This is a genomic window from Maridesulfovibrio sp., from assembly GCF_965230075.1.
Classification (GTDB): Bacteria; Desulfobacterota; Desulfovibrionia; order Desulfovibrionales; family Desulfovibrionaceae; genus Maridesulfovibrio.
In genome coordinates, this window is the sequence record NZ_OZ245945.1 from 1,093,513 (window position 1) to 1,150,451 (window position 56,939).

Below are 56,939 nucleotides of genomic sequence, written 5' to 3' on the forward strand. Positions count from 1 at the left end.
TTTTGATCTCATCCAAGCAGTAGAGGGTTCCCAGTTCAGTGTTCTGGGTGATGGAAACTACCGCAGGCTGGGCGCGGTGTACGTCCGGCTCGGAAGGGACCAGCGGCTTGATGGTTTCAACGCTGATTTTTCCATCTTTGGTTTCGGCCAGCATCAGCTTGATGCCCATGCTTTCCGGTGAACCGCATTCATCCACATTGATGTGCGCATCTTCTGAACAGATTACGCTGTTCCAGCTTTTGCAGAGATGGCGCAGGATCAGGGTGTTGGTGGCGGTTCCGGTGGTCAGGAAGAAAATTTTGGCCTGTTCGCCGAAGTGGCCTTTGAAAAGTTCTTCTGCTTCAGCAGAAACCGGGTCAGCTCCGTAGGAAGACATGTGGTCCTCATTGGCTTCCATGATGGCTTTCATTATTTCGGGATGGACTCCGGAGTAGTTGTCGCTGGCAAATGATCGCATGGGAAATATCCTCATCAAATAAAGACAGCATTCCCCATCAAGGGAATGCTGTCCGGTTCTATACTGGATTGTGGGAAAGACGTGATTTAGCTGAGGTGGGGCAGGATGTAAGGGGAAATGAATTTGCTGATCATTCCGGCCATTATGCCGTAACCTTCTGCGTTCGGATGGACTCCGTCGCTTTCCTTGAGGGCCTTGATGTAAGCGGGATTCTCCCGCAGAGATGAATTAATGTCCAGAAAGGGAATGTCAAGGCTTGCACAAATTTTGTTGAATTCTGAGGAGAGCTGTTTTGTGTGCTTGTCTTTTTCTTCGTCGATTATGGGCGGTGGGGTGATGAACAGAGTAGCGTAATTATCCTTTGCGCTGGCGAGGATGTTTTCAACACATACCTTGCTTTGCGTTAAGGGGATGTTTTTGACAGTATCAGGAGCGCCCATGCAGAAGATCAACAGAGCCGGAGCGTCTGGGTTAATTCGGTCGGCAGTTTCTTTTTCCCAGCGTGATTCAATATGTGCTGTGGTGGATGCCCGTACGCCAAGATTGTATGCAGTCAGTTTTACTCCTTGGGGATCAAGCTGTTTGCAGATTCTTCCGGTCCAGCTCAGCCGTTCCGAATCGTTGACTCCTGAAGTGAGTGAGTCACCGATGAATAAGAGTTGCATTTTCATATTCCTTTTAAAGTGTTATGCTTGGTGTCCCTGCCTTTACAGCAGGGATGTTTGAACTTTGAATGGAACATAGAGTGGGGTTATTGTAAACTTTATATTGCTGATTATATGAAATACTGTTGCAAAAAGATAGTGCAATCCATTCTCAATTAGGCTATCAACGTGTTCGCCGAAATGAAGTATGGGCGAAGGGTAAGATAAAATGGTCCAAGAAAGTGCAATCAGTTTTAAAAATGTAAGCTTTGGTTACGGGCAGCATACAGTGCTGGACCAAGCCAGCTTTAATATATTGCCGGGAGACTATCTCGCGGTTATCGGTCCCAATGGGGGCGGTAAAACAACGCTGCTCAAGCTTCTGCTTGGGTTAATTGAACCGCAGCAGGGCAGCATCGAGATTCTGGGTATGCCTCCGGGCAGGCATGGCGGCAGTATCGGTTATATGCCGCAATATACAACGGTTTCCAGCAGCTTCCCCATAACAGTGCGTGATGCTGTTCTCATGGGTAAGGTTGCTTCGGGCCTTAAGGGCGTGTTTGGACTCAGTTTCGGCAACGGTTCCGGGGGAGCAGTGGAAAAGGCTCTTGAGCGGGTTGGTATGCTGGAGCATATTGACCGCAGGGTTTCCGACCTTTCCGGGGGGCAGAAACAACGGGTTTTCATTGCCCGGGCAATTGTGGATGAGCCTGAAATGCTGCTCTTGGACGAGCCTGCAGCCAGTGTGGATCAGGCCGGGAAAAGCGGCCTCTACTGCCTGCTCAAGGAACTTAATGCGGAAATGACTATTGTCATGGTCAGTCACGATATTTCCGTGCTCGGGCAGGGCGTTAAGTCCGTGGCCTGTGTTAACCGCAAGGTCCATTTACACGACCAGCCCAAAATTACCCGTGAATTGCTCAGTGAAGCCTATGGTGAAACAATTAAGGGAACCTGTCCCATTGAGCTGATTACCCATGGCGAGCTGCCGCACCGGGTCTTGGAATTTCATCCTGAATCCGATGATAACGAAGGAAAGTGGAATGATTGAGGCTTTGAGTTATGAATTCATGCAGAATGCACTCATGGCCGGAGTGCTGGCATCAATTATCTGCGGGATTATCGGTGCGCTGGTGGTGGTTAACAGGGTTGTGCTGCTGGCAGGGGGCGTAGCCCATGCTTCCTACGGCGGGGTAGGGCTGGCTTTTTTTCTCGGCCTGCCTATGCTGCCGGTCACTGCTGGATTCGCTGTCTGTGCTGCCCTGCTCATGGCTTTGGTGACCATGCGGGTCAAGGAACGGGCTGATACTTTTATCGGTGTTATGTGGGCTGCGGGTATGGCCTTGGGGATTATTCTGCTGGATATCACTCCCGGCTACAACGTGGACCTGATGAGTTATCTTTTTGGCGGTATCCTTGCCACACCCAAGTCTGACCTTATGCTCATGGGCGGTATGGCAGCCCTTGTGCTGCTGGTGGTCTTCACCTGCTACAAGGGATTCTGGGCCATGTCTTTTGATGAGGAGTTCGCTCGCTCACGTGGGGTTCCGGTAAACTTGCTGTATTTTATCATGTTGGCCCTTATCGCGCTCAGCGTGGTTATGGTCATCCGCGTGGTCGGTTTGATTCTGGTCATCGCCTTGTTGACCATTCCACCGCAGATTGCCGAGAGCAGGACATCTTCTTTGTTTTCAATGATGGTTTTATCCTCGGTTCTGAGCATGATCTTCTGCGTCTGCGGATTGTTGCTTTCATACCAGCTTAACCTATCTTCGGGGGCAACGATAATTGCCGTAAGTGTAGCTGGATTTATGATCTCTGCTCTGACGGGCAGGCTGCGCAGAATTAATTCGTAAAAAAACTTCCGGTTTTGACTAAAACCGGAAGTTTCTTTTTCTAAACCCTACCATTCTTATGCTCAATGGCCCAAAGTGCCAGATTGAGTATATTCCAGACGAAATTCTTGTGCTTCTTGCGGCCTGAAACGTGCTCATCAATGCGTTTGTTCAGCGCATCCATATCAAAGAAATGCTGCAGGAACGGTGTGGCCTGACTGATAGCCTCCAGGGTGAAGTCTGCCGAGTCCCCGCTGGTCCACTTGGCAACAGGCATGGAGAATCCCTGCTTGCGGCGGTAGAGGATGTCTTTGGGCAGGTAGCGCTCGGCTAGCTTTTTAAGCAGGTACTTGGATTCACCGCCCTTGAGCTTTAGTTCAATGGGCAGGCCGGCCATGTATTCGAAAAGCTCATGATCAAGCAGCGGAGAACGTACTTCAAGGCTGTGAGCCATGGAAGCGATATCCACCTTGACCAGCAGTGCATCGGCGAGGAAATGGACTGTATCCATCCAGAGAAGTCGCTCTGCAGGACTGTGGGCATGTGCACAGGCCTGACTGGAAAGATCATACATCCAGTTTAAGGTGAATTGTCCCAGCTGTTCGCGCACATCAGCGCGGTATATATCATTTTTATGGCGGGCAACTTTGAACTCATTGCGCAGGATGCGTTTGAACTCCGGATGAAATTTGCAGATCATTTTGCGACGCAATGCCCCCAGTGTGGAATTGCTGCTGAAGGCGCTGGCGATATTTTTTTCAGGCAGTACTTTTTTGCCGATCAGTGGAGCAAGTGTGGAAGCCAATTTCACGTGGGTGTATGCCGAGTATCCGCAAGCCAGTTCATCACCGCCGTCACCACTCAGGGCAACAGTCACGTGTTTGCGGGTGGCCTCGCTGAGCAGCATGGTCGCTAATGCTGCGTCATCGGAAAAAGGTTCACCGTATTGGCGGACTACAGCAGGTAGCATATTCTCAAATTGAGCCGGATCCAGATATTCCACATGATGATTTACGCCCAGATGTTTGGCTACCTTGGCAGCATGACCTGATTCATCGTACTTCTTCTCGTGGAATCCAATGGTGAAGGTGTCGATGGATTTGCTTCCGGCTTCAGCCATAAGCGCTACAATAAGACTGGAGTCGACTCCTCCTGAAAGTAAGGCTCCCAGCGGCACATCACTTTCCAGTCTGATTCTGGTGGCTTCCAGAAGTTGGCTGTGCAGGGATTCCAGCACTTCGTTTTCAGAACATTCAATCTTAGCTCTGAAATCCAGAGACCAGTAGCGGTGCAGGGAAAGCCCTTGACTATTCACTATACCGTAATGGGCAGCCGGAAGTTTTCTGATATCTGAATATATGGAAAAGGGGGCCGGAACGCATCCGGTACTCATGAACAGGTCAATGGCCTGTACATCTACATCTCTCGAAATATCAGGATGGGTTGCAAGGGCACGGATTTCGGAAGCAAAGATAAATCCGTTGCTGCTTTGGGAATAAAAGAAAGGCTTTTTACCCAGCCTGTCGCGGGCAATGACAAGCTGCTCTTTGGATTTATCCCAGAGGGCGAAGGCAAACATGCCGCGCAGCATGGAAATGCATTTTTCCCCATACTCCCCGTATAGTTTAAGCAGGACTTCCGTATCACCGGATGAATTGAAGGTATGCCCTTTACTAGCCAGTTCTTCGCGCAGGGATTTGAAATTGTATATTTCCCCGTTGAAGACAATGATGTTTCCGGTTGCCGGGTCTTTCATGGGCTGGTTGCCGCGATCGGAAAGGTCGAGGATGGAAAGCCGGGTGTGCCCCAGTTCTATGTTTTCCTCGGTGTGGATGTGCTGAAAGTCAGGGCCTCGATGGGAAAGAAGATCGAGAATTGGTTTTATGTTTCCGGCCTGTCCGCCGGGATTGAAATAGCCTGCAATGCCGCACATGATCTCTTTACCGCCAAGTCAAAAGGTTTGATGTTTTCAGTATGAAAGCTGGTTACACAGTGTTTTTTACCGGGTCAATAAACATGCGCATAAAAAAAGGCGGCCCCCTTATTGAGGACCGCCTTGAGATTCAGTTTGTTGCCAGCCTTATGATTGCATATTTCTGATCAGTTCCTTGATCTTGGAAGCCAGTTCCGCAACTTCAGAGATAGCCATTGCTGACTGGACTGTGGTTTCAGCTGCTTCTGCTGAGATTTCGTTAATCTCTTCAGTGGCGCGGCTGATCTGTTCACTTGATGCCGACTGTTCTTCTGCTGCCGCGGCAATGCCTTCAATCTGGTCTGCGGAGGTTTCCACCATCTGCACGATTTCATCAAGTGCATCGCCTGATTTCGAGGCAAGGTCTGTTGATTTTACAATGGATTGAACGGCGTTTTCAGTTGCACTGATGTTTGTTCTGGTGCTTTCCTGAATAGAAGTGATGGCTTCACCTACTTCCTTGGTTGCATCCATTGTTTTTTCAGCCAGTTTGCGTACTTCGTCTGCAACAACTGCGAATCCGCGTCCAGCTTCCCCTGCACGTGCTGCTTCAATTGCAGCGTTGAGGGCCAGCAGGTTGGTCTGGTCTGCAATGTCAGTAATTACATTCATGACCTGCCCGATGGAGTCGGTGCGTTGTCCGAGTTCTTCCATGCTTGATTTGAGTTCTTCAGAATTCTGCTCAAGGGCCTGAATGGAGGTGACAACCAGCCCGACAAGCTCCTGACCTTCCACAGCCTTTTCTTTCGTTGTGCGGGCATTTTCAGAAGCTTCACCTGCATTGCGGGCAACTTCCATAACGGTGGCGTTCATCTGGTCCATGGCAGTGGCAGTCTCACTGGCTCGCTGCTGCTGGACTTCCGCACCCCGGCGGGATTCATCAACCTGAGCGGAAAGCTCATCCGCGGCAGAAGCAAGCTGGTCGGAGATTTCGTCAGCATCTCTTGCAGTCTCAGCGATAGTGTCACGCTGGGCGGTAATGGCTTTTTCGTTTTCCTTAATGGTTGTGATGTCATTCATGACCATGAAGGCACCGATGAGCTGTTTATCAAGGTCATGCAGCGGGGCTACGTCGATGATGGCGTAGAATTCTTTACCGCTTGCGGTGTGTCCTTGTATCTCAATTTCAGAGAAACTGCTTTCTTCTTTCAGGCAGCGGTCAATGGTGTCCTGAATGGTTTGAATAGTGATCTGGTCGTTGCAGCGTTTTCCGATATAGCTATCAGGATTACCGCTCAATCCGAATTGATCAAGGATATGCTGGTTGATGAAGGAAACCTTCTTGTCGAGGTCCACAACAACGCAGGGCAGGGTCAGACCGCTGAGCAGCCCGCTGGAAAAACCCAGCTTGTTCTTCAGCTCGAAGACCATGTGTTTAACTGAATTGATGGTTCGGCCTACCACGTCATCTGCTGCGTATTCAAGTTCTGAATCGTAATCACCCTCTGATACTTTGGCAGTAAAGTCAGAGAGTTGCTGTAGTGGCTTAGTGGTTGTTTTGATCATCAGGAGCAGGATGATGGCAGCTATGGAAAGAGCAATTACGGCAATGATGACGTTGGTAATGAAGATGTCGCGGTCCACGCCGTGGGACATGTCCGATTTGTTCATCATGAAGGCGAAAGACCATTTCCATGGTTTGAAGAAGGTGATGTAAGCGACTTTCTCTGTTCCGTCTAACTGATATTCAATTTCCCCGTCTTCAACATTTTCGAAACTTTTCCAGAAGGGAGCGTCGCTCAAGTTTTTGCCCGTCAGTGTCGGGTGGAGCATTACATCGCCTTGTTGGTTGAAAATGGTTGCATACCCTTTTCCGCCGACATTGGAAGCCAGTACGGACTTCTTGAAGGCCTCAGTAATTATCTTGCGTCCCACATAGATGACACTGACAATATTGCCGCGCAGGTCGGTCAGCGGTTTGTAGGCGGTGATGTACCATGCGTTAACAACATATGCCATGCCATAAAAAGTCTTACCGGACATAACTGCTTTATATACCGGGCTTGAGTCGGGAATATAAGTGCCGGTGGCCCGGTTACCATCAAGCTTGAGCACGTTGGTCGATATACGCAGCAGTTTGCCGGGGAGGACTTGAAATATAGTGGCTGTTCCGCCGATTTCCTTTTTGAGGTCGTCAACGATATCGTACTTGTTGTTGACTGGAATTCCGCCGAATTCGAGGCTGGGGATGGTTACGGACTCACTTTGTTTGGTAACCTGGTTAGTGATGGTGGTTTCAATGGGATGGCGTTTGTTGAGCTTTGGAAAGCCGAGTGAAAATATTTTTTTATCCAGAATATCGATATCTGCTTTCACCTTATCCATGAGGATGTCATTTTGCATTTCCATGAGTGAATGAACGCTGTCAGCGATAGATTTCATGGATGTTTGACCCAGATGGTGAAGCGAACCCTGTACTTTATACAGGTTGATTCCGGTCATGAATATGATCGTAGCCAGAACGATTGATACTGCTCCAAGCATAAGTTTAGTTTGAAATGCCAGCTTCTTTAACATGCTCTCTCCCTGATCCAAAGTTAGATACGTTTGCCAGTCTTGTTTGCGGCTTCCCTCTTCGCGTGCAGGAACTGGCTCAAAATATGATTAAGAACTGTGAGATGCAGTTCTTCAGGACATTGAGTTATTCGGCATGAATTAATGTGTATTGCCCCGTGAAAACTTGGCTAAAAGCCGGACCACTGCATTTTCCTGTTCATGTTCAATGCGAGACACCCCCGGCGCGGCTTTGGCATAATACACAACTACACTATCCCCTTGTGAAATCCTCCTCCAAAATGCGCTTTGTACAGCAGCTGTTCTTTCTCTGGGCAAACCGGAAGGATCAATAAAGCGATACCTGACGGTCTGACGTTTTTTTTCTTTGTGATTGAAATTATGTTCGCTTATTCGGCTGTTTTTTTCAATAACTATACCTATAACCTTATTTTCCCCAAAGGCTCTTATTCGTTCAAGCCTGATCTCCTTGTATGGAATGAAGAAATATCCGGCAATGACCAACAAAGCTGCTCCTAGTGCTATTTTGTTTTTTATGCTGGAAGAAGGTATGAATTTAGAAAATAACATGGTTAAGTTTAGCACCTGCGAGCTTGAGGGGCAAGTTGTTGCTCTTATTCAGGATAATAGAAAGGAGGAAAAAATGAGTAGTCTACAAAAGACAGGTCAATGGTGGGTTCTGGCTGTTGGAGAAGATTTTGACGAAGAGGCTTTTGACCAAAGAGAGCATTGCCGTGCAGAACTGCTACGCAGGGTAAATGAAGCCGGGATAGAGCTGGACGAGAATGTCTGGGTTTATGATGAGGCCAAATGCGCACAGCTTGTGCTCCGCGTCTGCCCTGACCGGGGAAGGGCGGAAGGGGTTGCCCGTGATTTGGAAGATTCCGGTCTTAACTTGCGTGTGGCAAGGGAATTTGAATAGGTGCTAGTTTTTGGCAAGGGCCATTTTTAAGCCCAAGCCGATAAAAACAACGCCGGAAAGGGCTTCCAGCCTTTTCTTGAATTTACCGCCGGAAATCAGGTGGCGCATTTTGCCTAGAGCAAGGGTTACAAAGCTGAACCAGATTATACCCATGCTGAAGTGGATAGCCATGAGCAACATGGACTGGCGCAGAATTGATTCTCCGGGTGAAATGAATTGGGGCAACAGGGCAAGGTAGAACACCGCTACTTTGGGATTGAGCACGTTAGTCAGAAAGCCTTCACGGATGGAGGCGGAGATGCCTTTGCTGCACGGCTTGGCAGAGAATTCCGTTTCTTCGTTTCTTCTGCTGCTGCGCAGGGACTGAATGCCCAGAAAGATAATGTACAGCGCACCGGCAAGCTTGACCATTTCAAAGGCGGTAGCGGAATTCATGAGGATCATGGACAGTCCCAGTGCTGAGGCAAGGGCATGGATAAGCAGGCCTGCGTTGATCCCGGCCACAGTGCAGAGTCCGTCCGCAGTGGAGCGGGTCAGGGTATTGTTGACCACCAGCATAGTGTCTGAACCGGGGGTGATGGTCAGAATTGCCGCAACCGGGATAAAAGCCATGGTCAGTGCATCCATTGTCCAATTCCTTTAAAGAAGGCCGAATTTATTGAGTTCAGCCTGAATTTTTTCTTCAGTTATAGGTTTGGTAATGTACGATAAGGCTTCACATTGGAAAAATGCACGTGAAGCTTTGGTGCTGTCATCAAGAGCGGTAGTCATGATTGCTTTAACCTTGCGCTCTTCTGGAATTTGTTTGGTCTGCTCAATAGCCCTGATTTTTTCAAGGGTCTGCAATCCGTCCATACCGGGCAGGATTATGTCCATGAAGATAAGGTCGTAGGGATTTCCTTCAAGCCATCTATGCTCAAATTTTTCCAGGGCATCCTCGCCGCAGACAGCGCAATCTATGCTTTTTTCATCAAGTTTTTCAGTGATTATCCTAAGGATTTCCTTAAGATACATTCTGCTGGTGTTGCTGTCTTCGACTATAAGAATCTGCATGCTGTTGCTCGTTTGCTGGAGTTTACCTATTCTCCGCTGAGGTATGGTTCAAGTTCACCGACGGCTTCAAACAGAAAGTGGTCGATAAGATGGCAGAACAGGTGTCCCACAGCGATGTGGACTTCCTGAATGACGGCAGTGTCCTTGCTGGGGACGCTGATAATGTGGTCGCAAATAGGCAGCATTTCGCCTGCGCTGATGCCGGTCATGCCTACGGTAACCATGCCTTTGCGTTTTGCTTCTTTAAGGGCACTGATTACGTTGGGGCTGGTGCCGGATGTGCTGATACCGATAAGTACATCACCGGGCTGTCCCAGTGCCTGAACCTGTTTCTCAAAAACCATTTCATATGAATAGTCATTACCGATGGCGGTAAGGATTGAGGAGTCTGTAGTCAGGGCAATTCCGGGCAGGGGCGGGCGTTCCAGTTTGAACCTGTTAACCAGTTCCGCCGCTAAGTGCTGGCAGTCTGCCGCGCTTCCACCGTTTCCGCAAAAGAGAATCTTGGAACCGAGGGCGAGGCGAACGGCCAATGCTTTGGAAACATCAACCACCAGCTGGGAGTATTGCTCAAAAAAAGATTCCCGGACTTCAAGTCCGGCACGGGCATGTTCAACTACTTTCTGCAGTGCTGTCTGGGACATTCATTTTCCTTCTGTTTGCAATTCATTATAAGCAAGTGGAGAAACCCGTTTATAGGAAATCATTAGCGGTGGCAACATTCTTGCCGTTCTTGATAAATTGCAGAATGCTCACTATAACATGTTTTTTTTATTCTGCATTCAAAAAAAGATGGAGCTCCCATTGAGAAAAATAATATTTATTTTAATGTTTATTTTCATGATTTTCAGCGGATGTTCCCTGAAGAACAGCGCTTCCCGTACTTCGGAGTTGGACATCATGATCGGGCAGATGGTTATGGTCGGATTTCGGGGATTGGAGCTGAGTGCAGATAATCCGGTTGTCCGTGACATCAGTGATGCCCGTGTCGGAGGGGTGATCCTTTTCAGTAAGGATTGTGCCCTGAATAGCACTGTTCGTAATATTGCCAATCCGGTCCAGTTGGCAAAGCTTACTTCCGATCTGCAAAGCTATGCCGAGGTCCCGTTGTTTATCTCCATTGATCAGGAGGGAGGCATAATCAAAAGGCTGACCGGAGAGATGGGCTTTCCCGAAACTCCTTCTGCAGCTGAACTTGGAAATAGCGGAGATACGCAGGCAGCATTCAGGGCAGGGCAGACAATCGGGCAGACTTTGAAGACTGCCGGGATCAACATGAATTTCGCCCCGGTTGTGGATGTGAACCGCAATGCGGCCAATCCTGTAGTTGCAGCCTTGCAGCGTAGCTTTTCTGATGATCCACGCATAGTGGCCCGGTTTGCAGAGTCATATATTGATGGCCTGCATTCTGAAGGTATTATCTCATGCCTGAAACATTTTCCGGGGCACGGCAGTTCCCATGGCGACTCCCATCTTGGTTTTACCGATGTGACTGATTCCTGGGACCCCAGCGAACTTTATCCGTTTCAGAAAATAGTCAGCGACAACAAAGCGGATATGGTTATGACAGCGCATATCTTTAATTCCCGCTGGGACCGTAAGTACCCGGCAACTCTTTCCCGCAAGGTGATTCAAGGCCTGTTGCGTCGTAAACTCGGTTTTAAGGGTGTAGTTGTTACCGACGATATGCAGATGCAGGCGGTCAGCGGTGAATATGGTTTTGAGGAAGGCATCTACAGGGCGGTTAAGGCCGGGGCCGATATCCTGCTTTTCGGCAATAACCTCATTTATGAACCCGGACTGGGTGCTAAGGCCGTTTCAACGCTTAAGCAACTGGTTCACGACGGCAAGATTACTGAACGCAGGATCAGGCAGTCTTATGAGCGGATCATGCATGTTAAGCAGGAGATGAGAGCTAAGAATAAAGGCTGATATTATTTTAGCAGTTTTGGCGTGTTAAATAAGAAGCCCTGAAAGTCCGAGTCGGATTTTCAGGGCAATTTTTAATTTTTGGCGATTGGAAGCTGGATTGTGAATGTCGTCCCTTTGCCGGGTGAGGAGTCCACTTGGAATATCCCATGGTGATTCTGGGTGATGATGAAGTATGAGACAGAGAGTCCCAGCCCGGTACCTGTCCCCGGTGCTTTGGTTGTATAAAAAGGTTCGAAGACCCTTTTGCGGGTGGTTTCGTCCATACCCGGGCCATTATCCGAGACTGTGCATCTTACCATGTCCCGTTCATTGCGGATTTTAATCGAAATGACAGGTGAGTCCCCCATATCCGGCCAATCGTTCATGGCTTGTGCTGAGTTGCGCAACAGGTTCAGGAATACCTGCTCGATTTCGGTGGCAGTGCAGGGAGTCAATCTCAGGTTGTCGTCATAATCCTTGAGCATGGTGATTTTTTTGAAATCGTATCCCTTTATCGGGTCGTAATCCTGCGCAGCGAGGGTGGATGCTTTGTCCATAATCTTGCGCAGGTCACCCGGTGCCTTGCGGGAATCACTCTTACGGCTGAATTCAAGCATTCCGGAAACAATAGAAGCTGCACGTACGCCTGAGTCGGTTATTCCGTTCAGAGTTTTGATTATCTTGCGGTCTTCCATGTAACTAATGATTGAATCAATTGAGCATCCCGCCTTTTCCGCAGCTTTAAGGTTGGCCGGAAGGTCGGGAGACATCCGGCGGACAATATTTTGAATACCTTGAAGGATTCCACCAAGCGGGTTGTTGATTTCATGGGCCATGCCGGCAGCAAGTCCGCCTATGGACATCATTTTCTCTGTCTGGATCATCATTTCGTCGATCTGAACCCGTTCAGTGGCGTCGTCAATTCTGATTACCGCCCCTTTCATGCCGTCGTTGAGCGGGTAGATGATGATGTCCTGATGGCTGTTGGGGTCTGTCATCCCTTGAGTGCGTATGCCTGTTTCGAGAATTCCGGTTTCTATGGCTTGAGTGATGCTGTATGCGTATTTACCAAGAGGCGGAAAAGCTTCTTCTACTTCAGCCCCTTCAATCTCTTCCTTGGGAAGAACAGCCAGTTGCTGGGCCGCGGTGTTGAAATGGGTGATTCGTGTCTGACTGTCAACCCCGATAATTACCGAAGGCATGGAATCAATTATGTTGCGAATATAGTTTCTTGTGTTTTGGAGTTCTGTCTCTATTTTTTTGCGCTTGGTAATGTCTGTCCCTACGCAGAGTATTTCCGTAAGTTCGCCCTTATCATTAATGATCGGGCTATTGGTCCAGTAAACCCATACCTCGCTGCCGTCTTTGCGTGTATTAAGGTTGGTGTTGACCGGAAAATCTTCGGGGGCGAGAGTCAGTTCATGGACCATCCGTTCGAGGTCGGACTCGCCTTTTTCCGTTTTGGGGATCAGTGTTCCGATTACACTCTTGCCAAGAATTTCTTCCTCGGAAAATCCAAAAAAAGTCTGGGCATATTCATTAAAAAAAGTGCACATCCCGTTGCGGTTAATTCTTAAAATGATGCTGCGGGCAGTATGTACAAGGTCATGATATTCCTTGCGTGATCGAGTTAGTTGCTGGGAATGTGAAGCAACTTCATCAAGCAGTCTAAGTATTTTACCGGAGAAAAAACCTGTGGCAGTAATGTAGTTTCTGTTTTCAATGAAGGACATTCTGCGTGCTTCATTGTCCCAGTTTATCCTCCGGATGCGTTGGGCAATATCTTGAATTGTTGAAAGGTGGCTGAGTTTCTCGCTGGGTTCAGCTGCAACCGTTTTCAGCAGATTGTTGATCCTGATAAAATCCTGTTCGTTCTTATCAAGATCCCAAGTCAGAAAGGCAGACCTTTTGGCCAGTATTCCCAAGCATACTGCGGTAAATGCCAACAGCAACAAGCCTGCGTAAAATTCAGTGGAGATATTCTTGGCAACAGTTATTGATAGACCGCCGAAATCCGAAACTTTGCCTTTTGCTGTTAAAAAGATGCGGTAGTTAGAGAAAAACAGGCTGCCTATTCGGTAAGCGTTGGGAAAGTAACAGTTTTCAGAGTGGTAGAGGTTGTTGCCATTTCTGTCGTTGATGTATAATTCCGTATCATTGGGCGATACTGGAAGAAGGCTCTCCGAGGGGACTTTGGCGATGGCAAAGCTGTGATCCAGACGTTGGATGAGATAGATATCGTTGTGCTCGGATGTGTCACTTTCGAGCTGTCTCATGAGAAGTGACTGGCCCGGGTGAAAATCTTTCACTTCTTGAAAAATGGGAGATTCAGCGATGGATTTTATTTCGATCGGAAAAGGACGCGTGTTAACCACTTCACCTGTCGGTGTTACCCTTAAAATAGATAGGCCATGATCGAAAGTTGCCCTTGAGGTAACCACAGTTTCAAGGAACGCGATTCTTTCTACCAGATAGTTTGCCCAAGTTGATGCCTTTCCGTCTACATCTTTAGATACGGACCATGAGAAAAGAATTGATGAGCAGAGAGAGCTTGCAATGAATATTGTCAGAAAAAGGCAGAGATAATTTCTTATTCGGCTATTTAGTCTGTGAATGCTTCTTATTTTCATGAAAGATATGATTTGTCCTGAGTAGGCTTTTTTTAGGCGTTATGGCTGAACTGTTTTTTTGGGTCATATATTCGAAATATGATCCTGTAAACATTTTCTACCCCCCAAAAGTTAGGAAAGATTTTCCTCTTCGTATAAGGCAGAACTTTCCTCCTGTCCTTCCTTCTGGTTGTTTCTAATTTTGTATTAAGAAAGATTCGTTTTTAAAAAACCAATCTAAACAGTCTCTTGTGTATTCTTTTTGTAAATAAATAAACGGCACAGAAAAGTCAGGCACACCCATTGCAACCTTTACGGCAGAGTAAACCTGTATCCAATTAACAAGGGGGTGTAGCCGGAAAGCAGAAGCCGATAATTCCATGAGCATACAAAGGCATTTGGCCGAGTTGATTCTCGGAGGTTGGTAATGTGCGGAGTTACTCCGCATAGAGAATATTTCCCATAACGGGACATGTGAGAATCGCCGTCGCATGGCCGTGCCTGTACAGAGTCGCGGACTCAAATAGGAGTCCCGCGTCTTAACCAAAGATTAAGCGGACACCTGCGTGAGTCCATATGCAGGTAATGCCCGAAGATGCTCAAAATGAAGTGTCGGTGGTTATCCGGGCTGCAAGGCCGTGGGCCGTAAGTCGAACTGTTCCGGAGGGTATTTTATGCAGTAAGAATTCAAGCGGATTTTGTACTGAAAATTTAACCAGTAAAAGGTCGGAGTGGATGGAACCACTCAGGCGAATTTTATAGATAATTCAAGGAGGAATTATTATGTCGCTCGTAATTAATCACAACTTGATGGCAATGAACGCAAGCCGTAACTTGCAGGAATCATATGGCAACCTCGGTGTATCAACCCGTCGCCTGTCTTCAGGGCTTCGTGTTGGAACCGCAGCTGATGATGCTGCAGGTCTGGCAATTCGCGAACTCATGCGTGCAGATGTTAAATCCCTGAATCAGGGTATCCGTAACGCTAACGACGCCATCTCCATGATCCAGACTGCTGATGGAGCTCTCGGTGTTATCGATGAAAAGCTCATCCGTATGAAGGAACTTGCAACTCAGGCCGCAACCGGTACCTACAACTCTGACCAGCGTCTTATTATCGACTCTGAATATCAGGCAATGGCTTCAGAAATTACCCGTATCGCGAATGCGACCGACTTCAACGGAATCCACCTGCTTAACGGTAACGTTTCAGGTTCTCACAGCGGTGCCGGCTTGAAGTCTACCGGTAAGGTCAAGGTCCACTTCGGTACCGGTAACGATTCCGCAGAGGACTACTACTACATCTCTATCGGAACCTCCACAGCTTCCGCTCTCGGTGTTGGTCTTGCTGCCGGTAACTCCATCTCCACTCAGGCGCTCGCTCAGGAATCACTTGATAAGTTGCAGAATGCAATTATCTCCAAGGATAAGATTCGCGCAAACCTCGGTGCGCTCCAGAACAGACTGGAAAACACCATTACCAACCTCTCAATCCAGGCTGAAAACGTCCAGGCTTCGGAATCCCGCATTTCCGACGTTGACGTTGCGACTGAAATGACTGAGTTCACCAGGAACCAGATTCTTACCCAGTCCGCAGTAGCCATGCTTTCCCAGGCAAACGGTATGCCCAGGATGGCAATGCAGCTCATCGGTGGCTAATAACACAGGTGAGTATAAATCACTCAGAAAGGGAGGTCCGGTTACCGGGCCTCCCTTTTCGCTTTATGACTAATTGTGAATAATCTGCTGTGGTGTATGCTTCGTTTTGATTAAAATTCCTTTTTTTAATCTTTTTGCGAACCATGGTGTTGAGGTGTGTGTTTCGAGTCTCTATCTTTACTTTTTTGCAATAACGTCGTATATCTCCGGCCTGAATCCAGAAATGCAGATACATTCCTGCCTTTTGTCCAGCCCGCGGACGGAAGCCATCCGGTTCCTCTTTTCAGTTTACGCAATAACTCGAAAAAATCCGTCCAGCCCGCCTAGCACAATCCATTGCACAGTCGTAAGGAGCCGGAGCTGTGCCTATGATTTAAGGAGATCATTTTGTCTACAAAAACAGTATACTTCATTGAAGGTGACGGTATTGGCCCTGAAGTTTGGGGTGCCGCCCGCCCGGTAATTGATGCCGCTCTTGAAAAAGCCTACGGCGGAGAGAAAAAGATTGAATGGACCGAACTCCTTGCCGGGGAAAAAGCCTACGCTGAAACTGGTGAATACCTGCCGCAGGAGACCCTCGACACTCTTGCCAAAGCCGAACTGGCTATCAAAGGCCCCCTGCAGACTCCGGTAGGTAAAGGCATCCGCTCTCTTAACGTTACTTTGAGACAGGTGTTTGATCTCTACGCCTGTATTCGTCCCATCCGTTACTTTGAAGGAATTGAATCCCCGGTAAAACGTCCCGATCTGGTCGATATCGTTGTTTTTCGTGAGAATACCGAGGACGTTTACGCCGGTATCGAGTGGAGCTCCGCATCCCCTGAAGCGAAAAGGGTAATTGATTTTCTGGTGGATGAAATGGGTGCCAAGATCGACCCCACAGCCGGTGTCGGCATCAAGCCCATTACTCCCGCAGGTTCCAAACGTCTGGTTCGCAGGGCTATTGATTACGCTATTGACCAGAACCGTGAATCCGTAACTCTGGTTCACAAGGGCAACATCATGAAGTTCACCGAGGGCGGTTTCCGTCAGTGGGGCTATGATCTTGCTGAGGAAGAATATGCCGGAAAAGTAGTTAAAGAAGGCGAAGATGCAGCCGGTAAGGTTGTCATCAATGACCGCATTGCCGATGCGATGTTTCAGGAACTGCTCATGCGTCCTGAACAGTACAGCGTGGTCGCCACCACCAACCTTAACGGTGACTATCTTTCTGATGCTCTTGCCGCTCAGGTCGGCGGCCTCGGTCTTGCTCCGGGCGTTAACATGGGTGACAAGCTTGCCATTTACGAAGCAACCCACGGAACCGCACCGACTATCGCAGGCAAGGACCTTGCCAACCCCGGCAGTATCCTGCTTTCCGGTGCCATGCTGCTGGAAAACAACGGTATGGGCGAAGCGGCTGTCCTGATCAAGAATTCCGTTGAAAAAGCTCTGGCCGCCAAGAAGGTTACTGTGGATCTGGCAAGTCAGATCAGCGGTGCTGAGCAGGTCGGTTGTAAAGAGTTCGGTGAGATTATTCTCGCTAATCTGTAGTAAGTAGCTGAAAGGACTTACCAGTATATTGAGACTGAAAGTATTAAGCCCTCCCCATGCGTATGCGCGGGGAGGGCTTTTTTTATTGTAACTTGATGGATTGTTAAATTTATTCCACTTTAAATTTAATGCCTTTAGGTGATTGTTTAAGCTCTATGTGGCTGTCCGGGTTGTCTACTTCAGTAGACGTTATTTCAAGCATTTTAACGTCATAGACATCAGGGATGGTGCGCACAATGAGTTGCATCTTATTAAATCCCTTGAGCAGCCGCTTTTTTTGACCGGGGATAAGTCTGAATTGGGCAACGCTGACATTGCTTTCCGCAATAGTAACAGATCCTGCCACAGGATATTTACATTTATTCTGTATGGTCAGGGCTTCGGCTTTTCCGGCTGCAAGAAAAACAAGAGCCAGTAATATTGGGATGAACAGTCTTTTCATAGTATTCCGATCAAGGTTTTTCTGAGTTTGGAAGTCGTCTGATTGAGTATGCCGAGCTATTGCCGGGAGAGTATATTATAAATTCATGAGTGTGTAGTTTTTTTAATCTGTTCCTGTTTTGGGTAGAGCAGGTGAGTATATACTTATATAATTGAGATACGATCTCAGTTGACTATACTCGGATCTCACGTACAGTGTGCCCGTCGGAAATAAAGTTATAATTCATATCGGAGCAGATCTATGCAACGGATAATATTTTTTTTGATTTTCATACTTTCCTCCTGCCCAGTTCTCGCTGCTGAGAAAAAGGACCCCCAGATGCCACCTGCCCATGTGGCGACATCAAAGTCCTTTGCCGGACAGGTCGCGCCTGAATCTTCATATATTGGTACTGTTTATTTTTCCGAGACTTCCGATGTTGCATCCGAGGTCAGCGGTAAGATCGTGAAGGTTGAAGTGGAAGAAGGTGATATTGTTAGAAAAGGTGATGTGTTGATCAGGCTCAGTTCCGATCTGCTCAATACAGAAATCCGCGCTGCTAAAGCCGCCTATGCCGAATCCAAGGCTAACTATGATCTTGCCAAGCGCGATGACCAGCGTATTACCAAGCTTTTCAAGAGTGGTTCTGTTCATGAGGGTGAATACGATTCCAAGCGCTTCAAAGCCATTGCTATGGAAAGTGAGCTTGCGTCCTCTCAGGCAAAGCTCCGCCGCCTTCAGATTCAGCTTTCTAAGAAAACAATACGTGCTCCTTTTGACGGCATCGTGCTCAAGCGCTCTGTCTATCTCGGCGAATGGCTTTCTGTAGGTGCCGATGTGGTCAAGCTGGGCATGAACACCAGTTACGATGTTGTGGTTAACGTCCCGCAGGATGTTGCGCAGGTGGTCAAGCCCGGACTTGAAGTGGGTATCACAGCCGGAAGCAAAGAATATAAAGGTAAGGTCTTTGCTGTTATTCCCCGTGGTGATGTTGCCAGCCGTACCTTCCCGGTAAAGATTAGAATCATCAGCAAGAACGGCTTCAAGCAGGGTATGGAAGCCCGTGTTTCCCTGCCTAACGGTCTGGCCAGCGAAACTGTTGTCGTCCCCCGTGATGCAGTAATCACCTTGCACGGCACAACCATGGTTGTCGGTGTAATTGACGGTAAGGCTCAGCCGTTTCCCGTACAGGTGGTTGGCTTTAAAGGTATGAATGCCGGAGTTCGTGGCAAGGGTCTTAAGGCCGGAATGGATATAGTCACTAAGGGTAATGAAAGGCTCAGGCCCGGACAGCCCGTGGTTATTGATAATATTTAGCCCGACGGGCCGGAGTAATTCATGGATTTTGTAAAATTTTCAATTGAAAAGCCCGTTTCGGTGCTGGTGGGGGTTATCCTGCTGGTTCTTTTCGGTGGTCTGGCCCTTTCCGGTCTGCCGTACCAGCTTTCACCGTCCGTAACCGAACCGGAAATTACCGTTGAAACCTCATGGACCGGGGCTACCCCTTATGAGATCGAACGCGATATCATTGAAGAGCAGGAAAAAGTGCTCAAGGGTGTAACGGGACTTATGGAGATGGAGTCCGAGTGCTTTGACAGCTTCGGGCGTATTTCCCTGCGTTTCAAAATCGGTACGGACATTGATGATGCCCTGCTCAGGGTTTCCAACAAGCTGAACGAGGTTAAGAAATATCCCTCAGATTCAGACCGTCCGATTATCTCGGCTACCGGTGCTTCTGCATCTCCGGTTATCTGGATGATCCTGCGCACACTGCCGGATAATAAACAGCATATTAATGAATTTGCTACTTACTTTGAAGATGATGTGCGTCAGTACCTTGAGCGCGTGGATGGTGTCGCGGACCTGTTCATCGGCGGCGGTACTGAAAATGAAATGCATATCATCATCGCCCCGGAAAAGCTGGCTGCTTACAACCTGACCATCGATAAGGTCACCGAAGTACTGCAAAGTGAGAACGCCAACGTTTCCGCCGGTAACCTCGGTGTAGGGCGTCGTGATTACCGCATCCGCACTACATCTGAATTCAAGAGTCCCGAGGAAGTCGAGAGTGTTGTTATCACTTCCTCCGGTCAGCAGAGGGTGACCATCGGCGATGTGGGCAAGGTTGTTCCCGGTTTTGAGAAGCAGACCGTTGCCATGCTTCATAACGGTGTTCCCGGTATTGCTGTCGGGGTTAAGCCTGAACCCGGTTCCAACGTTCTGGAAGTGACCAAGAACGTTCGCAAGGTTGTGGAGGAACTTAACGCAGGAGTGCTTGCCAAGAAAGGGGTCTTCCTAGATTGGGTTTATGACCAGGCCCCTTACATCAACGGTGCAATCGATCTCGTAAAACAGAACATTATCATCGGTGGTGTGCTGGCGGTTATAGTGCTGCTCATCTTTTTGCAGTCTTTTTCCGCTACCATCATTGTTGCCATCGCTATTCCCATATCTGTTGTCGGGTCATTCATTGTTTTCGGAGGACTGGGCCGGACACTGAACATAGTCAGTATGTCCGGTATTTCGTTTGCGGTAGGTATGCTGGTGGATAACGCCATTGTTGTCCTTGAAAATATTGACCGTCACCGCGGTATGGGCAAGCGCCCTTACCGGGCAGCCTATGACGGCGCCAGCGAGGTCTGGGGCGCAGTTCTGGCTTCGACCCTGACCACCGTTGCGGTATTCCTCCCGGTTATTTTTATTGAAGAAGAAGCAGGGCAGTTGTTTAAGGATATCGCTATCGCGGTTACCTGCGCTATTTCCTTGTCCTTGTTTGTGTCCATCTCAGTAATTCCCATGCTGGCCAAGCAGTTCTACTCCTTTTCCAAGCGTGAAAAGAAAACCAAAAAGAACGTCCTTACCGGAATCGGTTCCAAGTTTTCCGATGCGATTATGGGCTTGCTCAGTCTTGCCATTCGTAACTGGGCTACACGTCTTTCAACTGTAGCGATTCTGGTAGCGGCTTCAGCCTTACTGGTGATTTCCTTCTTCCCGAAGATGGAATACTTACCGCAGGGGAACAGGAATTTTATTTTGTCCATCCTCATCCCGCCGCCGGGGCTTTCCTTTGAAGAACGCGAATCTATCGGTGAATATATTGCCGCGCAGGCAGCTCCGCATCTTAAGGAGGAAAAGGATGGTTTCCCCTCAATTGAGCAGATCTTCTATGTCTCCGCCCCCGATATCAACCTTTTCGGTGCCAGTTCAGGTGACGAGGAGCGTCCGGCTGACCTGATCCCGCTTTTTAACCGGATCATGAATTCAATCCCCGGCATGTTCGGGGTCAGCCTTCAGGCTTCCATTTTTGAAACAGGCCTTGGTAAAGGGCGTATGGTTGCCGTTGATTTCAGCGGGCCGGAACTTCCAAAGCTCATGGCTGCTGCCGGAACGATGTTCGGCATGGCGCATCAGGCAATTCCCGGCGGGCAGGTTCGGCCTATTCCGTCCCTTGAAATGCTTTATCCCGAAGTTCGTATAGTTCCCGAGCGTGACCGTTTGCGTGCGGCAGGTATGTCCAGCCAAGAACTTGGTGAGGCGCTTGATGTTCTCATGGATGGTCGCAAGATCGGTGATTTTAAGGAAGAAGGTAAAAAGAAAATTGACCTGAAGCTCATGGCTTCTGAGAAACGGGTTGGAACCCCGGAAGACCTTTATGAATCCCTTGTGGCAACCCCGCAGGGCTGGGCGGTTCCGGTCTCTTCCCTTTCCCATCTGGAACGGACATACGGTATCACCCAGATTCGCCACCTTGAGCGCCAGAGGACTGTAACCCTCCAGATCACTCCGCCCAAAAGCATGCCTCTTGAACAGGCCATGGACATCGTCCAGAACGAGCTCATCCCCAAGGTCAAGGAAATGGGACTTATGGACGGCGTGAACGTGCGTATGTCCGGTGCGGCTGACAAGCTGACCCAGACCCGTGAGGCCATGCAGTGGAACTTCCTGTTGGCGGTGGTCATCACCTATCTGCTCATGGCGGCGCTGTTCGGTAACTTCATTTACCCGTTCATCATCCTGCTGACCGTGCCGTTGGCAGGTGCTGGTGGATTCCTCGGCTTGAAGCTGGAGAACCTGTTTATTGCGCCACAGCCGCTGGACGTGCTGACCATGCTCGGTTTCGTTATCCTGATTGGTGTTGTTGTTAACAACGCGATCCTCATCGTGCACCAGTCCTTGAATAACGTGCGTTTCGAGGGCATGGAGCACCGCGAAGCAGTGCTGGAAGCGACCCGCTCAAGGCTGCGACCCATTTACATGTCAGCCACAACATCCATCTTCGGTATGCTCCCGCTGGCAATCGCCCCCGGTCCCGGTTCCGAACTTTACCGAGGACTCGGCGCAGTAGTTCTCGGCGGTCTGGCTCTGTCTACGGTCTTTACCGTGTTCATGATCCCGGCCCTGCTCATGTTCTTCATCAAAATGGAGAAGATTGGGAGCGGGAAGGCTGAGGCATAGCAAATTCTGTTTGATATAAAAAAAGCCCTGTGAATTATAATTCGCAGGGCTTTTGTGTTTTCTATTTGTTGGCAGGATATTCGATAATGAATGCGTAGCAGCGTCCCGGAGTGCGTTGGCGACCGTATGTTCCTACATCATCCATGTAGTCCCCCCATGTGGGGACCGGCTTGTTCATTTCGCCGAATCCCATCACCCGCTGTCCAAAACCTGAGTGACCGGAATCATTGGGCTGGGAATTGTTGCGTGGGTCTTTGTCCACAACGCCGTCTCCCAAATCTTTTGCCCAATTTTCATATTTCCATTTCTCTCCGGATAGCCAGAGCCAGTTTCCAGCAGGTTCGGGAGATCCCTCAGGTTGATAGCCCCCTAAGAAGGGCCCAATTTTGATTTCATGATGATTCATAGGGGATCGGCCGTCGTAGCGTGGGAATTTCCAGAAATATTTTTCATCATCAACGAGACTGAACACAAAGTCGTTTTCCTGTTCACTGGTGATGGAAGCCAGATATCCACCAGCATCTTCCGCCAGTTTGGCTGCCTGATACCAGTTCAGGTTTCCCTTCTTGACGAAAATAACTTCATATTCGTGAGTTGCTCCATCCACATTAGTGAAGCTTTTCAATGGCAGTCTCGTTACCGGAACATCTGCAGGAAGGTTTGCCCATGTAAAGAAACTGTAAGTACTGTCTACTCTGAAATCTATATTGTTGATTGTAATAGTTTTTGTCTCAGCCGGGGCAGGCATTGATGGCGGACCCTGCCTTTTCATGGAATTGCTGTTCGCAGTGCATCCAGCCAGTAATGCAAATATGATTGTCAGTAGTGCAAGATATGTTTTTTTCATGATGAATTAGTTCCTGTTTTTGGGGCCTACTATAAAGCAATCAGTTTAAAGAGTATCAAGTTAATAAGAGTAAAAAGTTGTTAAAGCTTAACTGTTTTCCTTCACATATCTTTCCAATCTATCCATCCCCTCTGCAAGGTTCTCCATGGAATTGGCGTAGGAAAGGCGAATAAAACCCTCGGCTCCTTCACCGAAGTCGATTCCAGGGGTTACCCCGATTCCGGCCTTTTCGAGGATATCGAAAGCCAGTTTGAGGGAACTGCCTTCGAATTTTGCTGCTAGGTGTTTCATGTTGACCAGCACGTAGAATGCTCCGGTGGGTTCGACTTTTATTTCAAAGCCTATCTCGCGCAGGCGTTTGATCAGGAATTTGCGGCGTTCATCGTAAATTCCTCTGATGCGGTTGACTTCGTCCCATGATTCGGTCAGCGCAGCCACCCCGGCATGCTGGGCCATGGAGTTGGCGGAGATGAAGAAATTCTGACAGAGCTTCTGCATGGGGCGTACGTATTTTTCCGGGGCGATGATGTAGCCCAGCCGCCACCCGGTCATGGCGAAAAGCTTGGAGAAGCCGTTGAGCACGAATGCTTTATCCGTGTATTCAAGGATTGTATGTTCTTTCTCCCCGTAGACAAGGCCGTGGTAGATTTCATCAGAAATAATCCACGGTCCCATTTTGACGATCTTTTCCATACGTTCCGGGGAAAGCAAGGTTCCGGTGGGGTTGGAGGGGGAGTTGATCAGGATTGCTTTGGTACTTTCGTTGATCGCCTTTTTGATTGCCTCCGGGCGGTATTGGAAGCCGTCTTCCTCAAAAGTGCGGATGCTGTTGGCCTCAGCTCCGGAGAATGAAATAAAGTTACTGTAGCAGGCATAACAGGGGTCGGAGACAATGATGTTGTCGCCCTGATCCAGAATAAAGGTAAAGAGCAGCAGCATGGCCGGGGAGGTGCCTTGGGTGATGATGACCCGGCCCGGATCAACAACTACGTCGTAGGTGTCCTTGTAATATTTGCTGATTGCTTCGCGCAGTTCGGGAATGCCAAGGCTGTGGGTGTAGTGTGTTTCGCCGGCTTCCATGGCTTTGATGCAGGCTTGCTTGACGCATTCCGGGGTGTCGAAGTCCGGCTCGCCGATTTCCATATGGATGATGCTGCGGCCCTGCCGTTCCAGTTCCTGTGCTTTTTCCAGCACGTCCATGACTAAGAAAGGGGTAATCTCACAGGCTCTTTTTGAAATACAGTCCATGTTATGCTCCAAGAGGGGATATGAGGCGCTACGCGCTATTAGATGGTGGGATTTTTGTAAGGCTATATGGTCATATACATTTTGAATCGTTTGAGCGCAACAAGGTGGTTTTGAATAAAATTATCATGCTTGTGTCCCGGTCCTCGATGAAGTAAATACCCGCCACAGACCATGAATATACTACTCATCGATAATAACGACAGCTTTACCAACAACCTTGAGCATCTGCTGGCCAGCGAGATTGCCGGGGCGCGGATTGCTGTGCTTCCCTATGCAGAAGTTCTGGGAAATGCTGAGGCTTTTGATTTCAGCGCGTACTCTTTGATCATTATTTCTCCCGGTCCGGGCTGCCCTGCCGATTATCCGGGCTATGGGCGGGTTATAGAGTCACACCTGCCTGTATTGGGTGTCTGCCTTGGCATGCAGGTCATAAATGAATATTTCGGCGGACGCACTGCAAGGCTGGACGGCTGTTTTCATGGACGTACCGAGCGAATTGATTTTGACGGGCGAAATCTGGCCGTTGCCCGTTACCATTCTCTGTATTGCGCGCATTTAGGTCAGGGCTTGCAACTACTCAGCGAGAATAGTGCACAAGTTCCCATGGCTGTGGTTCATGAAAGTTTGCCCCTGCTGGGCTATCAATTCCACCCCGAATCATTTTTAACCGAGCACCCCGGAGTTTTCATTGAATTCGCCCTCCATCATTTTGGACTCTTGTAGTTTTGAGCGCTTTCGGGAAATCGCATATCATTTTGTATGCGAGCAGGAAGCGGATGTGCTGCTCGGTTCCCCGAAATTTTCTGATTCCTGTATAAGTTATCTGGGCATTGACCCGCAGGATGAACTTCTGCTTCACCCCGGTGTTTCCGGCGCAGAGGTCAGTGCACAGATGAAAGAGTTCTGCTTTACAGGAGATGGTCCCGTTATCGGCTATCTGTCTTATGAACTCGGACATGAATTGCGTGGAGTGGAGAGTTGCAAGGCTGCTGAGTTCCCGTTTCTACATTTGAAAAAGTATCGCGCGGTGCTGATTCATGACGGTGGTAATTCGTCCCTGAGTCTTCTTTGTTCTGATGAAACTTATCGGTCAGTAATTGTCGATTCTATTCCCCAAAATGGGGGCGTTCCTGATGTCGAATTACCCTCTTTTGCTGAAAAAGATATCCGTATGTCCCTAGATAAACAGGGATATGAAGAAGGAGTTGCCCGCACTCTTGAGTTCATCCGTGACGGCCTGACTTATCAGCTCAATCTAACCACTCGTTTGACCATGGCTGGTGGGGATCTTGATCCTGTGCTCTGGTTTTTCGCACTTCATAAAAGTTACCCTGCTGCTTATTACGCACTGTTCAGTAGTGGTGAAAAAGTGGTGGTATCCACTTCTCCCGAGCTGTTTTTAAGAGTAGAAAATGGCTGCGTGCTTTCTGAACCTATCAAGGGCACTCAGCGTTTTGATGAGTATTCAGAGGAACTGGTCCGCTCGCTGCAAAGTTCAGTAAAAGAGGATTCCGAACTTTCTATGATCGTGGATTTGATCCGTAACGATATCTCTGCTGATTGCCGTTACGGTTCAGTGGTAGTTGAGGACCATAAGTCCGTATTTGCGGTGGACAATCTTTTGCAGATGTTCAGCCGGGTGCGCGGTGAATTGGCTGATGGACGGGATTGCATTGACCTGCTTTTAAACGCATTCCCCGGCGGCTCAATCACCGGGTGTCCCAAGAAAAGCTCCATGGAGCTTATCGATAAGCTTGAGCCGCATGTTCGCGGTCCTTATTGCGGCAGCATCGTGCTCATCATGGGGCCGCAGGATATGGTCGCTTCAATCCCCATCAGAACTGCTGTTTATAACCGGGAGACAAAAGAACTTGATTACTGGGCCGGAAGCGGCATTGTCATTGATTCCAACCCTGAAGCGGAGTACAGGGAAACAATCGCCAAAGCCGGCAAAATTTTAGACCCGGAGTCTGTATGATTTATTTCAGAAATGGAGAATTGCTTGAAGATGAAGTCCGTCTTGATTTTGCCCAGCCCGCTTTTAGGACCGGATACGGATTTTTCGAGACCCTCTGCTGGAATGGAAGCAAAATTTGTCATTTGGACCTGCATCTGCAGCGGGCGCGCAAAAGCCTTGCTGAGTTCAATGTTGCTGAAGAATCGCTTGATTATGAAACAGTCATCCGGGAAGTTGTCAAAGCGAATGGTCTTGAAAATGAATTTGCGCGGGTTAATATCTTTTTTCCGGTAGAGCAGGGGCTTACTTTACCCATCGTCTGTGCGATTCCTTTTGAGTATGTGCCGCACCGTTCTTGGACTCTCAGGCCAAACCAGCACATCTTTCTTACTCCGCTCATGGCGCACAAATCCACCAACCGTATGGATTATCTCAATGCTTGGAAGACCGCACAGGCTGACGGTTTTGACGATGCTCTTCTTCAGGATTTCGCTGGTAATGTCCTTGAGTCTTCTTTTGCTTCGCTTTTGTTCCGGGTAGGGGATGCTTTTTTTGAACCGCAGACTGATTTCAAACTGCCCGGAACAGCCCAGATTGTTGCAGCCAGACATATCGAGATTGACGGAGCAGAGATCAATCTGTCACAAATTGAGCAGTTTGATCATGCCTACGCTCTTAATTCTCTGGGGGGCATGATTCCTGTCACCGCAATCGGTGAAGTTATATTTGAACCTGATTTTATCTTGGCAGACGAATTAAGTTCCGAAATTCTAGAGCTAAAATTATAATGTGATATTTTTCCATTAGGCCCTATATAGATTGCGAGATGTGAGCTTATAAAGTGTATATTAACGTCGCTTCTGGTCGGGCAAATTTTTGTTGAAACATGGTGGGAATCAGGATGGTTGCAGGTAATACTAAATTTACAGTTCTTTCGTGCGGTTCTTTTGATAATCTTGGGCTTCAGCAAGGTGAGAGTGTTAATATTGAATTATTTACAACTCAGGAGCGCCTTTGGGGTGAGGTCGTAGGTTTTAAATCCGGTGTGTTCCTTTCAGTCTGGCTTCCGGCTTTAAGGGAAAGAGAATATCAGCGGATTTTGGCTGATGATCCGGATGTTACTGTCAGGGCGAAATGCAAGGATTGCGTTATATGCGGTTTCCGCTCAACAGTGACAAGAGTAATGAAGTACCCTTACCCAATTCTTTATCTAAGTTACCCTGAGTCCTTTGAGAAAGTCAGCTTACGCAAGAATGAGCGTGTTGAGTGTTTCCAACCTGTGAGTATTGTTTATAAGGGAACAGAGTTGCAGGGAGTTTTCAAAGATATTTCAAAGGGGGGAGGCAGGATTTCGTTTACCCTTCCTGATGGTAATATCTTTTTTAATATGGGACGTGAGCTGACAGCGGATTTTTCATTCAAGATGAATGGTGATGGCCCGGAGATCAGTGGTTCCGGGGTCGTTCGCAATATGGTCAGTGGTTCGAGCAATGTCTCCATTGGATTCAAATTTATCAAGTTCAAGAGTGGGACAGAGGGCCTGTTAGATCAGGTTATCAAGTCATTTAGTTTGCATTCCGGATCTGTTTAGAAGTGCAGCCCCAGCTAAGTAGCTAAGGCTGCATTATATTTTATTAAGGTTTACGAACGGTAGCTATGCGTGAGCGTACAGGAATGTTCGTAGATTTCAGGCCGGGAGTTTGACCGTGCAGGTCAAAGTCGAGATTTACACCGGGCTGGAAGATAAGTACGTGTGTTGATCCGCCAAAATGAAACATACCCAGCTGGTCACCTTTATTTATATGTTGCCCTTCATAAACGGTTATTTCGTTGGAAGAAACCTCTGCCATACCGACGAACATGACAGCCATTAAGCCGATATCCGGATTGTCAGCTTCAATGAAGATAAGTGCCCGGGCAGCTACTTGCGTGATATAGCCTTGGGATTTGTTGGGGCTGGCCGGATCAAATCCGGCGGTAGGTGACTGGGCATAGTACGAACCATCAATCAGCTTAGTCTTCAATATCTTGCCGCTAACCGGGCTGTGCCAACGGTGGTAGCTTAGCGCACTTAAAAATGCTTGATAGATGGTGCCGCCTTCGAACCGTGCGGTTAGCGGGTCTCCGTCGAGCATATGGTAAAGCGAGTAGGGCTGGCCCTTTATCCAGAACTGATCCCTTAGCTTCACATTCTTAGCCAGATTGAAAGGTGCTGACTCACAGGCGTTCGCAATAACGGCATCGTTTTTCGGTGAAGCAACTGGCCGCCTTCCTTCTCTATATTGGCGGGTGAAGAAGTCATCCCAGGATTTAAATCCATGGTATGGCTTGCTTGGATCACAGATAAAGTCCTTTTCAAATCCGGGCATGGCCTTTTGTGCATCTCGACCAAACCATCCTTTTTCCGGGTCTTTGCTAAGTACATACCTTGAATCCTGTGACCCAAGGAATACGGCCCACTGGTTAAGTATTTTCTTCAGCTGGGTGTTGACTCTGCTGTCTAAAAACGCATTTGTACCGGCCGAGGTTCCCATAGGCCAGTTTAATACTGCATTGATGGGAAAACCAACTACCCCGGTTGTGTTGAATTCCGGTGCCTGCTGTGAAATTTCACTCAATTTTTGCAACATCTGCTTGTAGTCGCGGATTTGCGGATTACCCGCCGGATCGTTTTTGAACTTCGCTTTGTCGGGTACCATTTCAAACATCTGTGTGAAAAGCATGAGCAGTTCGGGATCATTTTCAATAAGTTCTTTGAACTCTTGAACGACCGGAATGAGTTGCGGAGTACCCTGTGAAACAGTGCGCTGCGATGCTCCGTTCGCTGGTACGCAAAGACCAAAGCAGAGGATCAGGCTGCAAAAGAAGATTATAAGATTTTTTGTCCAATACCGATTACATGTCATGTCCCACCTCCGGCTTAAATTTTGAGGGAAAGATTAGATGAATGAACAGCATTACTTTTATAACTTGCCGGAGATAATGTTGCCAAGCTTGATTAGTAAAAAAGGACGGACCCGAGTTTGATAACTCAGGTCCGTCCTTGAAAAAACAATCTATTTAATGGTGTTTTTTTATCTATGAAACCAACAGATAGTCCCGTCCCATCACATATCCGCGTGCATCCAAGAATTCTGCAACCTCGTCACGCGCGCCCCAACTGGCAACATAGGAGAGCAGGAAGGTTTCTCCTGCTGCAGGTATTTCATTGCGGTGGAGTACTTTCTTGCCGTGGATGAGCATACCCACCTTGCGCGGGTCCACATCCACATAGAAGGCGGTTTCTACTCCGAGGTTTTCTAACATCTGGTAGCGCTTGCGGGAGGTGCGCCCGGAGCCGATAATACCGACTTTGGGGCTGGGGCCGAGTTTCTTTCGCAGCCAGTTGAAAAGGTATTTGCTCTTGATGCGGTAGAAGGCTTCGATTGTATATTTGGGATGGTTGCGGGATAAGCGGTCCGGTGGATCATTCCAGATGAGCAGTTCTTCGTCCACCTTGCGCATTCTTACCCCGGCTTCCAGCCAGCGCAGGACCAGTTCGTAATCTTCAGGAAAATCACCGTCCCGGAACGGGCCGTGTTTTTCAATGAGTTCCTTGCGCATCATGATGGATGGGTTGGCAAAAGGAAACTCCACAAAACGGTTCAGGGAAATTTCATCAGCGTCAACCAATGTGTTGATCCAATCCACATAATGGGCGTAGCCGCCGTTCTTTTCGCGGTCCCCGCCGAATCCAACCCGGCAGGATGTCAGACCGACATGAGGGTCGCAGTCCAGCAGGTCAGCCTGCTTTGCAATGCGTTCAGGCAGGGCCATGTCGTCAGCGTCCATGCGCGCAATGTAGCTACCACTAGCCGCGTTAATGGCTGCATTGGCCGCGCCGACCACCCCCTGATGCTCAAGGAAGATTGGTTTTAAACGAGAATCACGGGCGGCATATTCTTTGAGGATCTCAGCAGTATTGTCAGCGGACCCATCATCCACGGCAACCAGTTCGAGATCATCGAAGGTCTGGCCTAAAATGCTTTCAATTGCTGCCCCTACAGTGGACTCGCAATTGTAGCAGGGCATGGTTACCGAGACTTTGGGACTGCTCATGCTTATTCTGCTCCCTTGGCTTCTTCCTGTGCTATGGATTCCTGCATCTGGCGTTTAAGCCGGCAAATGCTGCATACTCCGGCAGAAGTGGGGTAGCCGCATTCAGTGCAGGGATTGATTTCGTAATCTTTCTCTTCTTTCTCAAGGGCAGAGAAAGCGGGCTGTCCACGGTCAAGGAATCCTTTGTAGAAAGCGCGTTTGGTGCCGGGACTGCGCAGTTCCATATCTCGCCAGAGCTTCTTATGTCCGGTGAAGCTGGCTCCGGAACTATAGGGGCAGGGCAGGTGGTGATAGGGAATGTCGGCAAGAAAAGAGAATACAGCACTTTCGTATTCAGTAACTCTGAAAAGGGGCTTGACCTTCTTGGCAAAACCGTTTTCAGCAGGCAGTACCGGACCCTGATCGGAAAGGTAGCCCTGATCCCAGCGCAGGGTATTGGCGAAGAGACGGGCCACTTCGTCATCAAGGTTATGTCCGGTAGCGAGAGCGGTGTATCCTTCTTCAATAGCTACTTTGTTAAAATAGTGGCGTTTGAATTTACCGCAGATGGCGCAGATGGGGCGGCGGATATGCTTTTTGATCAGCGGCATGGGCACGCCTTCTTTTTCCAGCTCTACCACCCGCAGCGGATAGCCTTTGTCCTTGCAGAAATCTTCGACCACGGTACGTGCTTTGATGGATGATTCAAAAATGCCCAGATCAATGTGCAGTCCTGTTACATCGTAGCCCAGTTCGGCCAGCGCATACATGAGTCCAAGGGAATCCTTACCCCCGGAAAGGGCGACCAGTACCTTGTCGTCACGTTCGAGAAGCTTACGGTTTTTGATGCCCTGCGCAACCTGTTTCATGAAAAAATTATTAAAATGGTCCTTGCAGAACGCGGCATTATGGCTGGGCAGGGAAACTACTGCTTTTGCTTTACATACCTTGCATTTCATATCTTTATCCTACGGAAATTACTTTTCTGAGTTCAATTTCATCACCCTGCCTGATCTGCTCATCCTGAGTAATCAGTTCCCCGTTACGGATGACCAGAGTGTCTGTGTGGTGCAGTCCCTGCTTGTTAAGCAGTTGCAGGACGGTGTTTAATTTAGTGTATTCTACTGTCTGGCCTTCGGGTTCGATTTTAACAGTGACCATGGTCAGACTCCTTTTTTCTTTATTATATGATAAGATGATGTCCGAGGCCTAGGGGTGTAGCGTTTAAGTGCGTTTTCAGCAAGCTTTTCCTACTGGAGTGAGGGAGAACCTTTGCCACAGGTTACAATCAAGGAAAAATGGAAAAAATAGCAGCCAGAACGGGAAAACATTGTTATTCTATGTTAGGATTAAGGCATGAATAGGAAGTGTGCAATCCATTCGGGGCATGGAATTAAAAAAAAGCCTATTAATGTTGACCCGAACTTGAATATTGAACTAAACTGGCAATAATGAAAAACGACTTTCAAGGAGTTGCATATGGCTCAGAAGACAATTTTAGTCGTTGACGACGAAAAGCATATACGGATGCTCTACAGGGAGGAGCTTGAGGCCGGAGGCTATAAAGTTTCTACTTCTGATGGGACCGAAGATATTCTTGTGGTCATCGGACGTGAAAAGCCGGATCTTGTTGTTCTGGATATCAAGTTGGGTATTAATAGGTCCGGACTGGACCTGTTGCAGGAGATAAGACAGGAGGATCAAAATCTTCCAGTTATTCTCAGCACAGCCTATGACAGCTTCAAACATGATATGAAGTCCATTGCGGCTGATCATTATGTGGTGAAATCCGTTGATTTGAGTGAGCTGAAGGAGAAAGTCGAGCTTGCTTTAAGTTGATTTTTACCTCAGCTAATAGAGGCTGAGTGGTAAAATAATTAAACTTATTTTAGGAATCTATGAAAATAGGTTCCTTTTTTACTTGCCAAACCAAAATGACGGTGCTAGAACCCGCTTGTCTTTGACGGCAGAGATGTCTCAAGGCAACCAAAATAAATGCAGGCCAGTAGTTCCAACGGCTAGAACGTCGGTCTCCAAAACCGAATGCTGGGGGTTCGAATCCCTCCTGGCCTGCCATTTATCACTTCAAAAAAGCGAACAAGCTACAATTCATGTTCGACATCGCCAATACAATCAAAGAAATAAGCATCCTTGCTTTACCTTTTCTTCTGGCAATTACCTGCCACGAAGCCTCTCATGGCTTTGCAGCTTATCTTCTCGGTGACCCTACGGCTAAACAGGCCGGTCGCCTTACTTTGAATCCCGTAAAACATCTTGATCCGATGGGAACCCTTGCCCTTGTGCTGACCCGCATGATCGGCTGGGCTAAACCTGTTCCGGTCAACCCAATGTATTTCAAAAATCCGCAGCGGGATATGATGATTGTCGCACTGGCTGGTCCGGCGGCAAACATGGCACTTGCGGTAATGTTCTCAATTGTCGTAAAGGTGATTCTTTCACTTGATGTGAACGGTATGTCCCCGCTGATGCTCAAGGTGCTTGAGCCTACGGTGATGATTGCCAATGCGGGTGTCATAATCAATCTGGCCTTGTGTTTTTTCAATCTTCTGCCTATCCCTCCGTTGGACGGGAGTAAGATTATCGCTGGATTCATGCCCCGTGAGGCCGCATTCAAGTTTATGTCGTTCCGGTACGGATTCGTTATCGTAATCGTGCTGGCAATGCTCGGACTGCTTGGTAAAATCATCAGTCCGGCCATGGGTTTTTTCTATAATTTTCTGGTTCATTAGGACCGCCAAGCATACAAGATTTTATAATGAGTAAGACAAACAATCGCATAGTTTCAGGCATGAGGCCCACCGGACGGTTGCACCTAGGACATTACTTTGGTGTTCTGGTCAACTGGGTCAAGATTCAGGAAGACCACGAATGTTATTTCTTTGTTGCCGACTGGCACGCAATGACCAGTGAATATTCCGATCCCCGCAAGATTCAGGGCTTTGTACCTGAACTGGTCAAAGACTGGATTGCAGCAGGTCTTGATCCTGAAAAATGTGTGATTTTCCACCAGTCTCAGGTCAAGGAGCACATTGAGCTGCACTTGATTCTGTCCATGCTTACCCCGCTGGGGTGGTTGGAAAGGAACCCCACTTACAAAGAAATCAAGAATGAACTCGCTCAGAAGGAATTGGGAACTTACGGTTTCCTCGGTTATCCTGTGCTGATGGCTTCTGATATTCTTATGTATAAGCCTTCACATGTTCCTGTGGGACAGGACCAGCTTCCTCACCTTGAGCTTGCTCGTGAGATTGCGCGCCGCTTCAACCATCTGAACGGCGAATATTTCCCTGAACCCAATGCCCTGCTCACCGAAGATGCTAAGCTTCCCGGTCTGGATGGACGTAAGATGTCCAAGAGCTACAATAACGGCATTTTTCTTGGCGAGCCCATGGATGAAGTTAAGCCCAAGGTTATGTCCATGTTGACCGACAAAAACAGACTCCGTAAGTCCGATCCGGGCGATCCTGAAGTCTGTAACCTCTATCCCTACCACAAGCTGCTCACCGACGCAGAAACCTGTGCTGAGATCGAGGAAGGCTGTCGCAACGCAAGCCGTGGTTGCGTTGAATGTAAAAAGCTGCTGGCCGAGAACATGGCCAAGTTCCTTGAACCCATGCAGGAACGCCGCCGCCATCTGGATGAAAATCCGCAGCTTGTCTGGGATATCCTACACGAGGGAACTGCCAGAGCTCAGGCCAAGGCAAAAGAGAACATGGACGAAATCCGTGAGCTTATCGGCTTCAAGTACTAAGAGTTTTTTTACAAAGACATTAAAAAGTCCCCTGTTGCAGATGCTGCAGGGGATTTTTTGTATGCAGGATTAGAATCATATTGTTAAGGGAGGCGGGGTTGAATCCCCGGATACTCTGTCCACCACCTGGCGGACTTCCGGGAGGCATCAACGGACCTTGGGGTTTGTCTCTGCGCAGTGGCATGCTCCGTTTTTCTTTTCAGCCATGATGCGTTCAAAAATGGTTGATTTCCCATTTTCTATAACATCCTTTTGGATGTCATCAGAGGTGTAACCAAAGCAGTGGCAAATAAGTCCTGACATTAATTTATACCGTCTAAAATTTTCCTTTTATGAAATCCGTTATTGCTTGAATGGCTGACTTTTTGTGTTCAGTTACTTCTTCTTCAGTTTCCCACCATTGCAGGTCGCTGAATTCGAGCGGCAGCCGCAATGTGAGAAAAGGCAGGAAAAAACGAACTACATTTTCCTTGGATGATCCTTTTACGGAATCAAAGTGGAAAAAAACTTCGCCTATGAACCATGCCCGGTCTTTCTGTGAAGCCGGTTCCGGGGGCTTGATGTACATGAAATCAGGATCGGTTTCGGATTTAAGTTCGGTGTCATGAAAACGGGCGAACAGTTCGAGAACCTGCTTGCGGATCAGTTTATCGCCGTAAACATCAACTATGAAAGTGAACTTAAGGAATCCGGTTTCCGGGGTCAGGTTGTGGCGTGATATTTTGAGCACACCGTCCTTGCGTTTGGACTCGTCATCCTCAAGGAAAAGGTCGAAGGCGCAAAAGCCGATAAAGTTTTCAGCTCCACGAAGTTCTTCCAATTGTGCTTCAATTCCGGCTGTGCTCTTATTCATTGTCCTTCAGCCTGCCTTTTTCCGTTTCGGAATCTTTACGGCCAAATGAGCCCAGTCCGTTACCGGTCCTTTTGACCATCTTAAAGATGGCAAGGACAATGACCAGCATGACAATTATTGCCTCGACGCCTTCTCCCGTCATTTTACAACCTCCGCTGCTGCCTTGCTAAATTAATGTGAACATCCCTGCAATGATTCACCTTTAAATAAAGCTGTTACCTTGGGAATAGCGATTAAGGCAAGTAGAATGAGTGCAGAAAGGATGTAAAGAAAACCATGCGTGTGTTCTTCACCGGATTGTACCCAGTCGGTAATGCTGAGGCCCAGTGAATAATAGAGCCAGTTGGCGAACATACCCAGCGCCAGCGAACAAACGATGATGGAACCAAGATAGATGAAAGCGGAGCGCTTGCCCAGAAGCTTTGCTACCACTGTGAAAGAAGCTGCATTAGTTGCCGGGCCGGCCAGCAGGAAAACCAAGGCTGCGCCGGGAGAAAGTCCTTTCAGTGCTAAAGCAGCGGCAATTGGGGTTGATGCAGTGGCGCAGACATAGAGTGGGACAGCGGCAGCAAGCATTATGAGTAAGGGGAAGAAGCCGTCACCCAGGTTGCGTTCAATGAAACCGTCAGGAATGAGTGCGCCGAATATTCCGGCTAAGAGTACTCCACCGAGGAACCAGAGTCCGATGTCCTGCAGCAGGTTGCCGAAGGAGTATTGCATTCCGTATGAGAGTTTGCCGCTGAAGGTGTCTGGGCGCTCATCATGTGAGTGGCCGCAGCCGCAACCTGAATCTGAACAGCTTGAAAGCTCTTCGCTATGAGAGTTGCATCCGCATTCAGAGTCTGAGCAACTGGATTCAGTCTGCAAAGGCTCTGAATGAGACCCGCACCCGCAACCGGATATCTTTTTTGCGTCATCCATTTTGGGCAATAGCACAGCATCAGGGATAAGTTGGGGGGCTTCCTCGGTAATACTGTCACTTTTCTTTTCGTTCCTATCTACCATGATGCCTGCCACCACAGCAGTAAAAAAGGCTGCAAAGGGTCTGAAAACAGCCATTACCGGATCAAGCAGGGCGTAGGTCACGGCGATGGAATCAACCCCGGTTTCAGGAGTAGAGATCAGGAATGAGGTAGTAGCCCCTTTGCTGGCTCCTTGCTGGCGGAGCTGGGCAGCGGCAGGTATGACGCCGCAGCTGCATAACGGGATAGGTACTCCGAGAATAGAGGCCTTAAATATGTCGGAAGTCTTGCCGGAACCAAGGTTTTTGGAAATGAATTCTGGCCCGACAAAGGCTTTGAGCAGTCCGGCAATAAAGAATCCCAAGAGCATGAAAGGTGCGGACTCCAGCAGCACTTCCCATGACTCATGTGCAATGGAAAATAGTATGTCTATCATTTATTTATCTCCCAGCGGAATACCGCAGCCATCTCCCTGCATGTGTGCCAGGGCGGTCTGCATGATGATTTCCACATGTTTATCGTTAAGGCTGTAAATCGCCCTGCGACCATGCTTCTCAAAGCGGACCATACGCGCCGTTCTCAGAATTCGTAGCTGATGTGAAACAGCGGAATGAGTCATGCTCAAAAGTTCTGAGAGATCGCAGACGCAGAGGTTGCTTATGGAAAGGGCGTGCAGGATTTTTATCCTGACCGGTTCACCCAGAATTTTGAAAGTAGCAGCCAAATCATTCAAGGTTTCACTTGGACAGCTTCGACTATTAACAAGTTCCACAGCACCCGGGGTCGGGTTGTGGGAGGTGCAGCAGTCAGAATTATTTTTCATGGTTCTTTCCTATATGTGTTTATATGAACAACTGTTCATACATTAAGAGTCAGCTGTGGAAAGTCAAGTAAAAATCGTTTCTATTTACAAGCTATGGGGGTAAATTGGTGCAGCTACTAAAATATATAATTTAATTTTGCGGGCTGATGGATTAATTTAAATGGATTGGAATAAGCCTTCATATGTGTGATTCTAAGGGTAAATTTTTGCAAGGAGCACGGTTTGGAAGATTCATCCCGCAATATTGTTTACGTAGACTCTGATCTATTTGATCTGGTATCCGTGCTCATAGAATCGCTTTCATCCGAACTTGTTGAGATTGTCAGTGGTTTTGATGATGGCGATTATTCTTTTATGCGTGAGAAGGTCCATTCCTCAAAAGGCGCAGCTCTGACATTCGGTTTTGGAGTTTATGCGGAGGAACTGGAAAATCTCAGGCAAGCCGTACTTGATCAGGACGATGCCCGCATACGGCAGAGTATAGATAAATTGAAGGCGCTTCTTGAAAGAGCTGTATTTTCTCCTGCCGGTTAGTCAGCACTTCGCTAAGTAATTTCCGCGTTTTCCGGGCAATCCCCGGAGCACCGCTTTCCCGCGGTCCGGCTACATTCATTCTTATTATCTTATTTGCTGCTATCCATGCGCGCACAGTCTCAACTGCATCAGGGCAATCCAGACATATTGCGGCTACGGGTCTGCCGTGCTTGCGGGCCAGCCTGATTGTCAGCGCAGTTCCTTTGGATTCGTTTTCACCGAGAATAACTAGGGTGCCGTCTGAATCAAGCACGTTCTTCTCGGTTCTTATCCAGTATTGCCAGCCAGCGGTTTCCTGCATGTTGTATCGGGTGGGAATGGGACCGTCTTCAGCTTTACGTCCCTTAGGGCACCAGCCCTTGTGGGGAATTCCCAGTTCAATAGCAGCATCCAAGGCACCCCGGTCCACCCCGGTTTGTCCGCCGGAAATAATGGTCAGTTCTTGGGGTAAACTGTCTGGTCCTTTATAAAATGAACAGCTTGCGGCATCGGATGTAGCACCGCATTTGGGACAGAATAGTTTTCTATAGGCAGGATATAGGCCCGCCTGCCTATTGAATGTGGCAAGCGGACCTGTGTAAGAGCATTTTTGGCAAGTGGCGTATTTCTTTATTCCGTATTCAGTTGGTACTTCCATAGAAGAGAAAATATCAGTTTTCAGGTAAAATAACAATCTGTACGTCTGGTGTTTGGGAGAGGCGGTCTAAATCAAGGCTGGTACTCAGTTCCGCAGTGATGAAGATGGTCCCCTTGAACCCTGATGAGACCCGGTTCCACAGGTCTGCAGGTGGGCAGTAATTGATTTTGCCCGGGCAGATTACCAGCAGGTTTTCCGTTGGCGGTTCGTCCTCTTTGCCCAGAACCATACAGGGGTCGGACATTATCAGGTCTTCTTGCAGCAAACCGTGAATGGTTTCTACCAGTCTTTTCTCATCAATGGGTTTGATAAGTGCCGCATCCCCTCCAGCCTGTTGACCTTCGGCCAGTGCACTGATGACGATTACCGGAATATGCCTTGTTGATGGGTCCTGACGCAGGACAGTGATTGCCTGTGCGCCATCCATGACCGGCATCTTAAGGTCCATGGTTATTAATTGTGGCATGCGTTTTTTTGCTGTTTCCACCGCTTCCTGTCCGTTGGTGACCGTTATGATGCGGTAGCCTTCTTCCTCAAGTACCTGTGAGAGGAATTCGTTCAGTGCCGGATCATCATCTGCAACCATGATCAATGGACTGTCCACGCTTCCGAGGTGGCCTTCCCTGAGAGCTGTTTTGGTGATGTGGGCCGGAATCTGGCTGTCTTCTTCCGGCGCACCAATGGCCAGAGTAAAGTGGAAAGAGCTTCCTTCTCCGAGTTTACTATCCACCCAGATACGACCTTTGTGGTGATCAACAATCTGCTTGCAGATGGGCAAGCCCAGTCCAGTCCCTTTGGGTTTACCGGTCAAGGTGTCCCCTGCCTGTTTGAATCGCTCAAATATTTTTTTCTGGTCTTCAGGTGAAATCCCGCTTCCCGTATCGCTGACGCTGACCATGATTTCATCCTCATGGGCCCTTGCGGTACAGGTGATGGAGCCGGAATCAGTGAATTTTACGGCATTTGATATGAGGTTGACCAGCACCTGCATGACACGGTCGCGGTCTCCATACATGGTGGGGATGTTCTCATCCACATCCACGACCATTTCCAGATCCTGCGGTTTCCAAAGAGGTGTGGTGGTTTGTACCGATGTTTCGATAACTTCAGCGATTTCAATAGGAACTTTTTTCCAGTCGATTTTTCCGGATTCCATTTTGGCGATATCCAGAACATCGTTGATCAGTTCGGTGAGCCGCTGGCCTTCTGAAACAATGATCCCGATATTATCCTGTACCTGATTGATGGCTCGTTCGGTCTTTTTGTCCGGGGCTTCACAGACCGGGAAGACTGATTTTTCCAGTTTTTTCTTAATGATTTTGGCAAATCCCAGAATGGAAGTCATGGGGGTGCGCAGTTCATGGGATACTGTGGAGATGAAGTCGGTCTTCAGGTTGTCGACTTCTTTTTCATAAGTGATGTCACGGACAAGTATGACAGCACCAAGGCAGACATTGGGGTTTTCTCCTTCATCCATTTTATGGATCGGTGTTGCCACAGCTTTACCGGTCCTTCGTCCAGAGAGTTCAATTTCCGAGGAATAGACTTCGTGTTCACAGCCTTTTACCAGCTCGAAAAGCGCAGTCATTTCTTCGGGGAAAAAAGTTTTGATGTCTTTGCCCCGCAGTTCGTTCTCAGTTACTCCGAAAAGGTCTCCCAGAGCCGGGTTGGTCACTGAGATTTTACCGTTAATATCAACAACCAGCAGGCCGTCTGCAAGGTTGTCCATAATGACTTCCATATAAGTCAGGGTGTCCTGCAACTCGCTGGTGGCGTTACCTACAGCCCGTTCGAGTCCTGAAATAAGGGTGGTCAGCTCTTCAGCCATGTTTTTCATGGTACCGGCAAGCAGCCCGATTTCATCTTTGGAAGTAATTTCAATCTCTGCAGTGAAATCGTGGTCAGAAAGTTTTTTTGCGTATTCTGTTAGCTGGTTGAGCGGTTCTGAGATGCGTTTGACCATCATATAAAGGATGAAAACACTTCCCCAGAAGATGAAAAACATAACTACCTGCAGCTTGGCAATGGCCGCCCAGACATATTTGTTGATAATCCCCTTATCCATACCCACATGAACATATCCGGCCATTCCGGCAAGGATGGGTTTGGTTATATCTATCACATCACCCATACCGGGAACTTCCATTTCGCGGATGGATATTGAGCTGGGATGGATGCTGGTTCCACTGAGAATTTCCGGGACTTCAGGCACAAAGGTATGCGATACTATATCTCCGTTTGAATCCTGTACGTAAACATATGCGGCCCCGTCACTGTCCTTGAATTGGTCGATCATGGATTGAATGGTGGAGGCATCCCTGTTGAGCAGGATTTCCACACTGGAACTGGCTATGCTGCTGGCAATGGCTTTGCCCTTGCTGACATATTCATCGACCATGTGGTTGTGCAGGGTCAGGGCAGACACAAGTGACATGGAAGTGGAGATTACCCCGAAAAGGATGAAGTTCAGGAGCAGAGTTTTCTGGAATATTTTAGACATTCTCATTTTCATTTGCTCCACCTCATCCAATCTTTAAGGGGTACGAATTTCCCGTCTGAAACGGTTGTGTAGTATACTTCATCAAGTCCCTGGTGCTTACCGCGTCCGAAATTAACATCTGTACCTATTCCTATGTCCAGATTACGGATGGACAGGGTGGCAGCATATATATTGCCTTCATATTGGGGCATGGAAACTCTTTCCAGAATTTTGGACATTACCTTGGCGTTCAGAAATCCTTCAAAGCTGATGAAGCTGTATTGCAGGGGAGTATAGCCCTTGGCGAATCCTTCCGGCGGCGGTGGATTTTTAGCCATGGCCTCGCGATATTCGCGGACAGCCGGAAGGCTTGTGTCTTCGTAGCTTGGAACTGTCTGGGAATTGATCAGGTTGCTGGTGTAATCCTTGCCTGTTTCGCGGTTCAGCCCATCCAGAAGTTCCAGCATGTTTTCACTGCCCACAAAAGAAAGATTGCAGATGGGAACGTTTATCCCGGCATCCCTTGCATCACGAACAAATGCTGCACAAGCTTCATAAGCTCCCACAGAAATTATCGCATCAGGCTTGCCTTTTTTGATTATTTCCACCTGCTCATGCATGGATTCGTTGAAAGATGCGCCGCGTCTGTATGTGGTTTCGGCAACTATACCCAAGTCTTTTTCTTTCAGTGCCTTCCTGATTCCGTCCCATCCGCTTCTGCCGTAAGCGTCAGCCTGATAGAATACAGCCACCCGGTGGCGTCCGATCATATAAAGGTTGTGGACCAACCCCCAAGTCTCCTGTCGGTAGGAAGCACGCAGGTTAAAAACATATTCATCGTAAGGAAATTCTCTTTGCGGCTGGGCTCCGGTAAAGGGGAAGAAGAGGTATTCCGGTTCATGGGAGTTGAAATGTTTGACGACTGGAAGTACGCGGGTGACTGTCGGGGTGCCCACGTAATCGAAAAGACAGTCAACCTCATCTTTTTCTACCAGCTTGATGGTGTTACGGATGGCAGGTTCGGGGTTATAGCCGTCATCCATGAATTTGATGACAACCTTACGCCCATCTATTCCGCCTTGAGAATTGATATGATTGAAGTAAGCAGTTGAACCCCGGTAGAGCTCGATTCCCAAGCCTTTACTGGGACCAGTGAAGGCTGCAGACATTCCAAGCAGGAATGTTTTTTGTTTTTTTGCGGCAGCTGAGGGGCAGAGCAGCAGGGAAGTCAGCAGGAGTAATACTAGCGTGGATAAGGCTTTGTACATACCGGAAACCCCGGGGGTTTTACAGCCGTACCCTCTTTGAAAAATCTGCTTGGAGGTCCGGCCTTAGTTCATGTTGCTACGAGGGATTTTGCAAAACCTCGTTGATACCGGACGGTCAAGGTCAATTGATTCCGCTCCGGTTTCAATGTCAGAAATTTTAGTGATGAACAGGTCTACCAGATCCTGATCCAATTTTCCTTCTGCAGCTTCAAGAGAAACAATTTTCAAGGCTCTTTCTTTGGGGGTCGCAGGTTTGTAATGCCGTTCCTGAGTAATGGCATCATAAATGTCCACAATGGCAAGGATTCTACTCTGGATCAGAATGTCATCAGCGAGAAGGCCTTCCGGATACCCGGAACCGTCCAGCCTTTCATGGTGCTGGCCGATAATGGTCAGTAGTTGTGAAAGGTCATCCTGAAAGGGGATGTGTTCAAGGATGCGTTTACTTTCAGCCGGGTGACGTTCAATTTCCATACGCTCTTCTGCTGTCAGGTTGCCACGGCGAACAGTTAAGCATTTCCGTTCATCAGGCTGGAGCATGTGAATGGTAGAGCCGTTAACCTTGAATTTTACTGTGCTGATGCTGTCTACAAAATCAAGGTCTTCCTGAGCAGGGCTTAAGGACTTGTTGATCTGTTTGATCCGTTTATAGTCAGTTTCCCATTCATGCATGTGATGAATTCCAAAGAGCTTCAAGCGCATGCCGATTACATCCACCATGGATTTCGGCAGACGGGTTTTCTTGGTCAGCACTTCTTCTTTGATACCGATTTTGCCGATATCATGAAGGATGCCGGAGTAGAAAATTTCCCTGAGGTGTTCATCGGAAAAATTGATGTGAGCAAATCTTGCTTTGTCCTGCGAGATCTGTCTGGCAAATGAAACCGCCAGATGGGCTACACGTTCGGAGTGACCTGCTGTGAAGGGGTCCCGTGCGTCGATTGCTTCGGCCAGTGCTTTTAGCAGGGCATCCATCAGTACTCGGATGGATTCAAAATTGTAGGCGTTACTGATGGAAATTCCAGCCACAGAGGAAAGGGTTCCCACATGTTTCAGATGGGCGGCATTGAATGCGTTCGGTGCGCATGAGGTCAGTACCAGTACCCCTTCACAAACATTAGGAGAGGGGATGGGCATAATCAACATGGAGCGGATATTGGGAGAGAGTTTTCCCCGGCAACGTTTGTCCTTACTGACATCGTTGATGATCTCGCCGCGCAGGCTGGAAATGATGTCTTTGAACAATGAGCATTCAACAAGCTTTTGGGATTCCTCCACTGAGAAATTTCCGAAGCTGTCAAAAATGGTGAAACCTTCTTCTTCGGGCAGATATACCGCGCCCATCTCAGCTGGCAGGGCAGATGTCTTGCATTCGTTGGTCAGGGCGGTGATTACATCCTTCAAGCGCAGGGAATTATTCAATTCTACAATTGAACGGTGCAGCAGGGCCAGTTCCCTGTATTTGGAAAGTGTTTCCTCTCCGATCAACCTTCTTGCGGTTTCGGATTCGATGTAATTCGCAATGGAAAAGGAAGTGAATTCCAGAACCGAATTGATGTGCTGCAGTTCCGGTTCGGAAAGATTTTCGCGGTTTTGGATGAATGCTCCGAGACAGAGGTTGTCTCCGGCAGGGTTTTTGACCGGACTCAGAATTGTTTCTTCAAAAGAATGACGGACAGGCTCGGCACAGAAAATGGGAATTCCGTCAATATAAACGCAAAGAACCGAACCCTCGGGAAGAAGCGGAAGCGCCTTTTGCAAGAACGATTTCAGCTTTTTGGGCTTGATGATCTTTTTTAACCGGATTTCCGGGTTCAGTCCTGCATTCATGGTTTTGCAATCAGTCCTCTATGTTAAGGATGGATTTCGCTACCTCTAAAATTTCGTCCGGGTCAAAAGGCTTGGTCATATAACGTTCCGCACCAAGTTCAAGCCCGTGTTTGCGGTCCGCCTCCTGGCCTTTGGCTGTAAGCAGGATGATTTTAACGGCAGAAAGTTCCGAATCTTCACGCACGGCCTGACATACTTCGTAGCCGTTCATGTACGGCATCATAATATCCAGAAAAACCAGTTCCGGGCGTTCTTCACGGATACAGTCCAGTCCCTCTTCTCCGTTTTCTGCAGTAAGCAGTTCGACCCCATAGTCGTCTTCCAGTTCTTCCAATGTCTGTTCAAGAAGCATCCTGATGTGGACTTCGTCGTCCACAACTAGAATCTTTCCGGCCATGAGTCCTCCCTCTTTGTTGCCAAATTGTGACCATATTTACATATTGTATTCAATGTCGGCAAGGGTTAGGTTCAGGAAAATAAAAATTAATTTGTTTATTGCTAATGTAGTGTATAATGTAGGAAAAAGTAGGGAAATACTCACTTGATGCAGTGGTGACCTTCTGGCGGAAATAATCTATTCTAAAATGTGTTTGCCAGTTCCTTTTTGGGGGCTGCATTAATTTATATCTGTAACAGAATTAGTTGTATGATTCAGTCCAAAGTTGATTCAAGATTTCTGGGAACGATTCAGGATACGTTCCACGGTTTGCCGCCCATGCCTGGGCCGGTAAAGATTTTTTTTATGTTTCTTGGCGCAGGTCTTTTGCTGCTTTTGATCGGTTATTGGCTTAAGAAATACGGTGCTAAAAAGTTTATTTTAGATTTATTGAAAAAAACTCCTTTGGAAATTCAGGGCGGAGGAGAAGATACAGAGGGTCGGAGCAGAGGGGCAAATGGAAATGCAAGCCGTAATGGTGGTCCTTGGAAGGTCTCAAGTGATCAGGATGTTCTCAATAAGCTGGTCATGAGCCGGATGCAGGTAGATGTTCTTGTAGAACGTTCCGGTCAACGTTCTCTGGCTGCAATTGTTAATGCTGCCGGAGTGGAAAGTCTTGATGTGGTTGTTACTTTTAAGGATTTGGTCAGCGATGAGCTTCTTGCTCCCGGTGCTCAGGTCAAATGCATTTTTCCCGAAATGATGCGGGATAAGAAAAAGGTAAATGCTTTTGTCGGGCTTGTTAAAAGCAAATCCGACAACAAGGGCATGGTTATAACTCGTCGCTCCTCCTTTGGCTTTATCAAACGCAGGGTCTTTGCACGACGTAAGGTTGCAGACCAGCGCTATATTAAGATTAAAATCTGGCGCCTTGAAGCCGAAGATTATGACGTAGATTTTATTCTAGATAATATTGAGCCGGATGTTCTCATCGATAACCGTAAATTTCAGACTCCCAATCCGTCTGTTGCGCAGGTTCTGGATATTTCGAAGGGCGGTATAGCCTTGACCGCCACCTTCAGGGAAGACGGAAATGTTATTTCGCGCAATGACAAGGTCCTTTTGTGCATGCTGATTTATCAGCCGGCGCGCAAGACCTTTCAGCCCCATTTAATATATGCGGAAGCCCGGGCGGCCCGTTCTATGGGCCGGGGAATGACCCGGCTTAGTTTTCAGTTTCTGCGCAGTTTGCAAATTCCTCCCCGCAAGCGCAGCACCTTGTTTAAAGGACAAGCGGTTATGGCTATGAGTCTGGCCCACCCTGAAAGAGATAGTTAGTTTATGAAAAAAATATTGCTTCTGGTTCTGTTTTTGGTCCTTGTTGCCTGTGAACGTTCTGTTTCGATAGAAGTTGAAGAAAGTGAGCTCTCTGGAATTTATCCCGAAAAGGTTGTCCTTGGCGCATCATTAGCTCTTGAAGGGCATGCCAGTTATTTGGGAACCCAGACTATCCATGGTGCTCTTGCTTATCTGAAGCATGTCAACGAGCAGGGCGGAATTCATGGACGGGAAATTGAAGTTATTGCCTACGATGATTCCTATGATCCCCCCAAGTGCTTGATCAACACTCAGAAGCTGCTCATTGAAGATAAGATTTTTGCCTTGTTCTGTTATGTGGGAACTCCCACCACGGTGGAGGTCTTGCCTTTGGTGGAGGATGCCCGCATTCCGTTACTGGGAATGTTTACCGGAGCGGACGCCCTGCGTAAGCCTTTCAACCGCTATGTGATCAACATCCGACCTTCGTATTACCAAGAAACCCGTGAAGCCGTACGCCATATGGTCGAGGACCTTGGAATCACCAGAATAGCAGTCTTTTATCAATATGATGCCTTTGGATTTGACGGTCTTACCGGGACTGAGCTGGCCTTGAAGGATTTTGGCCTTGAGCCGGTGGCGAGAGGGTCATACACCCGCGGGTCACTTGATGTCAGCGAGGGGGTTGAACGTATTAAGGATTCCGGAGCGCAGGCTGTGTTCATGATCGGAACCAGCGGACCATGCATCAAATTTATGGATAATTTGCAGAAGGAAGGAATCTCTCCGGTATATTACACGGTGTCATTCATGGGGGCGCGTGAATTTGCCCGGCACCTTAAGTCGGATAAGGAACTTGTGATTATGTCACAGGTGGTACCGCCTTTTGCTGATGACCGGGACCTCTCCAGTTCCGAGGCGGCCAGTTACATCGCACTACTTAAGCAATATTATCCCGAGGACACACCAAATCTTGTGGGGCTGGAAGGATTTTTCAATGCCCGTATCCTTGTGGAGGGGTTGCGGCGCAGCGGGCGGGATTTGAATCGTGAAGTTTTCATCAAGGCCATTGAGTCCATGGATAAATATGAAATCGCTCCCGGGATTACTGTTTCATACGGAGAACATGATCACCAGGGCATGGATAAGGTTTATTTTACCCGTTTTAAAAGCGGAAGGTTTGAGTTGATACGGGATTGGGCCGAATTGAAACAGGGGGCATTGAAATGAGAATGATTTCAATGCCGGAACTTGTTGAGCGTTTTTCAGGGCTTACCCTCAAGAATAAGATTTTTATTTCCACCCTCGGGGTTATTCTGATCATCAGCGCTATCATCGCTTTGCTGGCCCGCTGGATTCTTGTTTCATCGCTTACTAAGGAACTTGAACTGCGCGGTGTAGCAATTGCTTATTCTATTGCCGAGCGTGGGGCCGGGTACATTCTGGATAAAGATTATCCCCAGTTGCTCAGTCTCGCTTTTGAGGAGGCCAAGCTTCGCGAACGACAGCATTTGATCACCTACATATATATATTGGATAAAGACGGTAAGGTGCTTTGCCACACCTTTACCAAGCCTTTTCCCGGAAAACTGGCCCAAGCGAATCCTATCCCGGAAGGAGAGGATAAATCTTTACGGCTTATTGATCTGGGGAAAACTTCCGCTTACGACATTGCCGTACCCATCAAGGAAGGTTTGTACCGCATCGGGACAGTGCATGTGGGATTGAATAAGATTCATATTGATCAGCTTGTCTCCACTCTGCGCTTTACCTTTCTGGGATTTATTTCATTCGTAGTCATAATCATCTTTGTGATCAGTCACAGGTTGGCAAAGTATATCACCCAGCCGGTGAGTACCCTGACCCGGGTTTCAGATGAGCTTTCCAAAGGTAATTTTGACATCAGTCTGGATCTGCTGGCCGGAGGGTCAGATTGGAATCCGTCAGCATGTCCGGCCTATTACAATACGGATTTTCCCTGCTGGCATTTTGACTTGTCCACTAACGATGATAACCGCGAAGCGGGCGGTCGGGCGAACCGCCAGCAATGCCGCGACTGCCATTTCTATTACAAGCGTGACGGGGATGAGGTGGTTCAGCTTGGGGATAGTTTCCGCAATATGGTTTGGTCCATCAAGCTTTATCGACGCAAGCTGCGTGAATCAGAGGAAAAATACAAATCTTTGTTCGACAGCGGCCCTGACCCGGTTCTGGTCGTCTCCTGCGCTGACTTCACCATTATTGATGCCAACCCGCGTGTTACCGAGCTTTACGGTTATTCACGCAACGAACTTATCGGAGAGCAGTTTTTAAGGCTGGGACCGGAATCAAATGAGGAATGTATAAAGGCTTTTGAAGAATACGGAGGGCCTTCCGGTTGCATTTATTTTCCGAAGATCATCCACTACCGCAAAGGTGGAAGTCCGGTTTATGTGAATATGCATGCCTGTCCCATCACCTATAAGAGCCAGCCGTCCATTATCGTGGCGGTCAACGATATTACTGAGATTATCGAGAAGGATGCCCAGCTGGTGCAGGCAGCGAAAATGAAATCTCTCGGTGAGATGTCTGCCGGTGTGGCTCATGAAGTCAACCAGCCCCTTAACGCCATTAAGATGGGTAGTGAGTATCTTGCTCTTATGGCTGAACAGGGGCGGGACGTTCCAGCCAGCCAGTTGCAGGAAGTGGCCAAGGAGGTCAGCAATCAGGTGGACCGTGCTGCGGAGATCATCAGTGCCTTGCGTGCTTTTGGGCGTAAGTCCGGTTTCAAGACCGATAAAGTGGACATCAATGCCCCTATCCGCAGTGTTCTCGCCCTTGTTACCAAGCAGTTTGAATTGCAGAACATCTTTATCCGCCTGAATCTTACGGACGGATTAACCAAGGTTGTCGCTGAGGATAACCGTTTGCAGCAGGTGCTGTTCAACTTGGTGAACAATGCCCGTGACGCCATTGCCGAGAAACGGGAAAACCTTGGACTGGACAGCGAAGATTACATTAATATAGATACTTATGAAGGCGGAGAGCTGGTTTATGTGCGTGTTTCAGATACCGGGGCAGGTATTACCGAGGAAGTGCGTAACAAGATTTTTGAGCCGTTTTTCAGTACCAAAGAGGTAGGATATGGCATGGGCTTGGGCCTTGCCATCACCTATGGCATAGTCAGAGACTATAAAGGCAGCATTGATATTGTAAGTGAGCCCGGTAACGGAACTTCTTTTATAATCAGTTTTCCAGCTGCCCGGGATGAAAATTAGGTTTTTAAGTTTAATATAAAGTTATTCAGGGGTTGGGTGTGAGTAGAATTCTTGTAATTGATGATGAAAAAGCAACCTTGAACATGTTCAAGATGCTTTTGACCGCTTACGGTCATGAGGTCCTTACTGCCGAGAACGGTGAGGAAGGAATCAGTGTTTTTGATACCGAAAAGCCCGATCTGGTCATGACTGACATAAAAATGCCCGGCATGGACGGTTTGCAGGTGCTCGGGAAAATTAAATCCATTTCACCGGATTCCGAGGTCATCGTGATCACCGGACATGGTGATATGGACCTTGCGATCAAGGCGCTCAACCTTGATGCTACGGATTTCCTGAATAAGCCGGTCAGGCGTGAGGAGCTTGAAAAGGCCTTGCAGCTTTCGGCGGACAGGATTGAATTCGCCCGCAGCAGGCAGAGGGATATCAACCTGAACCTTGAAGATGATCTGGCGGTGATCAATGTAACCGGCAACCTTACTTCCAAATCAGAAGGGCTGTTGCTGGATGTTTTTGATGAAGCTCTTGCCACTGCCAAAGGTAATTTCCTGCTCGTCTTCGAAGAGAAATCTTCCATTAATGGAGCGGCATTGGATTCCCTGTTTAAGCTGGTGGAAAAGGCTCGCACCCGAGGCTGTGGGGTGCACATTGCCGGACTTTCCGAGAATTTCCGGTCCGTACTAGATTCCATGGGCATCACTCAGATGGCTTCTGTTTATGAGAATGAGCAGGAGGCGCGGGGGAGTTTGTAGCGCGGTAAATTATTTTCGCAAAGAAAAGCGGCCTTGAGTCATAGAACTCAGGCCGCTTTTTTGTTTGCTATATGATCGATCTTTAATTGTAAGATCTGTAAGTCTTCCGATTCCTACGCAACTGATATTTCTTCACAGCCGCATTGTGCTCTTTAAGCGATTTGCTGAAATAGTGCGAGCCGTCACCCTTGGCTACGAAGTAGAGGTAGGAGTGCTTTTCCGGGGTGATTGCTGCCTTGAGCGAGTCGAGGCCCGGTGAGCAGATGGGGCCGGGGGGCAGTCCCCGGTGTTGGTACGAGTTGTAGGGGTTGGATTTGTCGGTCAGGTGCTTTTTGCGCAGATTGCCGTCAAAGGTCTCCCCCAGACCGTATATGATGGTCGGATCACATTGCAGCAGGTAGCCTTTGTTGAGGCGGTTGGCGAAGACTCCGGCAATGGTTCGCCGTTCGCTGACATCCCCGGTTTCCTTTTCCACGAGGGAAGCAAGGATCACGGTCTTGTGGATTTCAGCAGGGGAAGGCAGCTTGCCGTCCCAAGCCTTATTTGCGGCCTTGCGGAACTCCTTGAGCATGTTTTCGACCATGACTTCTCCGGTTTCATTCTTAGGCCGGGTCAACAGGTAGGTTTCCGGGTAAAGGTAACCCTCGGCGTTCTTGGCCGGGATTTTATATTTTGCCAGCAGTGCCGGATCGGAGACTGCCTGCTTGAATGAAGCATAGTCAGTCAGTCCCGATTTGTCGGCTCTCTCTGCCGTTGCCCACCATGTTAACCCTTCGCGTACGGAAAATTTATGCAGAATGCCGGAAGTGGAGGTGATGGTCTCAAGGACTTGCGGGGCGGTCATATTGGACCAGAGGCTGAACTCGCCGGCCCGTACTTTTGAGGCCATGCCCTGTGCCTGTGCGTATTCACGGAACTGCTTAACGTCGGTAATCAGTCCGGCTTCGGCAAGGTCGCTGGCTACAGTCCACAGGGGCTGGCCCGGTTCAACGGTGAAAAGAATCTCACGTCCTTCCAGTTCTGGAGGGACATTGAGGAAGGTCCAGTTTTTATACATAAACCATCCTGCAACCAACATAAGCGCCATGCACCCGAAGGCGATAGCAGGCATCACATAGCGTAAAACTATGCTCGGGCGAGCCACGTTTCCAGAATTATTTTCGCTGCCTGGCTGTCCAGATTCTTCTTTCTTTTCCGGTCCCAAAGTCCGGCCTCCTTCATTTCGTCTTCCGCTGCAATTGAGCTCAGTCTTTCATCAACAAGATGAATGGGTAAATCAACTCTACGTTCCAGCGAGGCCGCAAAGTTGCGGACCTGCCGGGTGGTCAAAGTGTCTTCCCCGTCCAGAGATAAGGGAAGGCCGATGACAATGTCACCGACCTTCTCATTTTCTATAATTTCAAGCAACTCCGAGAACATGGCGTCGCGGGTGGTACGTTCCATCACTTTCAACGGAAAAGCGAATACTTTGTCCGGGTCAGTTATGGCTAGACCTACACGCTTAGTCCCGAAGTCAATGCCTAGTGCTTTCATATTAAATTAATACCAATTCATCCTGATGTTTGGCTTTTTCAAGTTCTTTCTTGAAATCCTTGCGCCATTTGGGGCCGCCGATGAGTTCCGCCATGTATTCCACTGTGTGGAGTACGCGGTTCTGCTTTTTCAGGTTGTCCATGTTGCGTTTGATACCAACCTTACAAGACGGGCAGCCGACCAGTACCGGTGTTTCCTTGCCGTGGCCCTGAAGATCGTTCTTGAGCTGTCCGCCCTTGCGGTCACGCAGCTTGTTGTAGATTTCAGGGCTGGTGATGGAACCGAGACCGGATTCACCGCAGCAACCGGGGGAGAGTGTTACATCAGCACCGAGCATGTCGGCAACTGCTTTGCGGTACATTTCCGGGGCCTTGTTCTTTTTCACATCGGTCCATTCAGTGTGGCAGGAAGCGTGGTAGATCACGTCACGTGCCGCATTGGCGGTGTTGAAATTGAGGTTGCCCGGATTCTGAAGCAGATACTGTACGGCATCACTACGCTGGATATCGTAACCCAATTCCTTGAATTCATAGGACTCAAGGGATTCGCGGCAGGTTCCGCAGGCAGTAATCAGGGTGGAAACCTTCATACCCGCAATGGAAGCCTTGGCGATGCGATACTGGATATCGCTGATATTACGGTGGCGGTTGGTGTTGTATGCTTCAACACAACCGCTGGCCAGCAGCGGATAACCGCAGCAGAGATGCTTGGCAGGCATGATCACATTCACGCCGGATTTGAGCAGCAGGTACAGGGTTGCCATACCAATGTCCTTGGAGAACAGGGACGCGCCGCAACCGGGGAAGTAGTAAACACTGTCAGGTGCCGGGATGTTCTGCAGGAACATGGAACCCTTGTCGAGATTAATGGTTTCGGACAGGTTCTTGAAATCCATGGCCGGGGTCTTGCTGTGCAGCATGGGCGATTCCATGCGTCTGCGCCAGTGACCGGGAACAAGGCCGATTGCCTTGGCCTGCAACCCTGCGGACAGGGACAGGAATTTGGCGGCCTTGGGCAGCCTGCTCTGCGGGTCTTTGGCTACAAAGCCGAGCACGGCATTCTTGATGGGATGTCCGCTGTCGCCCTTGTATTCGAGGAAAGAACGGATCTGAAGCGCAGCCCCTGCGGAATCAATCTTGATCGGGCAGACTGAGGTGCAGCGTCCGCAGGCGGTGCAGTGCTCCATGAGCTTCCTGAGTCGGGTCATGAGGTCCGGGGAGGGTTCACCGCGCTGGACCTGTGAGTAGTAAATGGCCTCAATGAGTGCACCAAGGGCGATGTTCTTGTTGCGAGGATGGTACATGAGCCCTTCTTCCGGGAAGAACATGGGGCAGACCTGTTTGCATTTTCCGCAACGGGTACAGGTCTGGATGTTCTGGAGTAGCTCCATCAGGTGTTCCTTATCCTTAATAGCAGTCTTGTTCAGGTCGTTGATGAGCCTGTTGAACGAGAATGTGTAAGCGGGAGAAGGAAGATTCCTGCGGGTCAGCTTGCCGGGGTTGAGGATATTGAGCGGGTCCACCTTGAGTTTGTATGCTTTGATGGCCTCGATCTTTTCCTCGGAAAGGTAATCGATCTTGGTGATGCCGATTCCGTGTTCACCGGAAACCTCACCTTTGAGTTCAAGGACTTTCTTGAACACATCGTCAACGGCTTCATGGGCGCTGTGCAGCATGTCCGGGTCGTTGGAGTTGACCGGGATGTTCACGTGACAGTTACCGTCACCTGCATGCATGTGGTTAGCGATAATGATGCGCTGTTCCTTGAGCTTTTTTAGGATCTTGTTGATTTTCGAATCCAGCTTGGGGAATTCGTCGCGCAGTTCCTGAAAGAGGTAGTGGACCTGTCCTTCAAGTTCCTGATCGCTCATATCCTTGCCGGTGATCTTGCCTTTGAGGATGTTGGTGGTCCTTTCAAGGGCCAGTTCAACTTTTGGTTCCTCAATGGGGAATCCTTGCAATTCCTTGATGGAGAGTAGGGAACGGCGATAGATTTTTGCAAGGTAGACGAGGTTCAGGTTTTCAAGGAAGTCCGAGAAATCCGGGATAACTTCGAGGGGGATAACGATATCTTCGTTGACCTTGAAGCCGGATGTGCGTTTTGCAATGGCGGAAAGCTTGTGGCGGTCTTCCCAGAAGAGTTCAGCTTCCTTTTCGTCGCGGGCAGCAAAGATGTCCACTCCGTCGTAGGGCTGGGCAATGGACAGGATGGTGTCCACTGCGCTTTGCAGGGCTGCGTCATCATCGGAGTCCAGCTGCAGGATGAGTACGGAAATGGGATCGCCTTCGTATTTTTCGGACTTAGCAACGTACTTAATGGCCTGTACGTACTTGGGACCGAATTCTTCCAGCGCGGAGATTTTTACAAGGTCGCCTTCCTCTCGGATGGTGTCACGCAGTGCAACAACATCTTTGATGACCAGCATGGCGTTACGCATGGAGCGGCCAAAGAATTCAAGGCAGAGCACGCGGGAGTTGCTCGGCTTGGGGTAGAGGGCGAAGCAGCATTCTGTGATGATGCCGTCGACACCTTCCTTCTGTACGCCGGGCAGTCCGCCGAGATATTTGTTGGTTACGTCCTTGCCGAGACCGGTGGTGCGGATTTCTTCGGCAGTCAGTTCGATAGTATCGATGAGACGGTCTTTGGAATCGTAAATTTCAAAAGTAGCGTCCTCGTTAGCGAAAATCTTGTGTCCGGGATGTCCCTTGCGGCGAACTTCAATGAGTTCTCCTTTGGGCATAACCATCTTGTAGCTGATGATATTATCGATGGTGCAACCATATTCAAAAGCAAAGGGGCCGCCGGAGTTTTCGGAAATGTTACCGCCAAGGGATGATCCGGCTTTGGATGCCGGGTCTACGGTAAAGAGCACGCCCTTCTTGTCTGCAGCCTTGATGGCATCGAGAGTGATAACCCCGGCCTGTGCACAAAGGGTCATGGAATCGGTATCCACGCTGAGGATTTTCTTGAAGCGGGCGAGGGAAAGAACTGCGGTGCGGTCAAGAGCCGGGATAGCGCCCCCGGTTGCCCCGGTTCCGCCGCCGCGGGGGATCAGGCCGAACTGCATTTCATTAGCAAGGCGCACAATTGCCCGGACCTGTTCGGTATCTTCAGGGAAGAGAACCGCGATGGGCAGTTCAATACGCAGGTCAGTGGCGTCTGTTGCCGATTGCACAACGGTGTGCGGATCAAGACCGATACAGTGTTCGGGCAGGATCTCTTTCATCTTTTCGATGAACCTGTCCCGGAATTCCATGTCCGCATCCTGCTTGAGCCAGAAATTCTCCACAGAGCGGGTCAAGCGCTGCGGATATTCGCCGGAAAGGGTCGGGCGGGCAAGGGTCAGGGTGCGGGATACGGATTTGCGGACCAGTTCCGGATCGATGAACGGGTTGTAACGCACAAGGAAAAGCTCAGCAGCGATGCTTTCCGCTAGGGTGCGCACATCTTCTGGCCATCCTTTAAATTCAAAGGGATCAAGGCCGAGTACACGCTGCAGAAGCGCTTCGGCTGGAATAGAAATATGAGGACCTAATTGAGGCATAATTGTCTTACCGTGAATTGTTGTTGTTTTACAGGGGGCAGAACACCCGCCTGTGAAGGAAAAAGGGAATATAGTGACCACTGTGCTTAAAATCAAGCAACTATTTTGCAAAAAAATGATTTTTATCAGCTTTTAATTTTAGGCTGAAATTATTAAATCCCTGAATTAATATGTAATATTTTTGGAAACAGAGGATTGAGAAATGCAAAATAGTTTTTATTTTTCCGGCATAAAATGTCTTTTGCGCCTGTGAGCGGGAGACTTATAAAAATGCGCCGGACTTCTTTAGATATAATGACGGCTGGGCCGATTGTAAAGGACTGTGTGCGGTTTATGCTTGACATAAAAGGTGTAAGTGAATGATTATTTCTGCCTCCATATTTCTCACATTTGATCGTTTCTTAAACTTCATTTCGAAATTCGTAATATAAATCTAAAAAATTAATTAATTTGAAAAAGAGAGGGTCTATTAATGATCGGTGACGATTTTGCAGAACTCAAACTTTTTATAACCGGCCCCATTCTTCTGCGCGAGGAAGTGCGTAAAGCAGGTCTTCTCCCCGAATTTGGACACCGGGATGCTGAGAATCCCAAGCGCTTTGAACCAATCATGCGCAATCTTAAAACTATTGCCGGAAACCCTGAAGGGTATACTCCTGTCATATTTAACGGTTCCGGAACCAATGTGCTTGAAGCTTCAATCCGCTCACTTGTTGCGGATTCCGACAAGGTGCTCAACGTTTCCGTCGGCGCATTCGGTGATCTCTATCACAAGCTGGCCGTGCTTAACGGCAAGAACGCTGTGCAGCTGAAATTTCCTTATGGTCAGGCTATCAGCTTGGAAAAATTGGAAAAAGCTCTCAAAGAGCACAAGCCCGATGTTGTTACTTTCACCCACAATGAAACTTCCACCGGGGTGATCAATGATGTGATTGCGGTTTGCGAAATGATCCGTGCCCATGGTGCAGCCCCGATCATTGATGCCGTTTCCATTTTCGGTGGTGCGCCCACATTAATAAATGAATGCAAGCCGCTTATGTATTGCACTTCCACCCAGAAATCTCTCGGCCTTCCTGCGGGATTCGGGATTGGTTTTGTGAGTGAGGAAGCTTTGGAGAAGGCTGAAACTGTCACTAACCGCGGTTATACCACTGATATTCTTGCTCAGGTCGGCAAGGCCAAGATCAACCAGACTTTGACTACTCCCAACGGCACTCTTGCCAATCAGATGTGCGTGCAGCTGGACTATATAGTTAATGATGAGAGCGTAGCGGGGCGCTTCAAGCGGCATGAAGATATGCGGGCCATTGCCCATAAGTGGGTAGAGTCTGTGGACGGCTACGAGCTGTTCGCGCAGGATGGTTACCGTTCTCCCAGTCTGACCACTTTTAAAACTCCTTCGCACATGACTATTGATAAACTTAAGGAAGTGAAGGAGCTAATGCGCGGCCACGGCTACCTATTTGATCCCGGCTACGGCAAGATCAACAAAGAGCTGGAAGAGCAGGGTGAATCCCCCATCTTCCGCGTGGGGCACATGGCTGACATTATGCCTGAGATGCTTGAAGAGTACCTTGCCGTGCTTGGTGGGGTGTTGAAGACGTTTAATTAAGTTCAGTTAGTCTTTGATTTTGAAGGCCCTGATCTGCGTGTGCAGGTCAGGGCTTTTTTTATTTTCAACGAAAAAGCGACATTTTTTGTGGTGGACACTCAGTTTTTCTTGCAAAAACAAAAATAATTTGTCAATTAAAACCGAGTAGTGGCTCAGTTTTAGGGTTAAAGATGAGATATGTGAAAAAAATATCATGGCAATTTTGGTGTGATTTTTGACTATAAAAATAAGTATTTTGATGACTTAAAGTGTTATTTAGGTCATATTTGTGAAAAAATGGACGGGTTGACATTGAACCCGGATACAGATTATTTTGTATTCCGACTGAGTGCTCAGTCGGTTTTTTGAAAGAGGAGAAACAATGACCAAGATGTCCAAAAAGAAGGCGGCAATACTGGAGGCTGCCACCATCCTTTTCGCTAACAAAGGTTTTGCAGACACTTCCATGCAGGAATTGTCCAAGATGACCGGGGCGGCGGAAGGAACCATTTTCTATCACTTCAAGAACAAGGAACACCTCCTGTTGACGATCCTTGAGGCAACCAAGGCGCGCATACTGGAGGAGTTCGAGGCTCATATGGATCACCATCAGCCAGGAACAGGTATTGAAGAGATGGAAGAGGTGGTTGCGTTTTACCTTCTTCTGGCTGGACGAATGGAATATCAGTTTCTTCTTCTGCACCGACATTTCCTTTATCAGTTCGCCGAAAGCCGACCTGAATTCCGGGAAAACCTCGAAGCCATTTATAACTGTCTGGTCATACTTTTTGAGCAGGCTATCCAAAAGGGGTTGGATGATGGCTCCATCGGCGAGGTCAACCCCCGGAAGAGTGCACTCATCATTTTTACGATGGTCGATGGTTTAGTGAGATTCAAGAACTTTAATCTCTACGATGCGGGTGCCTTGTTCAATGAGTTGATTGAGTCCATCCGCAGGATGTTGAAACCTAACTAGGGGTGTTTATCTCATGCTTACTAGAATTTTTCCTTTTCTGGGCTGGTTCAAAAAGTACAGCGGAACGGCTTTCAGGGCGGATATCATTTCCGGTCTGACCGTTGCACTGGTTCTTATTCCCCAGTCCATGGCGTATGCGCAGCTCGCAGGCATGCCTGCTTACTACGGTCTTTACGCCTCACTGCTTCCTCCCATGGTGGCAGCCCTGTTCGGCTCCAGCCGGCAGCTCGCTACCGGTCCCGTTGCTGTTGTATCCCTTATGACCGCAGCCTCCCTTGAACCTCTGGCAACAGCTGGTAGTGAAGGCTACATCGCCTACGC

At 48.5% G+C, this 56,939-nt stretch carries 52 protein-coding genes and 1 tRNA gene (2 of these 53 only partly in view); 24 read left to right on the forward strand and 29 right to left on the reverse strand.

Features of this window, described 5'->3' with window-relative positions:
* Positions 1–457, reverse strand: partial view of a threonine aldolase family protein gene (locus ACO05Z_RS04885; RefSeq protein ID WP_421901050.1) — the start only. The gene continues 560 nt to the left of window position 1, outside the view; 457 of the gene's 1,017 nt are visible here — the first part of the coding sequence; the start codon lies at positions 455–457; its stop codon lies off the left edge, out of view.
* Between the two features lie 86 nt (positions 458–543).
* Positions 544–1,122, reverse strand: coding sequence for a GDSL-type esterase/lipase family protein (locus ACO05Z_RS04890; protein ID WP_421901051.1), 579 nt, complete (start codon positions 1,120–1,122; stop codon positions 544–546).
* Positions 1,123–1,330: 208 nt separating this feature from the next.
* Here ACO05Z_RS04890 and ACO05Z_RS04895 point away from each other — a divergent pair, with 208 nt between their 5' ends.
* Complete coding sequence (locus ACO05Z_RS04895; RefSeq protein ID WP_421901052.1) at positions 1,331–2,152, forward strand: metal ABC transporter ATP-binding protein; 822 nt, start codon at positions 1,331–1,333, stop codon at positions 2,150–2,152.
* A complete protein-coding gene (locus tag ACO05Z_RS04900) occupies positions 2,145–2,957 on the forward strand; it encodes a metal ABC transporter permease (protein ID WP_421901053.1) in 813 nt (270 codons plus the stop codon). The genes ACO05Z_RS04895 and ACO05Z_RS04900 overlap by 8 nt, the downstream gene beginning before the upstream one ends.
* Positions 2,958–2,997: 40 nt before the next feature.
* Here the strand turns inward: ACO05Z_RS04900 and asnB are convergent, their stop codons facing one another.
* The 3 genes from asnB to ACO05Z_RS04915 form a co-directional block, all read right to left on the reverse strand.
* Complete coding sequence (gene asnB / locus ACO05Z_RS04905) at positions 2,998–4,869, reverse strand: asparagine synthase (glutamine-hydrolyzing) (RefSeq protein ID WP_421901054.1); 1,872 nt, start codon at positions 4,867–4,869, stop codon at positions 2,998–3,000.
* 147 nt (positions 4,870–5,016) lie between these two features.
* Positions 5,017–7,425, reverse strand: coding sequence for a Cache 3/Cache 2 fusion domain-containing protein (locus ACO05Z_RS04910; RefSeq protein WP_421901055.1), 2,409 nt, complete (start codon positions 7,423–7,425; stop codon positions 5,017–5,019).
* Positions 7,426–7,563: 138 nt separating this feature from the next.
* Positions 7,564–7,992 carry a hypothetical protein gene (locus tag ACO05Z_RS04915; protein WP_421901057.1) on the reverse strand — a complete coding sequence of 143 codons (429 nt, stop codon included), beginning with the start codon at positions 7,990–7,992 and terminating at the stop codon, positions 7,564–7,566.
* Between the two features lie 73 nt (positions 7,993–8,065).
* Here ACO05Z_RS04915 and ACO05Z_RS04920 point away from each other — a divergent pair, with 73 nt between their 5' ends.
* Complete coding sequence (locus ACO05Z_RS04920; RefSeq protein ID WP_421901058.1) at positions 8,066–8,344, forward strand: hypothetical protein; 279 nt, start codon at positions 8,066–8,068, stop codon at positions 8,342–8,344.
* Positions 8,345–8,347: 3 nt separating this feature from the next.
* Here the strand turns inward: ACO05Z_RS04920 and ACO05Z_RS04925 are convergent, their stop codons facing one another.
* Genes ACO05Z_RS04925 through ACO05Z_RS04935 form a run of 3 tightly spaced genes read right to left on the reverse strand, consistent with a single transcriptional unit; the run spans position 8,348 to position 10,041 of the window.
* Positions 8,348–8,971, reverse strand: a complete 624-nt coding sequence (locus tag ACO05Z_RS04925) for a LysE family translocator (RefSeq protein ID WP_421901059.1) — start codon at positions 8,969–8,971, stop codon at positions 8,348–8,350.
* A gap of 12 nt (positions 8,972–8,983) precedes the next feature.
* Positions 8,984–9,397, reverse strand: a complete 414-nt coding sequence (locus ACO05Z_RS04930; protein ID WP_421901060.1) for a response regulator — start codon at positions 9,395–9,397, stop codon at positions 8,984–8,986.
* Positions 9,398–9,423: 26 nt separating this feature from the next.
* The gene (locus ACO05Z_RS04935; RefSeq protein WP_421901061.1) at positions 9,424–10,041 is read right to left on the reverse strand and encodes a D-sedoheptulose 7-phosphate isomerase; all 618 of its coding nucleotides are present in this window, start codon (positions 10,039–10,041) and stop codon (positions 9,424–9,426) included.
* 160 nt (positions 10,042–10,201) lie between these two features.
* On the opposite strand from ACO05Z_RS04935, the gene ACO05Z_RS04940 reads away from it, so the two are divergent.
* Positions 10,202–11,329, forward strand: a complete 1,128-nt coding sequence (locus ACO05Z_RS04940) for a glycoside hydrolase family 3 protein (RefSeq protein WP_421901062.1) — start codon at positions 10,202–10,204, stop codon at positions 11,327–11,329.
* A 71-nt stretch (positions 11,330–11,400) separates the two neighbouring features.
* Here ACO05Z_RS04940 and ACO05Z_RS04945 read toward each other — a convergent pair whose 3' ends face one another.
* Positions 11,401–13,584 (reverse strand): PAS domain-containing sensor histidine kinase, encoded by a 2,184-nt coding sequence (locus ACO05Z_RS04945; protein WP_421901063.1) that lies wholly within the window; start codon positions 13,582–13,584, stop codon positions 11,401–11,403.
* Between the two features lie 1,116 nt (positions 13,585–14,700).
* Here ACO05Z_RS04945 and ACO05Z_RS04950 point away from each other — a divergent pair.
* Positions 14,701–15,576 carry a flagellin gene (locus tag ACO05Z_RS04950; protein ID WP_421901064.1) on the forward strand — a complete coding sequence of 292 codons (876 nt, stop codon included), beginning with the start codon at positions 14,701–14,703 and terminating at the stop codon, positions 15,574–15,576.
* 387 nt (positions 15,577–15,963) lie between these two features.
* On the forward strand, positions 15,964–17,109 hold the full coding sequence (gene icd / locus ACO05Z_RS04955; RefSeq protein ID WP_421901065.1) for an NADP-dependent isocitrate dehydrogenase: 1,146 nt from the start codon (positions 15,964–15,966) through the stop codon (positions 17,107–17,109).
* Positions 17,110–17,218: 109 nt separating this feature from the next.
* On the opposite strand, the gene ACO05Z_RS04960 is transcribed toward icd, so the two are convergent.
* Positions 17,219–17,551, reverse strand: a complete 333-nt coding sequence (locus tag ACO05Z_RS04960; RefSeq protein WP_421901066.1) for a hypothetical protein — start codon at positions 17,549–17,551, stop codon at positions 17,219–17,221.
* A gap of 240 nt (positions 17,552–17,791) precedes the next feature.
* Between ACO05Z_RS04960 and ACO05Z_RS04965 the strand changes: the two genes are divergently transcribed.
* Together ACO05Z_RS04965 and ACO05Z_RS04970 are read left to right on the forward strand one after the other, a co-directional pair.
* Complete coding sequence (locus ACO05Z_RS04965; protein WP_421901067.1) at positions 17,792–18,847, forward strand: efflux RND transporter periplasmic adaptor subunit; 1,056 nt, start codon at positions 17,792–17,794, stop codon at positions 18,845–18,847.
* 21 nt (positions 18,848–18,868) lie between these two features.
* Complete coding sequence (locus ACO05Z_RS04970) at positions 18,869–21,985, forward strand: efflux RND transporter permease subunit (protein WP_421901068.1); 3,117 nt, start codon at positions 18,869–18,871, stop codon at positions 21,983–21,985.
* 61 nt (positions 21,986–22,046) lie between these two features.
* Here ACO05Z_RS04970 and ACO05Z_RS04975 read toward each other — a convergent pair whose 3' ends face one another.
* Both ACO05Z_RS04975 and ACO05Z_RS04980 read right to left on the reverse strand, forming a co-directional pair.
* Entirely contained in the window at positions 22,047–22,832 is a 786-nt protein-coding gene (locus ACO05Z_RS04975; RefSeq protein ID WP_421901069.1) for a hypothetical protein, read from the reverse strand.
* Between the two features lie 87 nt (positions 22,833–22,919).
* Positions 22,920–24,080 carry a pyridoxal phosphate-dependent aminotransferase gene (locus ACO05Z_RS04980; protein ID WP_421901070.1) on the reverse strand — a complete coding sequence of 387 codons (1,161 nt, stop codon included), beginning with the start codon at positions 24,078–24,080 and terminating at the stop codon, positions 22,920–22,922.
* Positions 24,081–24,251: 171 nt separating this feature from the next.
* On the opposite strand from ACO05Z_RS04980, the gene ACO05Z_RS04985 reads away from it, so the two are divergent.
* From ACO05Z_RS04985 to ACO05Z_RS05000, 4 genes are all read left to right on the forward strand, one after another.
* On the forward strand, positions 24,252–24,803 hold the full coding sequence (locus ACO05Z_RS04985) for an aminodeoxychorismate/anthranilate synthase component II (protein WP_421901071.1): 552 nt from the start codon (positions 24,252–24,254) through the stop codon (positions 24,801–24,803).
* On the forward strand, positions 24,769–26,058 hold the full coding sequence (locus ACO05Z_RS04990) for a chorismate-binding protein (protein ID WP_421901072.1): 1,290 nt from the start codon (positions 24,769–24,771) through the stop codon (positions 26,056–26,058). Before ACO05Z_RS04985 ends, ACO05Z_RS04990 begins: the two co-directional genes overlap by 35 nt.
* On the forward strand, positions 26,055–26,825 hold the full coding sequence (locus ACO05Z_RS04995; protein WP_421901073.1) for an aminotransferase class IV: 771 nt from the start codon (positions 26,055–26,057) through the stop codon (positions 26,823–26,825). The genes ACO05Z_RS04990 and ACO05Z_RS04995 overlap by 4 nt, the downstream gene beginning before the upstream one ends.
* A gap of 113 nt (positions 26,826–26,938) precedes the next feature.
* Positions 26,939–27,628: a flagellar brake domain-containing protein gene (locus tag ACO05Z_RS05000; protein ID WP_421901074.1), complete on the forward strand. Its 690-nt coding sequence runs from the start codon at positions 26,939–26,941 to the stop codon at positions 27,626–27,628.
* A 43-nt stretch (positions 27,629–27,671) separates the two neighbouring features.
* Here the strand turns inward: ACO05Z_RS05000 and ACO05Z_RS05005 are convergent, their stop codons facing one another.
* The 4 genes from ACO05Z_RS05005 to ACO05Z_RS05020 all read right to left on the reverse strand — a co-directional run bounded on the left by ACO05Z_RS05005 (position 27,672) and on the right by ACO05Z_RS05020 (position 31,275).
* Complete coding sequence (locus ACO05Z_RS05005; protein WP_421901075.1) at positions 27,672–28,943, reverse strand: phosphatidylserine decarboxylase family protein; 1,272 nt, start codon at positions 28,941–28,943, stop codon at positions 27,672–27,674.
* 172 nt (positions 28,944–29,115) lie between these two features.
* A complete protein-coding gene (locus ACO05Z_RS05010) occupies positions 29,116–30,135 on the reverse strand; it encodes a glycosyltransferase (protein ID WP_421901076.1) in 1,020 nt (339 codons plus the stop codon).
* A 2-nt stretch (positions 30,136–30,137) separates the two neighbouring features.
* Complete coding sequence (locus ACO05Z_RS05015; RefSeq protein WP_421901077.1) at positions 30,138–31,073, reverse strand: ATP-binding protein; 936 nt, start codon at positions 31,071–31,073, stop codon at positions 30,138–30,140.
* Positions 31,074–31,077: 4 nt separating this feature from the next.
* Positions 31,078–31,275 carry a MoaD/ThiS family protein gene (locus ACO05Z_RS05020; protein ID WP_421901078.1) on the reverse strand — a complete coding sequence of 66 codons (198 nt, stop codon included), beginning with the start codon at positions 31,273–31,275 and terminating at the stop codon, positions 31,078–31,080.
* Between the two features lie 318 nt (positions 31,276–31,593).
* Here ACO05Z_RS05020 and ACO05Z_RS05025 point away from each other — a divergent pair, with 318 nt between their 5' ends.
* The 4 genes from ACO05Z_RS05025 to trpS all read left to right on the forward strand — a co-directional run bounded on the left by ACO05Z_RS05025 (position 31,594) and on the right by trpS (position 33,886).
* Entirely contained in the window at positions 31,594–31,953 is a 360-nt protein-coding gene (locus tag ACO05Z_RS05025) for a response regulator (RefSeq protein ID WP_421901079.1), read from the forward strand.
* Between the two features lie 160 nt (positions 31,954–32,113).
* A tRNA-Trp gene (locus ACO05Z_RS05030) sits at positions 32,114–32,190 on the forward strand.
* Between the two features lie 35 nt (positions 32,191–32,225).
* Complete coding sequence (locus ACO05Z_RS05035; protein WP_421901080.1) at positions 32,226–32,864, forward strand: site-2 protease family protein; 639 nt, start codon at positions 32,226–32,228, stop codon at positions 32,862–32,864.
* Between the two features lie 26 nt (positions 32,865–32,890).
* Positions 32,891–33,886, forward strand: coding sequence for a tryptophan--tRNA ligase (gene trpS / locus ACO05Z_RS05040; protein WP_421901081.1), 996 nt, complete (start codon positions 32,891–32,893; stop codon positions 33,884–33,886).
* Between the two features lie 147 nt (positions 33,887–34,033).
* Here trpS and ACO05Z_RS05045 read toward each other — a convergent pair whose 3' ends face one another.
* The 5 genes from ACO05Z_RS05045 to ACO05Z_RS05065 are packed head-to-tail and all read right to left on the reverse strand — an operon-like array spanning position 34,034 to position 36,524.
* Complete coding sequence (locus ACO05Z_RS05045) at positions 34,034–34,189, reverse strand: hypothetical protein (protein WP_421901082.1); 156 nt, start codon at positions 34,187–34,189, stop codon at positions 34,034–34,036.
* 13 nt (positions 34,190–34,202) lie between these two features.
* Complete coding sequence (locus tag ACO05Z_RS05050; protein WP_421901083.1) at positions 34,203–34,739, reverse strand: hypothetical protein; 537 nt, start codon at positions 34,737–34,739, stop codon at positions 34,203–34,205.
* Positions 34,732–34,881 carry a hypothetical protein gene (locus ACO05Z_RS05055; RefSeq protein WP_421901084.1) on the reverse strand — a complete coding sequence of 50 codons (150 nt, stop codon included), beginning with the start codon at positions 34,879–34,881 and terminating at the stop codon, positions 34,732–34,734. The genes ACO05Z_RS05050 and ACO05Z_RS05055 overlap by 8 nt, the downstream gene beginning before the upstream one ends.
* Before the next feature lie 29 nt (positions 34,882–34,910).
* Entirely contained in the window at positions 34,911–36,137 is a 1,227-nt protein-coding gene (locus tag ACO05Z_RS05060) for an SO_0444 family Cu/Zn efflux transporter (RefSeq protein ID WP_421901085.1), read from the reverse strand.
* On the reverse strand, positions 36,138–36,524 hold the full coding sequence (locus ACO05Z_RS05065) for an ArsR/SmtB family transcription factor (protein WP_421901086.1): 387 nt from the start codon (positions 36,522–36,524) through the stop codon (positions 36,138–36,140). It abuts the gene before it with no gap.
* Between the two features lie 222 nt (positions 36,525–36,746).
* Here ACO05Z_RS05065 and ACO05Z_RS05070 point away from each other — a divergent pair, with 222 nt between their 5' ends.
* Complete coding sequence (locus tag ACO05Z_RS05070) at positions 36,747–37,058, forward strand: Hpt domain-containing protein (protein ID WP_421901087.1); 312 nt, start codon at positions 36,747–36,749, stop codon at positions 37,056–37,058.
* Here ACO05Z_RS05070 and ACO05Z_RS05075 read toward each other — a convergent pair.
* The 5 genes from ACO05Z_RS05075 to ACO05Z_RS05095 all read right to left on the reverse strand — a co-directional run bounded on the left by ACO05Z_RS05075 (position 36,958) and on the right by ACO05Z_RS05095 (position 43,669).
* Complete coding sequence (locus ACO05Z_RS05075) at positions 36,958–37,695, reverse strand: putative molybdenum carrier protein (RefSeq protein WP_421901088.1); 738 nt, start codon at positions 37,693–37,695, stop codon at positions 36,958–36,960. The two genes, ACO05Z_RS05070 and ACO05Z_RS05075, sit on opposite strands and share 101 nt — an antisense overlap.
* Before the next feature lie 13 nt (positions 37,696–37,708).
* Positions 37,709–40,207, reverse strand: a complete 2,499-nt coding sequence (locus tag ACO05Z_RS05080) for an ATP-binding protein (RefSeq protein WP_421901089.1) — start codon at positions 40,205–40,207, stop codon at positions 37,709–37,711.
* On the reverse strand, positions 40,204–41,442 hold the full coding sequence (locus ACO05Z_RS05085; protein ID WP_421901090.1) for an ABC transporter substrate-binding protein: 1,239 nt from the start codon (positions 41,440–41,442) through the stop codon (positions 40,204–40,206). Before ACO05Z_RS05085 ends, ACO05Z_RS05080 begins: the two co-directional genes overlap by 4 nt.
* Before the next feature lie 63 nt (positions 41,443–41,505).
* Positions 41,506–43,272 carry an HD domain-containing phosphohydrolase gene (locus ACO05Z_RS05090; RefSeq protein WP_421901091.1) on the reverse strand — a complete coding sequence of 589 codons (1,767 nt, stop codon included), beginning with the start codon at positions 43,270–43,272 and terminating at the stop codon, positions 41,506–41,508.
* Positions 43,273–43,282: 10 nt separating this feature from the next.
* The gene (locus ACO05Z_RS05095) at positions 43,283–43,669 is read right to left on the reverse strand and encodes a response regulator transcription factor (protein ID WP_421901092.1); all 387 of its coding nucleotides are present in this window, start codon (positions 43,667–43,669) and stop codon (positions 43,283–43,285) included.
* A gap of 249 nt (positions 43,670–43,918) precedes the next feature.
* On the opposite strand from ACO05Z_RS05095, the gene ACO05Z_RS05100 reads away from it, so the two are divergent.
* The 4 genes from ACO05Z_RS05100 to ACO05Z_RS05115 are packed head-to-tail and all read left to right on the forward strand — an operon-like array spanning position 43,919 to position 48,974.
* Positions 43,919–44,986 carry a hypothetical protein gene (locus tag ACO05Z_RS05100; protein WP_421901093.1) on the forward strand — a complete coding sequence of 356 codons (1,068 nt, stop codon included), beginning with the start codon at positions 43,919–43,921 and terminating at the stop codon, positions 44,984–44,986.
* Positions 44,987–44,989: 3 nt separating this feature from the next.
* Positions 44,990–46,195 carry an ABC transporter substrate-binding protein gene (locus ACO05Z_RS05105; RefSeq protein ID WP_421901094.1) on the forward strand — a complete coding sequence of 402 codons (1,206 nt, stop codon included), beginning with the start codon at positions 44,990–44,992 and terminating at the stop codon, positions 46,193–46,195.
* Positions 46,192–48,222, forward strand: coding sequence for an ATP-binding protein (locus tag ACO05Z_RS05110; RefSeq protein WP_421901095.1), 2,031 nt, complete (start codon positions 46,192–46,194; stop codon positions 48,220–48,222). Before ACO05Z_RS05105 ends, ACO05Z_RS05110 begins: the two co-directional genes overlap by 4 nt.
* A gap of 38 nt (positions 48,223–48,260) precedes the next feature.
* Positions 48,261–48,974 (forward strand): response regulator, encoded by a 714-nt coding sequence (locus tag ACO05Z_RS05115; protein ID WP_421901096.1) that lies wholly within the window; start codon positions 48,261–48,263, stop codon positions 48,972–48,974.
* 82 nt (positions 48,975–49,056) lie between these two features.
* On the opposite strand, the gene mltG is transcribed toward ACO05Z_RS05115, so the two are convergent.
* From mltG to ACO05Z_RS05130, 3 genes are read right to left on the reverse strand one after another with little or no spacing between them, the layout of a single operon-like run.
* Positions 49,057–50,085: an endolytic transglycosylase MltG gene (mltG, locus tag ACO05Z_RS05120; RefSeq protein WP_421901097.1), complete on the reverse strand. Its 1,029-nt coding sequence runs from the start codon at positions 50,083–50,085 to the stop codon at positions 49,057–49,059.
* A gap of 14 nt (positions 50,086–50,099) precedes the next feature.
* Positions 50,100–50,507, reverse strand: a complete 408-nt coding sequence (gene ruvX / locus ACO05Z_RS05125; protein ID WP_421901098.1) for a Holliday junction resolvase RuvX — start codon at positions 50,505–50,507, stop codon at positions 50,100–50,102.
* 1 nt (position 50,508) lies between these two features.
* Positions 50,509–54,051 (reverse strand): FAD-binding and (Fe-S)-binding domain-containing protein, encoded by a 3,543-nt coding sequence (locus ACO05Z_RS05130; protein ID WP_421901099.1) that lies wholly within the window; start codon positions 54,049–54,051, stop codon positions 50,509–50,511.
* Between the two features lie 472 nt (positions 54,052–54,523).
* On the opposite strand from ACO05Z_RS05130, the gene ACO05Z_RS05135 reads away from it, so the two are divergent.
* The 3 genes from ACO05Z_RS05135 to ACO05Z_RS05145 all read left to right on the forward strand — a co-directional run.
* On the forward strand, positions 54,524–55,663 hold the full coding sequence (locus tag ACO05Z_RS05135; protein ID WP_421901100.1) for a pyridoxal-phosphate-dependent aminotransferase family protein: 1,140 nt from the start codon (positions 54,524–54,526) through the stop codon (positions 55,661–55,663).
* A 361-nt stretch (positions 55,664–56,024) separates the two neighbouring features.
* Entirely contained in the window at positions 56,025–56,618 is a 594-nt protein-coding gene (locus ACO05Z_RS05140; RefSeq protein WP_421901101.1) for a TetR/AcrR family transcriptional regulator, read from the forward strand.
* Between the two features lie 13 nt (positions 56,619–56,631).
* On the forward strand, positions 56,632–56,939 hold the start of the coding sequence (locus ACO05Z_RS05145; protein WP_421901102.1) for a SulP family inorganic anion transporter. 1,828 nt of this gene lie beyond the right edge of the window; the window shows 308 of its 2,136 coding nt (coding positions 1–308); its start codon is at positions 56,632–56,634; the stop codon falls past the right edge of the window.

Excerpts from the sequence above, each read along its gene's own strand:
- ACO05Z_RS04890 (WP_421901051.1), bottom strand. The coding sequence starts at position 1,122 with ATGCAACTCTTATTCATCGGTGACTCACTCACTTCAGGAGTCAACGAT.
- ACO05Z_RS04895 (WP_421901052.1), top strand. The coding sequence starts at position 1,331 with ATGGTCCAAGAAAGTGCAATCAGTTTTAAAAATGTAAGCTTTGGTTAC.
- ACO05Z_RS04900 (WP_421901053.1), top strand. The coding sequence starts at position 2,145 with ATGATTGAGGCTTTGAGTTATGAATTCATGCAGAATGCACTCATGGCC.
- asnB (WP_421901054.1), bottom strand. The coding sequence starts at position 4,869 with ATGTGCGGCATTGCAGGCTATTTCAATCCCGGCGGACAGGCCGGAAAC.
- ACO05Z_RS04910 (WP_421901055.1), bottom strand. The coding sequence starts at position 7,425 with ATGTTAAAGAAGCTGGCATTTCAAACTAAACTTATGCTTGGAGCAGTA.
- ACO05Z_RS04915 (WP_421901057.1), bottom strand. The coding sequence starts at position 7,992 with ATGTTATTTTCTAAATTCATACCTTCTTCCAGCATAAAAAACAAAATA.
- ACO05Z_RS04920 (WP_421901058.1), top strand. The coding sequence starts at position 8,066 with ATGAGTAGTCTACAAAAGACAGGTCAATGGTGGGTTCTGGCTGTTGGA.
- ACO05Z_RS04925 (WP_421901059.1), bottom strand. The coding sequence starts at position 8,971 with ATGGATGCACTGACCATGGCTTTTATCCCGGTTGCGGCAATTCTGACC.
- ACO05Z_RS04930 (WP_421901060.1), bottom strand. The coding sequence starts at position 9,397 with ATGCAGATTCTTATAGTCGAAGACAGCAACACCAGCAGAATGTATCTT.
- ACO05Z_RS04935 (WP_421901061.1), bottom strand. The coding sequence starts at position 10,041 with ATGTCCCAGACAGCACTGCAGAAAGTAGTTGAACATGCCCGTGCCGGA.
- ACO05Z_RS04945 (WP_421901063.1), bottom strand. The coding sequence starts at position 13,584 with ATGAGACAGCTCGAAAGTGACACATCCGAGCACAACGATATCTATCTC.
- ACO05Z_RS04950 (WP_421901064.1), top strand. The coding sequence starts at position 14,701 with ATGTCGCTCGTAATTAATCACAACTTGATGGCAATGAACGCAAGCCGT.
- ACO05Z_RS04960 (WP_421901066.1), bottom strand. The coding sequence starts at position 17,551 with ATGAAAAGACTGTTCATCCCAATATTACTGGCTCTTGTTTTTCTTGCA.
- ACO05Z_RS04965 (WP_421901067.1), top strand. The coding sequence starts at position 17,792 with ATGCAACGGATAATATTTTTTTTGATTTTCATACTTTCCTCCTGCCCA.
- ACO05Z_RS04970 (WP_421901068.1), top strand. The coding sequence starts at position 18,869 with ATGGATTTTGTAAAATTTTCAATTGAAAAGCCCGTTTCGGTGCTGGTG.
- ACO05Z_RS04975 (WP_421901069.1), bottom strand. The coding sequence starts at position 22,832 with ATGAAAAAAACATATCTTGCACTACTGACAATCATATTTGCATTACTG.
- ACO05Z_RS04980 (WP_421901070.1), bottom strand. The coding sequence starts at position 24,080 with ATGGACTGTATTTCAAAAAGAGCCTGTGAGATTACCCCTTTCTTAGTC.
- ACO05Z_RS04985 (WP_421901071.1), top strand. The coding sequence starts at position 24,252 with ATGAATATACTACTCATCGATAATAACGACAGCTTTACCAACAACCTT.
- ACO05Z_RS04995 (WP_421901073.1), top strand. The coding sequence starts at position 26,055 with ATGATTTATTTCAGAAATGGAGAATTGCTTGAAGATGAAGTCCGTCTT.
- ACO05Z_RS05000 (WP_421901074.1), top strand. The coding sequence starts at position 26,939 with ATGGTTGCAGGTAATACTAAATTTACAGTTCTTTCGTGCGGTTCTTTT.
- ACO05Z_RS05005 (WP_421901075.1), bottom strand. The coding sequence starts at position 28,943 with ATGACATGTAATCGGTATTGGACAAAAAATCTTATAATCTTCTTTTGC.
- ACO05Z_RS05010 (WP_421901076.1), bottom strand. The coding sequence starts at position 30,135 with ATGAGCAGTCCCAAAGTCTCGGTAACCATGCCCTGCTACAATTGCGAG.
- ACO05Z_RS05015 (WP_421901077.1), bottom strand. The coding sequence starts at position 31,073 with ATGAAATGCAAGGTATGTAAAGCAAAAGCAGTAGTTTCCCTGCCCAGC.
- ACO05Z_RS05020 (WP_421901078.1), bottom strand. The coding sequence starts at position 31,275 with ATGGTCACTGTTAAAATCGAACCCGAAGGCCAGACAGTAGAATACACT.
- ACO05Z_RS05025 (WP_421901079.1), top strand. The coding sequence starts at position 31,594 with ATGGCTCAGAAGACAATTTTAGTCGTTGACGACGAAAAGCATATACGG.
- ACO05Z_RS05035 (WP_421901080.1), top strand. The coding sequence starts at position 32,226 with ATGTTCGACATCGCCAATACAATCAAAGAAATAAGCATCCTTGCTTTA.
- trpS (WP_421901081.1), top strand. The coding sequence starts at position 32,891 with ATGAGTAAGACAAACAATCGCATAGTTTCAGGCATGAGGCCCACCGGA.
- ACO05Z_RS05045 (WP_421901082.1), bottom strand. The coding sequence starts at position 34,189 with ATGTCAGGACTTATTTGCCACTGCTTTGGTTACACCTCTGATGACATC.
- ACO05Z_RS05050 (WP_421901083.1), bottom strand. The coding sequence starts at position 34,739 with ATGAATAAGAGCACAGCCGGAATTGAAGCACAATTGGAAGAACTTCGT.
- ACO05Z_RS05055 (WP_421901084.1), bottom strand. The coding sequence starts at position 34,881 with ATGACGGGAGAAGGCGTCGAGGCAATAATTGTCATGCTGGTCATTGTC.
- ACO05Z_RS05060 (WP_421901085.1), bottom strand. The coding sequence starts at position 36,137 with ATGATAGACATACTATTTTCCATTGCACATGAGTCATGGGAAGTGCTG.
- ACO05Z_RS05065 (WP_421901086.1), bottom strand. The coding sequence starts at position 36,524 with ATGAAAAATAATTCTGACTGCTGCACCTCCCACAACCCGACCCCGGGT.
- ACO05Z_RS05075 (WP_421901088.1), bottom strand. The coding sequence starts at position 37,695 with ATGGAAGTACCAACTGAATACGGAATAAAGAAATACGCCACTTGCCAA.
- ACO05Z_RS05080 (WP_421901089.1), bottom strand. The coding sequence starts at position 40,207 with ATGAAAATGAGAATGTCTAAAATATTCCAGAAAACTCTGCTCCTGAAC.
- ACO05Z_RS05085 (WP_421901090.1), bottom strand. The coding sequence starts at position 41,442 with ATGTACAAAGCCTTATCCACGCTAGTATTACTCCTGCTGACTTCCCTG.
- ACO05Z_RS05090 (WP_421901091.1), bottom strand. The coding sequence starts at position 43,272 with ATGAATGCAGGACTGAACCCGGAAATCCGGTTAAAAAAGATCATCAAG.
- ACO05Z_RS05095 (WP_421901092.1), bottom strand. The coding sequence starts at position 43,669 with ATGGCCGGAAAGATTCTAGTTGTGGACGACGAAGTCCACATCAGGATG.
- ACO05Z_RS05100 (WP_421901093.1), top strand. The coding sequence starts at position 43,919 with ATGATTCAGTCCAAAGTTGATTCAAGATTTCTGGGAACGATTCAGGAT.
- ACO05Z_RS05105 (WP_421901094.1), top strand. The coding sequence starts at position 44,990 with ATGAAAAAAATATTGCTTCTGGTTCTGTTTTTGGTCCTTGTTGCCTGT.
- ACO05Z_RS05110 (WP_421901095.1), top strand. The coding sequence starts at position 46,192 with ATGAGAATGATTTCAATGCCGGAACTTGTTGAGCGTTTTTCAGGGCTT.
- mltG (WP_421901097.1), bottom strand. The coding sequence starts at position 50,085 with ATGCCTGCTATCGCCTTCGGGTGCATGGCGCTTATGTTGGTTGCAGGA.
- ruvX (WP_421901098.1), bottom strand. The coding sequence starts at position 50,507 with ATGAAAGCACTAGGCATTGACTTCGGGACTAAGCGTGTAGGTCTAGCC.
- ACO05Z_RS05130 (WP_421901099.1), bottom strand. The coding sequence starts at position 54,051 with ATGCCTCAATTAGGTCCTCATATTTCTATTCCAGCCGAAGCGCTTCTG.
- ACO05Z_RS05135 (WP_421901100.1), top strand. The coding sequence starts at position 54,524 with ATGATCGGTGACGATTTTGCAGAACTCAAACTTTTTATAACCGGCCCC.
- ACO05Z_RS05140 (WP_421901101.1), top strand. The coding sequence starts at position 56,025 with ATGACCAAGATGTCCAAAAAGAAGGCGGCAATACTGGAGGCTGCCACC.